46 protein-coding genes (1 of these 46 running past the window's edge) are annotated in these 57,671 nt (G+C 68.0%); 34 read left to right on the top strand and 12 right to left on the bottom strand.

Going from position 1 to position 57,671, the window contains the following annotated elements; translation table 11 throughout:
- On the bottom strand, positions 1-302 hold the 5' portion of the coding sequence (locus ACFWBQ_RS35165; RefSeq protein ID WP_385506850.1) for a hypothetical protein. Its footprint begins 157 nt before the window's first position; only the first 302 of its 459 coding nucleotides appear in the window; the start codon lies at positions 300-302; the stop codon falls past the left edge of the window.
- Between the two features lie 669 nt (positions 303-971).
- Between ACFWBQ_RS35165 and ACFWBQ_RS35160 the strand changes: the two genes are divergently transcribed.
- From ACFWBQ_RS35160 to ACFWBQ_RS35125, 8 genes are all read left to right on the top strand, one after another.
- Complete coding sequence (locus ACFWBQ_RS35160) at positions 972-2,084, top strand: S1 family peptidase (RefSeq protein WP_385506848.1); 1,113 nt, start codon at positions 972-974, stop codon at positions 2,082-2,084.
- 102 nt (positions 2,085-2,186) lie between these two features.
- Positions 2,187-3,086, top strand: a complete 900-nt coding sequence (locus ACFWBQ_RS35155) for a hypothetical protein (RefSeq protein WP_385506846.1) — start codon at positions 2,187-2,189, stop codon at positions 3,084-3,086.
- A 250-nt stretch (positions 3,087-3,336) separates the two neighbouring features.
- Complete coding sequence (locus ACFWBQ_RS35150) at positions 3,337-4,419, top strand: tyrosine-type recombinase/integrase (RefSeq protein WP_385506844.1); 1,083 nt, start codon at positions 3,337-3,339, stop codon at positions 4,417-4,419.
- Positions 4,416-4,745, top strand: coding sequence for a helix-turn-helix domain-containing protein (locus ACFWBQ_RS35145; RefSeq protein ID WP_385506843.1), 330 nt, complete (start codon positions 4,416-4,418; stop codon positions 4,743-4,745). The genes ACFWBQ_RS35150 and ACFWBQ_RS35145 overlap by 4 nt, the downstream gene beginning before the upstream one ends.
- On the top strand, positions 4,742-5,656 hold the full coding sequence (locus tag ACFWBQ_RS35140; RefSeq protein ID WP_385506840.1) for a hypothetical protein: 915 nt from the start codon (positions 4,742-4,744) through the stop codon (positions 5,654-5,656). The genes ACFWBQ_RS35145 and ACFWBQ_RS35140 overlap by 4 nt, the downstream gene beginning before the upstream one ends.
- Positions 5,653-6,360: a hypothetical protein gene (locus tag ACFWBQ_RS35135; protein WP_385506837.1), complete on the top strand. Its 708-nt coding sequence runs from the start codon at positions 5,653-5,655 to the stop codon at positions 6,358-6,360. Before ACFWBQ_RS35140 ends, ACFWBQ_RS35135 begins: the two co-directional genes overlap by 4 nt.
- Positions 6,347-6,811 (top strand): hypothetical protein, encoded by a 465-nt coding sequence (locus tag ACFWBQ_RS35130; protein WP_385506834.1) that lies wholly within the window; start codon positions 6,347-6,349, stop codon positions 6,809-6,811. Before ACFWBQ_RS35135 ends, ACFWBQ_RS35130 begins: the two co-directional genes overlap by 14 nt.
- 407 nt (positions 6,812-7,218) lie before the next feature.
- Positions 7,219-7,635 (top strand): hypothetical protein, encoded by a 417-nt coding sequence (locus ACFWBQ_RS35125; protein WP_385506831.1) that lies wholly within the window; start codon positions 7,219-7,221, stop codon positions 7,633-7,635.
- Here ACFWBQ_RS35125 and ACFWBQ_RS35120 read toward each other — a convergent pair.
- The gene (locus ACFWBQ_RS35120) at positions 7,632-8,042 is read right to left on the bottom strand and encodes a DUF6262 family protein (RefSeq protein WP_385506830.1); all 411 of its coding nucleotides are present in this window, start codon (positions 8,040-8,042) and stop codon (positions 7,632-7,634) included. The two genes, ACFWBQ_RS35125 and ACFWBQ_RS35120, sit on opposite strands and share 4 nt — an antisense overlap.
- Complete coding sequence (locus tag ACFWBQ_RS35115; RefSeq protein ID WP_385506828.1) at positions 8,032-8,478, bottom strand: hypothetical protein; 447 nt, start codon at positions 8,476-8,478, stop codon at positions 8,032-8,034. Before ACFWBQ_RS35115 ends, ACFWBQ_RS35120 begins: the two co-directional genes overlap by 11 nt.
- 282 nt (positions 8,479-8,760) lie before the next feature.
- Here ACFWBQ_RS35115 and ACFWBQ_RS35110 point away from each other — a divergent pair, with 282 nt between their 5' ends.
- Positions 8,761-10,944, top strand: coding sequence for a hypothetical protein (locus ACFWBQ_RS35110; protein ID WP_385506825.1), 2,184 nt, complete (start codon positions 8,761-8,763; stop codon positions 10,942-10,944).
- A 238-nt stretch (positions 10,945-11,182) separates the two neighbouring features.
- Here ACFWBQ_RS35110 and ACFWBQ_RS35105 read toward each other — a convergent pair whose 3' ends face one another.
- Positions 11,183-12,352 carry a tyrosine-type recombinase/integrase gene (locus ACFWBQ_RS35105; protein WP_385506822.1) on the bottom strand — a complete coding sequence of 390 codons (1,170 nt, stop codon included), beginning with the start codon at positions 12,350-12,352 and terminating at the stop codon, positions 11,183-11,185.
- A 276-nt stretch (positions 12,353-12,628) separates the two neighbouring features.
- Between ACFWBQ_RS35105 and ACFWBQ_RS35100 the strand changes: the two genes are divergently transcribed.
- The 5 genes from ACFWBQ_RS35100 to hflX all read left to right on the top strand — a co-directional run bounded on the left by ACFWBQ_RS35100 (position 12,629) and on the right by hflX (position 19,647).
- Positions 12,629-13,066, top strand: a complete 438-nt coding sequence (locus ACFWBQ_RS35100; protein ID WP_385506855.1) for a hypothetical protein — start codon at positions 12,629-12,631, stop codon at positions 13,064-13,066.
- Between the two features lie 106 nt (positions 13,067-13,172).
- Complete coding sequence (dapF, locus tag ACFWBQ_RS35095; protein ID WP_385506819.1) at positions 13,173-14,045, top strand: diaminopimelate epimerase; 873 nt, start codon at positions 13,173-13,175, stop codon at positions 14,043-14,045.
- Positions 14,046-14,185: 140 nt separating this feature from the next.
- Positions 14,186-16,333: a RelA/SpoT family protein gene (locus ACFWBQ_RS35090; protein ID WP_385506815.1), complete on the top strand. Its 2,148-nt coding sequence runs from the start codon at positions 14,186-14,188 to the stop codon at positions 16,331-16,333.
- A 178-nt stretch (positions 16,334-16,511) separates the two neighbouring features.
- Positions 16,512-17,993, top strand: coding sequence for a M1 family metallopeptidase (locus tag ACFWBQ_RS35085; protein WP_385506812.1), 1,482 nt, complete (start codon positions 16,512-16,514; stop codon positions 17,991-17,993).
- A 133-nt stretch (positions 17,994-18,126) separates the two neighbouring features.
- Positions 18,127-19,647 carry a GTPase HflX gene (gene hflX / locus ACFWBQ_RS35080; RefSeq protein WP_385506809.1) on the top strand — a complete coding sequence of 507 codons (1,521 nt, stop codon included), beginning with the start codon at positions 18,127-18,129 and terminating at the stop codon, positions 19,645-19,647.
- A 106-nt stretch (positions 19,648-19,753) separates the two neighbouring features.
- Here hflX and ACFWBQ_RS35075 read toward each other — a convergent pair whose 3' ends face one another.
- On the bottom strand, positions 19,754-20,941 hold the full coding sequence (locus ACFWBQ_RS35075) for a trypsin-like serine peptidase (RefSeq protein ID WP_385506806.1): 1,188 nt from the start codon (positions 20,939-20,941) through the stop codon (positions 19,754-19,756).
- Between the two features lie 239 nt (positions 20,942-21,180).
- Entirely contained in the window at positions 21,181-22,401 is a 1,221-nt protein-coding gene (locus ACFWBQ_RS35070; RefSeq protein ID WP_385506804.1) for a trypsin-like serine peptidase, read from the bottom strand.
- 339 nt (positions 22,402-22,740) lie between these two features.
- Here ACFWBQ_RS35070 and ACFWBQ_RS35065 point away from each other — a divergent pair, with 339 nt between their 5' ends.
- Genes ACFWBQ_RS35065 through ACFWBQ_RS35045 form a run of 5 tightly spaced genes read left to right on the top strand, consistent with a single transcriptional unit; the run spans position 22,741 to position 30,805 of the window.
- Positions 22,741-24,132, top strand: a complete 1,392-nt coding sequence (locus tag ACFWBQ_RS35065; protein ID WP_385506801.1) for a diaminobutyrate--2-oxoglutarate transaminase family protein — start codon at positions 22,741-22,743, stop codon at positions 24,130-24,132.
- Between the two features lie 29 nt (positions 24,133-24,161).
- Positions 24,162-26,102, top strand: a complete 1,941-nt coding sequence (locus tag ACFWBQ_RS35060) for an IucA/IucC family protein (RefSeq protein ID WP_385506798.1) — start codon at positions 24,162-24,164, stop codon at positions 26,100-26,102.
- A 39-nt stretch (positions 26,103-26,141) separates the two neighbouring features.
- Positions 26,142-26,867, top strand: a complete 726-nt coding sequence (locus tag ACFWBQ_RS35055) for a GNAT family N-acetyltransferase (RefSeq protein WP_385506797.1) — start codon at positions 26,142-26,144, stop codon at positions 26,865-26,867.
- A gap of 60 nt (positions 26,868-26,927) precedes the next feature.
- The gene (locus ACFWBQ_RS35050) at positions 26,928-28,787 is read left to right on the top strand and encodes an IucA/IucC family protein (protein ID WP_385506794.1); all 1,860 of its coding nucleotides are present in this window, start codon (positions 26,928-26,930) and stop codon (positions 28,785-28,787) included.
- Positions 28,788-28,837: 50 nt separating this feature from the next.
- On the top strand, positions 28,838-30,805 hold the full coding sequence (locus ACFWBQ_RS35045) for an ATP-dependent DNA helicase (RefSeq protein WP_385506791.1): 1,968 nt from the start codon (positions 28,838-28,840) through the stop codon (positions 30,803-30,805).
- 170 nt (positions 30,806-30,975) lie between these two features.
- On the opposite strand, the gene lexA is transcribed toward ACFWBQ_RS35045, so the two are convergent.
- Entirely contained in the window at positions 30,976-31,773 is a 798-nt protein-coding gene (lexA, locus tag ACFWBQ_RS35040) for a transcriptional repressor LexA (protein WP_385506789.1), read from the bottom strand.
- Between the two features lie 521 nt (positions 31,774-32,294).
- Between lexA and nrdR the strand changes: the two genes are divergently transcribed.
- The 3 genes from nrdR to ACFWBQ_RS35025 all read left to right on the top strand — a co-directional run bounded on the left by nrdR (position 32,295) and on the right by ACFWBQ_RS35025 (position 37,568).
- Entirely contained in the window at positions 32,295-32,810 is a 516-nt protein-coding gene (gene nrdR, locus ACFWBQ_RS35035; protein WP_385506786.1) for a transcriptional regulator NrdR, read from the top strand.
- Positions 32,811-32,973: 163 nt separating this feature from the next.
- The gene (locus ACFWBQ_RS35030) at positions 32,974-35,883 is read left to right on the top strand and encodes a vitamin B12-dependent ribonucleotide reductase (RefSeq protein ID WP_385506784.1); all 2,910 of its coding nucleotides are present in this window, start codon (positions 32,974-32,976) and stop codon (positions 35,881-35,883) included.
- 1,130 nt (positions 35,884-37,013) lie between these two features.
- Entirely contained in the window at positions 37,014-37,568 is a 555-nt protein-coding gene (locus ACFWBQ_RS35025; RefSeq protein ID WP_385506783.1) for a hypothetical protein, read from the top strand.
- Positions 37,569-37,785: 217 nt separating this feature from the next.
- Here the strand turns inward: ACFWBQ_RS35025 and ACFWBQ_RS35020 are convergent, their stop codons facing one another.
- Together ACFWBQ_RS35020 and ACFWBQ_RS35015 are read right to left on the bottom strand one after the other, a co-directional pair.
- Positions 37,786-38,250: a dihydrofolate reductase family protein gene (locus ACFWBQ_RS35020; RefSeq protein ID WP_385506782.1), complete on the bottom strand. Its 465-nt coding sequence runs from the start codon at positions 38,248-38,250 to the stop codon at positions 37,786-37,788.
- Positions 38,251-38,309: 59 nt separating this feature from the next.
- Positions 38,310-38,846: a TerD family protein gene (locus tag ACFWBQ_RS35015; protein ID WP_385506780.1), complete on the bottom strand. Its 537-nt coding sequence runs from the start codon at positions 38,844-38,846 to the stop codon at positions 38,310-38,312.
- A 203-nt stretch (positions 38,847-39,049) separates the two neighbouring features.
- On the opposite strand from ACFWBQ_RS35015, the gene ACFWBQ_RS35010 reads away from it, so the two are divergent.
- The 4 genes from ACFWBQ_RS35010 to ACFWBQ_RS34995 all read left to right on the top strand — a co-directional run bounded on the left by ACFWBQ_RS35010 (position 39,050) and on the right by ACFWBQ_RS34995 (position 43,286).
- On the top strand, positions 39,050-39,655 hold the full coding sequence (locus ACFWBQ_RS35010; protein WP_385506778.1) for a YdbC family protein: 606 nt from the start codon (positions 39,050-39,052) through the stop codon (positions 39,653-39,655).
- 81 nt (positions 39,656-39,736) lie between these two features.
- Positions 39,737-40,396 carry a histidine phosphatase family protein gene (locus ACFWBQ_RS35005; protein WP_385506776.1) on the top strand — a complete coding sequence of 220 codons (660 nt, stop codon included), beginning with the start codon at positions 39,737-39,739 and terminating at the stop codon, positions 40,394-40,396.
- A 12-nt stretch (positions 40,397-40,408) separates the two neighbouring features.
- Positions 40,409-41,317: an ADP-ribosylglycohydrolase family protein gene (locus ACFWBQ_RS35000; protein ID WP_385506773.1), complete on the top strand. Its 909-nt coding sequence runs from the start codon at positions 40,409-40,411 to the stop codon at positions 41,315-41,317.
- A gap of 193 nt (positions 41,318-41,510) precedes the next feature.
- Positions 41,511-43,286, top strand: coding sequence for a DUF4153 domain-containing protein (locus ACFWBQ_RS34995; RefSeq protein WP_385506770.1), 1,776 nt, complete (start codon positions 41,511-41,513; stop codon positions 43,284-43,286).
- Positions 43,287-43,449: 163 nt separating this feature from the next.
- On the opposite strand, the gene ACFWBQ_RS34990 is transcribed toward ACFWBQ_RS34995, so the two are convergent.
- Positions 43,450-45,003, bottom strand: coding sequence for an MFS transporter (locus tag ACFWBQ_RS34990; protein WP_385506768.1), 1,554 nt, complete (start codon positions 45,001-45,003; stop codon positions 43,450-43,452).
- Between the two features lie 196 nt (positions 45,004-45,199).
- On the opposite strand from ACFWBQ_RS34990, the gene ACFWBQ_RS34985 reads away from it, so the two are divergent.
- The 3 genes from ACFWBQ_RS34985 (at position 45,200) to ACFWBQ_RS34975 (ending at position 47,343) form a co-directional block, all read left to right on the top strand.
- Positions 45,200-45,820: a TetR/AcrR family transcriptional regulator gene (locus ACFWBQ_RS34985; RefSeq protein WP_385506766.1), complete on the top strand. Its 621-nt coding sequence runs from the start codon at positions 45,200-45,202 to the stop codon at positions 45,818-45,820.
- A 127-nt stretch (positions 45,821-45,947) separates the two neighbouring features.
- Entirely contained in the window at positions 45,948-46,658 is a 711-nt protein-coding gene (locus ACFWBQ_RS34980) for a ribonuclease HII (RefSeq protein ID WP_385506762.1), read from the top strand.
- Positions 46,659-46,707: 49 nt separating this feature from the next.
- The gene (locus tag ACFWBQ_RS34975) at positions 46,708-47,343 is read left to right on the top strand and encodes a hypothetical protein (RefSeq protein ID WP_385506852.1); all 636 of its coding nucleotides are present in this window, start codon (positions 46,708-46,710) and stop codon (positions 47,341-47,343) included.
- Positions 47,344-47,400: 57 nt separating this feature from the next.
- Here the strand turns inward: ACFWBQ_RS34975 and ACFWBQ_RS34970 are convergent, their stop codons facing one another.
- Together ACFWBQ_RS34970 and ACFWBQ_RS34965 are read right to left on the bottom strand one after the other, a co-directional pair.
- Positions 47,401-48,042, bottom strand: a complete 642-nt coding sequence (locus tag ACFWBQ_RS34970) for a hypothetical protein (RefSeq protein ID WP_385506760.1) — start codon at positions 48,040-48,042, stop codon at positions 47,401-47,403.
- Positions 48,043-48,258: 216 nt separating this feature from the next.
- On the bottom strand, positions 48,259-50,430 hold the full coding sequence (locus ACFWBQ_RS34965) for a RecQ family ATP-dependent DNA helicase (protein WP_385506759.1): 2,172 nt from the start codon (positions 50,428-50,430) through the stop codon (positions 48,259-48,261).
- A gap of 111 nt (positions 50,431-50,541) precedes the next feature.
- On the opposite strand from ACFWBQ_RS34965, the gene ACFWBQ_RS34960 reads away from it, so the two are divergent.
- The 5 genes from ACFWBQ_RS34960 (at position 50,542) to ACFWBQ_RS34940 (ending at position 57,627) form a co-directional block, all read left to right on the top strand.
- Positions 50,542-51,876 carry a DUF4192 domain-containing protein gene (locus ACFWBQ_RS34960; protein ID WP_385506757.1) on the top strand — a complete coding sequence of 445 codons (1,335 nt, stop codon included), beginning with the start codon at positions 50,542-50,544 and terminating at the stop codon, positions 51,874-51,876.
- 187 nt (positions 51,877-52,063) lie between these two features.
- Positions 52,064-52,828 carry an NUDIX domain-containing protein gene (locus ACFWBQ_RS34955; protein WP_385506756.1) on the top strand — a complete coding sequence of 255 codons (765 nt, stop codon included), beginning with the start codon at positions 52,064-52,066 and terminating at the stop codon, positions 52,826-52,828.
- Positions 52,829-52,964: 136 nt separating this feature from the next.
- Complete coding sequence (locus ACFWBQ_RS34950; protein WP_385506753.1) at positions 52,965-54,713, top strand: ATP-binding cassette domain-containing protein; 1,749 nt, start codon at positions 52,965-52,967, stop codon at positions 54,711-54,713.
- Positions 54,714-54,873: 160 nt separating this feature from the next.
- On the top strand, positions 54,874-55,755 hold the full coding sequence (locus tag ACFWBQ_RS34945) for a FadR/GntR family transcriptional regulator (RefSeq protein ID WP_385506752.1): 882 nt from the start codon (positions 54,874-54,876) through the stop codon (positions 55,753-55,755).
- 324 nt (positions 55,756-56,079) lie between these two features.
- Entirely contained in the window at positions 56,080-57,627 is a 1,548-nt protein-coding gene (locus tag ACFWBQ_RS34940) for an RNA polymerase sigma factor (protein ID WP_385506751.1), read from the top strand.
- Positions 57,628-57,671 lie beyond the last annotated feature (44 nt).

Here is a 57,671-nt window from a genome sequence, read left to right as displayed (position 1 = left end):
ATGGGCTTCGCCTCGTAGACAGCGTCCCAATCTTCGATGGTCTGAAGGCTTCCCGATCGGGCAGCGATGAGGCATTCATCCGGCCCTGGCTTGGGCATGTCTGCGACGCCAGCAGACCGAGATCTCACATAATGCCCGAATTCGATATAGCAGGCTCGAAGGTCGAAATCGGATCCATCTGGATTGACCGAACCGCTCATCCAGGCCCGCCCCTCGTCGAAGTCAACGGAGCTGTTGCACTCCGATGGGTACGGCAGATTCACTGTGAAGGTTCGATCGTTGTAGAGCGGCGTGAACGCCATCTCCGGTGAAGGTGTCGAGACAGGCGACGCTGTGAGCTCCTTAGACGGAGTCTTTTGGCTGCCCGTCACCCCCGTGCGCCGGTCGTTCTCATCCCCAGCGCACATCGCGTCGCCGCTGCAATTCATCTCCGTGCCACTGCACCCGGTCACCACGAGAGTTGCAAGCATCACGAGGACGGCGCATCGCGCACTCCTCGCGGGTCTCACTTCGGGTTCTCGATACGGACGTTGTCGCTGTTCCCGCGCATCGCGTCATCCTGGCAGTTGTTCTCTGTGCCACCGCTGTTCGTAATAAGTAACGCGATGCCTGCGATCAACGCCGGTCTGAGGGTTCACCCGCGAGAGGGACCGGCTGTGGCTATGCCTGCTCTTCGAAGTCACCTGCCCTTTGGTGAGAAAGGTTCAGGCCAATCTTGCTCCCAGGCGGTACGGAACCACCGTGTGGGTCTGGCGCTGAAGAGTCGCTGGATATGGCGTTCGAGGTTGCGGCATCTCAGCCCGTGAGCCACCCATAACTGGCCCACCCCAGAAAGGGAATATGCCATCTCGCTAGTCCGACGTCTCGCTCCTACCTAGCGTCGCTGTGCGTGTACTGTGCACCTGCTGTCACAGGAGTCACGGTTCGCGCGACCGATTCATTGGTCCCGAGAAGCTCCTGGAGTTCACACAATGAGACATGCTCGCAAGAGACTCGCGCAGATAGCCTCTGCCACGCTCCTGGTCACCGTCGCCGCCACACTGCCCGCATCTGCTGGCGAATCCCCAAAGCCGCTCACTTCTCCCACCCGGGCGGCAGCGCTGGCACAGCAGCTCGGCGGCGATCGGACCGGCGGCGTGTACTACAAGGATGGGCGTCTCGTCGTCGCGGTCACCGACCAGGCCGCCGCGCAGACCGTCCGGGAGGCGGGCGGGACCGCGAAGCTGGTGACCCGCAGTGCATCTGAGCTTGCGTCCATTCACCGCCAGCTTGACCAGCTGGGGAACATCCCCAATACGACGTGGGGTGTCGAGGCCGACACCAACCAGGTGAGCGTTGAAATCTTCGACGAGGTAATACCCGCGGGCCAGGGCAGGATTGAGAAGGTCGCGGCAGTTCACCCGGGTGCCATACGCATCAACAGGATCGGCAACAAGCTGAAGTTCAAGGCTACCGACCTCCGCGGCGCCAATGGGATGATCTCCGATGGCTGGCTGTGCAGTGCCGGGTTTAACACCAAGACCTCCTCGGGGGCGATCTACACGCTCACCGCCGGACACTGCGTACCGGGTAGCGGCAACGGCTGGTACATGGACTACAACAGCGCCAAGATCGGCAACCAGAGCGCGTACAGCTTCGGAACCGGCACCGGTGGCTTCTGTGACGGTGTCACTCGCGGCTGCGACTGGGCCACCATCAAGGTAAACGGCCCCGACATCAACCCACTTGGGTCTGTCCGGTTCGGCCCTAGTGACGTCCGCGAGGTCGTTAACTCCCGCTACCCGGCGGAAGGGGAGTCCGTCATCAGGGCCGGGGTCAACAGCCAGGACACGACGGGCAACGTCACCAAGACGAATATAACCGTCAATGTGGAAGGCAAGACGCTGTACTCCATGATGGAGACGAACAACTGCGCTCTGAGCGGCGACAGCGGAGGGCCCGCGCTCCACGGAACAACGGCCCTGGGTCTTCTCTCCGGCGGCACTGACGAGACCGTGTGCAACTCCACCTCCAGTGGCACCTACCGGAACTTCTTCACGAAGGTGCAGGTGGTGCTGGAAGAGCGCGGGCTTCACGTGAACTGACCGCGCTGCCCCATCCAGCTGCCACAGCCGGTGAAACCTGTCCGGGCCCGGACACGTCACAGGGACGGAACAACTAGCCGCTCCGTTTGTCCGGGAGGTCACATGCGCATCAGGGTGTCGCGCTCCGTCAGTCTGCTTGCTGGGGTTGCCTTGGCCGGAGTCGGCCTGGGGACCGTCTCCGGTTGTGGCAGTCAGAAGGCGGCCGTCGGTGGCACAGATGTGCTCGCGGACCGTGCCCGGCAGGTTGCCGAAGCTTGGGACGGCTCAACCGCAGCCGCCGCGTGGCGTGCTGGCTACCACCCCATGGGGGAGGCGGTCCAGCTGCCGCGGGGCGGCCTGCGTAGCCCGGCGGATAAGCAGGCCTACGAGGACCAGAGCTTTGTCCTGCGCGGTGAGTTGCCCGTCACCTGGCCGAAGGACGGCCAGGTGACGTGGGCCGCGGGTAAGCCGCTCACCCGTGCACTGGTGGGGCCGGACGAGTCATACAAGACCCTGGCTGGCAGCCGTGTGAACGGAATACCGCACCTCACGGTGATCGGAGCGAAGCTGGGTGGGATGCGTGTGGCCACCAGCCGCGGACCGGCAACGGTCCCGGCCTGGCTCTTCACCCTGGACGGCTATACCACCCCCCTCAAGCAGGCCGCTGCCATCTTGTCGAAATCCCCTCAGCCGCCCATCCGGCCAGCCCGCGACATCCCCGGCCTTCCACTCAACCGGGTCATCCAGATTGCCGCAGACGGCCGCTCGGTGACCGTCGTTGCCCTCCATGGCGTCTGCGACGACGGCCCCGCGGTGGACGTGCTGGAAACAAGCGGCAGCGTCGTGTTGTGGGCCTCCGTCAAAGACCGGAAAGACAGCGGCAACTGCACCAAACAGGCAAAGTTGCAGCAGGTGACGGTGAAACTGGAACACCCCGTGGGTGACCGCATCCTGCTCGACGCGCACACCGGTCAGCCAGTCCCCTACAAGGGGCTACACGGGATTTCGCCGAGCGGGAGTTGAGATTGTCGTTTCCGTTCCCTCTCCGGTTTTACATCCACGGAGCGGTGGAACCGGGCTCGACGACACTGCAGGGCCTATTGTGCGACATCCCGTGAGTTCTCCTGAGCTCTGCTGAGTCCTTTCCCTTGTGGCCAGGGGGTTCCTCCTCCTTCGAGTGCTCTGTGGTCCGGTGACGTAACTTCGGGATTCTTGAAGCGTTCTCACTTCGTCCGACAGATCAGCAGTCGGGCTGAAGGCGAGGAGCCTCGGGTTGGCGGCACTGGCAGTCGTACGGGACCTGCGTGAGCACTGGGCGCCGGCATCGGTTGAGGAGCTGGAGCGGTTCGAGACCGACGTGCTGTCCGGGTTCGTCCTCGCTCGGGCCTCGGCAGGGCTGGCGGACGGCACCATCCGCGGGGACGTCGGGCATCTGGACCAGATCAGGACCTGGTTCGGTCGACCGCTGTGGGACATGGAGTCGGCCGACGCTGACGCGTACTTCGGGAAGGTGCTGCGGGGTTCACCTGGCGGGACTCGGCTGGGCCGGTCGCAGGCGCTGACCACGTACTTCATGTTCCTGGAGTTGCGGCACAAGGTCGAGCTCCATCGGATGACGGGCCGGGTCGTCGAGTGCCCGATCGACGAGATGAACAAGCCGCGTGGGGCCAAGGACGCCCAGCTGCGGATTCCGCCGAGCGAGCCGGAGGTCGGGACGCTGTTCACCGGCTGGGGCGGTGAACTGGCGACCTGCCGCAAGTTCGCCCCTACCGCCAGGAACTACACCGCCTCGAAGCTGTTGTCCCAGGTCGGCCTGCGGGTGAGCGAGGCATGCGGGCTCGACCTGGACGACATCAAGTGGGACCTGGGCCGCTTCGCCAAGCTCCACGTCCGCCACGGCAAGGGCGCCCGCGGCTCGGGTCCGCGCGAGCGGATGGTGCCGCTGATCAACGGCGCCGACCGGACACTTCGGTGGTTCATCGAGGACGTCTGGGGCCAGTTCGACGACGACCACACCCGTCCCGGCGCCCCGCTGTTTCCCTCCGAGCGCAAGAACACCGACGGCTCTTCGCGCCGGGGGGCCGGCGACGACGCTCTGCGTGACGGCCTCAAGAACGCGGCCAAAGCGCATCTGCCGGGGTGGGGCGAGAAGCTGACGCCGCACGTCCTTCGGCACTTCTGCGCATCCCAACTCTATGCGAACGGGCTGGACTTGCTCGCGATCCAGGAGGTCTTGGGACACTCCTGGATTGCCACGACGATGCGCTATATCCACGTTCAGCAGACCCGGGTCGAGGACGCCTGGGTCGCCGGGATGGAACGGGCCGCGAAGCGGCTGGAAGGACTGGTCCGATGAGGTGGAACCTGCGGCTGACCGCCGCGAACAAGGGCATCTGGAAGGCGTCCGAGCTTCAGCGAAACCTTGCGGAGCACGGCCTGGTGATCTCGGCCGGGAAGATGTCCGGGCTGTGGTCCGGGCAGCCGGTCTCGCTCAAGCTGGAGGACCTGGATGTCATCTGCGTCGTCCTCGGCTGCGAGATCGGCGACCTGCTGATCCCGGAGCCGGGCAAGGTCACCCGACCTGGCCGGAAGGAGACCGATCGAGTCGCGGTCGGCTCCGGCACCACTGCCCCGGCGGTGGTGCCCAAGCGCCGCGATGGCCGGTCGCTGCCTCCGGCATGAGCCGGTATCCGAAGGGCTACCGCAAGCCCATCGACTCCTGCGACAGCTGCCTGGCCTGGGGTGACTTCAGCGGACGCCACTGCCCTGCCTGCTACATGTTCGGCCGCAGTCACGAGACGGCCACCTGCCTCGGCTGCCGACGCGTCCAGCCGCTGAAGTGGGGCTACTGCCGTCTGTGCTGGTGCCAGGCCCGGCTCCACGCCAAGACCACCGTCGGCCAGCCGCCCGCCGAGGCAGACGTGAGGGCCCGGCTCAACGCCGTCCGGCACCACCAACTGTTCTTCATGGGCCTGCACTACCGCAGAGGATCTGCACCCGTCGTTGCACGGCGCGGAGGAGGGCGGGGAGCCGTCCGGAAGCCACCACCCGCGCCGGCCTGGCGGCCGAGTCCCGGCTGGAGGCAACTGCCGCTGTTCGGGCAGGTCCCGCGTGACTACGGCCGTCTCGACCCGGCCGCCGTCGATCTGGCCAGCCCCTGGCTGGCCTGGGCGAAATACTTCGCCTACCAACTCGCCGAGGCACGGGGCTGGGGACGCGGCATCCGCTTCGCCGTCAACCGCGGCCTGGCCATCGTGCTCACCGAGTACGTCGAGGGCGACGTCATCCGCCACAGCGAGATCTTCACCCCGCTCAGGGCCCTCGATCTGCGGTTCGGACACACCGCCACGGTCCTTGAGGAAATGGGGATCTTCCTGGACGACAGCGAGCCCTCCTTCGAACGCTGGCTTGCCGAGCGCCTGGAGGGCCTCGCCCCCGGCATCGCGGCGGAGGCCGAGCACTGGACCCGGGTTCTGCACGATGGGGCCCCCGCAGCCTTCCGCGGCAGCAGAGCACGGTCTGGCTCGACCTCAACGGGGCCCGTCCGGCACTACTGGGCTGGTCGGACCGCTACGACCACCTGCGGGAGGTGACCCACGAGGACGTCCTCACCCACCTCAAGACCCTGCACGGCCATCACCGCCGAGACCAGCTCGGCGCCCTGCGTTCCCTGTTCACCTGGGCCAAGCGGACCGGCCTGATCTTCCGCAACCCCACCAGCCGCATCAAGGTCGGCCAGAACGAATACGGCGTGCTCCAACCACTCGCGCCCGCCCAGATCGACCGCTCCGTCGCGGCAGCTACCACCCCGGCCGCGCGACTGATTCTCGCCCTCGCCGCGGTTCACGCCGCCCGAGTCGCCCAGATCGGCACCCTCATGTTCGACGACCTCGACATCGGCAACCGCCGGCTGACGATCGCCGGACGAGCACGCCCACTCGACGACCTCACCATGAAACTGCTGCTGGACTGGCTGGAACACCGGCGACGCCGGTGGCCGAATACAGCGAACCTTCACCTGCTGATCAACAACCAGACCGCCACGAAGACCAACCGCGCCAGCAACCACTGGATCAGCACCGCGATGCGCGGGCAGGACGCGACGCTGGAGCGTCTCCGCGTCGACCGGCAACTCGAAGAGGCCCTCACCCACGGGCCCGACCCGCTCCACCTCGCCCAGGTCTTCGGGCTCGACGAGAAGACCGCAATGCGCTACGCCGACTCGGCTCGGCGCCTCCTGGAAACCAGTGCCGAATCGTGGAACGTCGTGACAGCATCGACGGATGATCAACGCTGAGGACTTGGTCGGCAGACACGTTCTGAAGGTGACGACATCCTGGCACCACTACCAGGAGACCGAGCCCTCCCTCCTGCACATGTGGCTGCACATGGACGGCCTCGGCCCCGTCCGGTTCCACACACTGGGCGACGGGTTGTCCCTTGAGATTGACCAGCCTCACGGCCCCTACGACCTGGACGAATACGGCCACACCACGGTCGAGGACGACCTGCCCGGTTTCCCCATGACCCGGTTCGTCGGCCAGCGGATCCTCTCCGTCCGGGAGATCCGCTACCAGCACGGCAACTACGACTTCGCCGTCGGCATCACCGTCCCGTTTTCCGACGGGACCATCCGCATCCTCAACCTCGCGGACGAGATCGTCCTGGCCCGTGACCAGCATCTGGGTCCGGTTGAGGAGCATCTCCACGAGGCGACGACGCCCACGAGCCAGGACGCCTCACCCTGAGTCGGCACGAACTCGGGGGTCGATCCCCGCAGAGCACAGCACCCGACCCGCGGGTTCCCGCTGAAGAGCCTTCAGTTTCCCTGAACCCACGGGGCTCCGCGGCCTTGGGGACCATCGGTACAGCCGTTGGCGCTAAGCCCTTGATCATGGTCGTCTAGCACAGGCGATCGGCCCTGTGGGGGGTTCACCGGAAGATCCTCGATCACTGGCGGGGGGTGGCTACCGTCCGCCGCATGCCGGTGGAATTTCTGACTGATGAGCAGGCCGTTATCTGGATTTCTTGCGCTCGGCTGGCGTGATGAGCTGGTCCTTTGTGTGGCTGACAGTGTCAGCCACCTCTCCTAGAGTTGCTCAGTGTCACCGGAGCCGATCCGGCTGGCACCGCACGCATGGGAGGCCCCACCCGCATGACCACCTCGCCGTCCGAGCGCCCCCTCACCTACGCTGAAGACCTCCGGCACGAGGACGTTCACGCCCTGGAGACATTCCTCAACGTCCAGTTGGGGCGGGTGTACGAGGAGGTCGGCGAGACTGGTGAGACGTCCTTCGCGATGCGGTCTCTGCTCATCCTGGTCTGCGACTCGGCCGGGCTCCTGCACACGCTGCTCGCGGTGGAGCGGCCGGAGACGTGGCAGCGGGCCGCGATCGTGCGCGAGTGGCAGCGGCTAGGCAGTACGGCCCACGAGTTCAACCACTGCGAGGGCTATGACCATGACCGCTGGTGGAACCAGGTACGGCACTTCGACGCCGCCGACGAGACCGCCGAACAGGACCGGATTCGCCGCTTCGCCGATGTCGGGCCGTACCCCGAGACCGGTCACTAACCGCGTGGGGCGGGGATGCCTCGTCGAAGGTCGCGGAGCTGACCGAGGGCCACGGCAAGTTCGTTGCGGAGCCGTTCGTTCTCCTCGTTCAGTTTCCGGTTGGCGTCCCGCAGCGCTCGCACCACCGTCTCGTGTGACTTAGTGGTAATCCGCTGGTGGTCTGGCAGGGCCGGTCGTCCCGTGGCGGGTTGCTTGCTCGCGAGGTCGCGCAGCCTGGCCAGCAGCAGGGCCTGGGCGTCGTCGTAGAGGAAAGTGCGGGATACCCCGGCCCGGGAGGCGATCCCGGCGACGGTGACCGGGCCGCCATCGCGCTTCAGGCTGTTCAGGACTGCTTGGACGCGTTCAATGCAGTCCAGGCGGCGTTGTTGAGCGGCTTCGGCCAGATGCGCCGAGTTGTCAGCCCGCATCGGCTGCCCTCTCAGTCTCGTGGCGGACGGCTTCGCTGCCGTCCGGTGGCGGGGACAACTCGTCGTATTCCTGGTCGGTGATGCTTGCGATGACATGCTCGACGGCGGTGGCCAGGCGCTCGTTGACGCCGGCAACGCGAGGACGCTCCGCTGCCGTGGCTCTGATCTGTAGTTCGCGTGTGCGGGCGAGGGTGTCGCGGTGGATCGGCAGGAACTGCCGATCGGTTTGGAAGTCTTCGCAGAAGTAGCAGCCGTCGGCGGCGGTCTTGGGGCAGGGACGCGCGATGTGCCGTCCGCACCAGCCGCCGGCCACCGCGTGGAGCCGGCGCCCGATCTTCTCGGCGAGCCACTCGACGCCGGACGCCGCACCGGCACGGCCACCGCTGGGGAACCAGCGCCCTGACGCTGACTCGGTCGGCACACGCGGTATGTCCACGGCTGCAACACCGTGGGCATACCGCAATCGCGGCGGGAGAACGCCTACTGTCAGGCTGCGAAGAGACGAGTGTCGGTGTGAGGTCTCTGAACTTCCTTGACGCCTTGTCGTCAGGAGAGCCTTGACGGTCCTTCTGGGTGCCCATGCCTTTGACGTAAAGCCTGGTGATCGCTCCGAGGTTCTTGCGGGGGCGGACGGCGAGTTGGTCCTCACCGTGCAGGATCCGGTAGCGAGCGACTCTGTCGGGACGATGTCGGCCTCGTCGTTCTAGACGAGGGGCACATGATCGGAGCATCCGAGCGGGAGGTCCGCTATGAAGCTCAGATCCAGAGGCTACTGCGTCGCCCCGATGCCTCCATGCGCCGCATCCTCTGTCTGTCTGCAGTGTTCCCCTCCGGTAGCGAACTCGACGACTTCGTCGCCTGGATCACCGACGACGAACCGGACGGCCTGCACCGCGAGACGTGGCGACCGACGCAGCAGCGCTTCGGCCTTGTCGAGTGGCGCAACGACCACGCTCGACTGACCTTCACACTCGGGCCTGACCGACCCTTCATCCCCCGCTATTTCGAGGGAAAGAAGCCGAGTGGCCGCCGCAGGAAGCTATTCCCAGCAGATCAGCGTGAACTCGTAATCGCCACTGGGTGGCGGTTGGTCGAAGATGGCCAGACCGTCCTTGTCTTCTGCCCGCAGCGAAATTCTGTTGAACCGTACGCCCGAGCGATCGTCGATCTTCACGACCGAGGACTCCTTCCTTCCGTGCTACCAGACGGCGTCGACCTGACTGATGCCCTCGCCGTGGGTGCTGAGTGGTTCGGGCCCGAACATCCCATTCTGCAGTGCCTCCGGCTGGGTGTGGCCATTCACCACGGTGCGCTGCCTGGTCCTTTCCGGCGCGAGATTGAACGACTTTTGCTGCAAGGCAGCTTGAAGGTCACCGTTGCCTCACCAACCCTGGCTCAGGGACTTAACCTGTCTGCGTCCGCCGTGCTATTCCACGGGATTCGACGTGGCGGGGACTTACTCAAAGGTTCCGAGTTCTCGAACGTGATCGGGCGCGCCGGCCGAGCCTTCGTGGACACCGAAGGGCTTGTCCTCTACCCGGTTTTTCAGCCCACTTCTTCACGTCGGCGGGCCTGGCATGAACTCACGCAGGGCGATGGCGGCAAGGATCTGCAATCGGGGCTCATCGAGGTCGGCATATCACTCTTGCGCAGAATGTATAATTCGGTTGGGTTGCGTTCGGCTGAGTCTTTCCTGCAATACCTCACTGGTGGCCCGGAATGGTCGTTTCCCGTCATGTCGCTGGAGACGGAAGCGCAGCGTGACGACGCGGCCATCAGTTGGCGGTCTGACCTAGGGTTGCTCGATGTCGGTCTCCTGAGCATTGTGGGCGACAACGGCCTGGACTCCGACTCTGATGCAGTGACGCAGACCGTGGCCGAAGCCCTGCGCGAGTCGCTCTGGGAACGTCAGCTTCGCCGCTCCGGCGAGTTCAAATCAGCTGCCATCCGCGAGCTGGTATACAGCCGGGCTAGGCACCTATGGCGGACGTCCACGCCCTCCCAGCGCCGCGGTTGGTTCCTTGCCGGGCTTGGGGCAGATGCTGGGTCCGAACTCGCTCAGGTGTCAGGACGTATAGTTGCCCTAGCGAGTCAGGCCGAAACGGCCATGCTCGAAACTGACCATAATGCGGCCTCTGACATTCTCATCGAAATCGCTAATTCTGTATTCGCGATAGAGACCTTCGCCCCCGAGACGGCACTAGAAAATTGGCGCGATGTGTTGAGGCGCTGGGTTTCCGGTTTTCCCGTCGGGGACCTTCCGGGCGACCGTATAGCTGTGGTGCAATTCATTGAGGCCGACTTAATTTACCGACTGGTGTGGGGAGTGGAGGCTGCCCGTGTGTACGAGGCCGCCCAAGGCAACCCTACTGCCGAAGATCTGTCGGGTGCGGCAGTAACCGCCATCGAGACAGGAACGTTCAACCGGGCAGCCTCAATCCTGATTCGCTCTGGATTCGACCAGCGCCTCGCGGCTATTTCAGCAGTCATGAGCACTAGGGCCACATTCGACTCGGCGGCGCAAATGCGGCTGTGGATCGGCAGCCTCGACCCAACACTCGCGTCCAACCGAAACTGGCCGACCCCCGAATCACGGTCAGCCTGGGAAACCTTCGCAAACCGCACCAGAACCCAGAGCGATCGTCAATGGAGCCGCCATACCAAGGATGTGACGGACGTTACCTGGTGCAAGGCGGCGCCAGAGCCGGGTGTATGGCTCCGCGTGACCGATGCTGGGCCAGATGGGATCGAGATCTGGTCAACAGGTTTCGACCTGCTGGGAAGGGCAGCCATTCGCCTCAACCCTGAGCGTCAGGGCATCTTGAAGGCCCGGCGGCACCACGCCGACACCGGGGTCGAACTGCATTATCGCGGCCCAGCTGACCTTCTTCCTCAGTCTTGACGTGCCCCGCAAATTGGTCAGCACCCGGGCAGCCCTCAGATGACGGCCCACGGCCAGCGCCGTCCGCGCACCGAAGTACAGAGCGCCCACCGCACATCCTGGGGTGACCCCCAGCTCGGCGCCTGGCTCCAGGTGCGGCCGCGCCTGGAGCAGTGGACGGTGGGTACCGCGCCGGCTGCGCCGTGGAGGTCCCGGGAGCCGTCGCAGATTTGGCACGGGCGCCGTATCGACTGAGATGTCAGGCCGCCGCGGCGCCCTCGGGTGCTTGCACCTTTCTGGCGTCGAAGTTGAGGCCGTTGTTGAGGAGTGTGGCGGCTTTGGAGACGGATCCAGGGAGGAGGTGGCGGTAGGTGCGGAAGGTGATGTTGATGTCGGAGTGTCCCATCCAATCTGCAACGTCGGTGATGGGGATGCCTTGTCCGAGGGCGTTGGAGGCGAAGTAGTGGCGGAAGTTGTACATGGTCATCCCCTGGGGGATGAGTTTTGGCTTCTGCTGCTGGAGGTTGGTCCACCACCTTCGGAGGGTGGTGGGGGAGAGGAACGCGTTTCCGGTGCTGGGGCGCATGGTCTTGAGGAGGTAGCCGCCTGCGAAGGTTCCGTGGGCGGCGGCGTAGTGTTCGATGCTTTCTCGGACGAAAGCGGGCAGGGGCACCTCGCGGAACTCGCCGGTTTTCCTGTGCTTGAGGGGTTCCAGGGTGACGGTCCGGTCGTGGACCTGCTGGTGCACCCGGTAGACGTCCTTGGCGACCATGTTGTTCACGTTGACGGCGAGGGCCTCGCCGTTGCGCAAGCCCATGCCGGCCATGAGGTCGACGATGAGGCGGAAGGCGTCGTCGTCGCGGGCCGCGCGCAGCAGACCGACCTGTTCCTTGGTGGGGATCACGGTCGGGCCCGGGCGGTACTCCGGCGGGCTGACATCGAGCAGCGGGTCGAGACCTACTATTCCGCGTCGGTGCGCGTCCTTGAGGATGCCCTTCACCCGCAGGAAGACCTGCGCCTGGGTCGCGGCGCCGACGTTGCTGCGTTCCATGGCGGTGATGAAGCGCTCCACCACGAAGCTGTCGAAGGTGTGCATCTTCCGCGAGCCGATCTCCGGATAGGCATGGGTGCGCATTCGGGACTCGGTCGCAGCCTTTGTGCTGCCGGTGAGACCACGCTTGCGGGCGAACCATGCCTTCGCGTACTCCTCGAAGGTCATCTCGCCGAGTGTCTCCTGCTGTTCGGCGACACTCTTCGGCGTGGTTTTGCGGGCTGTGTAGAGCGCGGTCAGGCGTTCGATGGCCGCGTCCTGGGTGGGGAAGCCGGACTCCTCGGACTGCCTGCCGCGGGTGTTGCGGAAGCGGATGGTGTAGGGGTGCGGGCAGCCGGAGGGCCGACGGCACTCGCAGGGCTTGAAGAAGCTGCCCATGCCCCGCGCAAGCTTGTTCGACGTGATTGTTACGGCCTCTTCTCCGAGTTCGGTCGTAACCGTGTAACCGGGCGCTGACCTGGGGTTATTGCTGACCTTTTGCTGACTTGCTGACCAGTAGTAAGCGTCTGACCTGCGTAAACCGTCCGGCGGGGCCATAACAGCCTGATCACGTGATGGCATCGGGACGCTCAGCGCGTCATTTCGGTGCCCGGGGCCGTGCCATCATCGAGCATCGATCGACCAGTGGAGTCCGAGTTGGGAGGGCGCGTGGCGATGGAGGCCGGCCCTCGCAACACAGACCAAGACGCACCGGATACGCAGCACGAGGCAGGACTGCTGAGCCCTGACGGGCCGGACGAGCACGACGTGACCCCCGAGGTCGAGGTCGAGCTGCGCCCCGCCCCCCGGCTGCGGATCTGGCAGCTCGCACCGATCGTCATGCTTGCCGCTGTCGGCTCCCTGATGTTCGCCTTCCCGCTCGCCTTCGAGTTCGGTGACGGTGGCGCTGTCGTGGCCATGCTGGGGCTGCTCATCAGCTGCTGCGCCGCGGGCTGGGGCATGATGGCGGCCCGCCGCGTCGGCCACACGTGGCCGGGACTGCCGCCCAGAGGATCGAACGAGCGCCCCGACTGGTGGGTGATCGGCCTGTACGTCGCCGTGTGCACCGGACTGGTCGCACTGGCCGTCTGGCGCGTGGCCCGGCTCCGCTGACCCAGCGGCACCGGTCCGGCTGAGGAGGCCGAGCGGCCGCCCAGCCGGATTCGGCTCGGCCGCCCCGGCTCTGCGGCCTGGGGGTGCGGCCTCGTACAGTTGCTTCGTGAGCACTTCGCAGATCCCCTTCCTCAAGGGACACGGCACAGAGAACGACTTCGTGATCGTTCCCGACCCCGACAACGCCGTCGGCCTTCCGGCCTCCGTCGTCGCCCGGCTCTGTGACCGCCGGGCAGGCATCGGCGGCGACGGCCTGCTGCACGTCGTACGGTCCGCGGCGCACCCCGAGGCGCGAGGCATGGCGGACCGGGCCGAGTGGTTCATGGACTACCGCAACGCGGACGGATCGATCGCCGAGATGTGCGGCAACGGAGTGCGCGTCTTCGCGGCCTACCTGCAGCGCGCCGGACTCGCCGCCGAAGGCGATCTGGCCGTCGCGACCCGGGGCGGCGTCAAGGAGGTGCACATCGCCAAGAACGGCGACGTCACGGTCTCCATGGGACGTGCCGTGCTTCCCGAGGGCGACGTCACGGTCTCGGTGGACGGCCGCAGCTGGGCCGCCCGCAACGTGAACATGGGCAATCCCCACGCCATCGCCTTCGTCGACGACCTGGCACACGCAGGGGACCTGCTTTCGGTACCGCCGTTCAGCCCTGCGTCCGTCTACCCGGACGGCGTCAACATCGAGTTCGTCGTGGACCGCGGGCCGCGCCATGTCGCGATGCGTGTCCACGAACGCGGTTCCGGGGAGACCCGCTCCTGTGGCACAGGCGCCTGCGCCGTCGCCGTCGCCGCTGCTCGCAGGGACGGTGTCGACCCCGCGGAGACCGGCACCCCCGCCACGTACACGGTGGATCTCCCCGGCGGCACACTGGTGATCACCGAGTATCCGGACGGCGGCATCGACATGACCGGGCCCACCGTTATCGTCGCCGAAGGCTTGATCGACCCGGCCTGGCTCGAAACGATGATCGGCTAGACCTTCGCTCGAATGGGTGATCCGTTTCACGCTGGGCGAGAGCTGGACTGCGCCGCGTGGTGGGGTCGGTAGCATCAAGCACCGGCCCGGAGGCGCATCCGCATCTCCTCACCGCCGGTCGACGTTGCCGGAGGTGCCCCATGAGCGCAGAGGCCGCCAATCCAGGTGCTCCCCTTCGCAAGCGCAGTCGTCCGCGGATCGATCTGCGCAGGCTCGGTCGTGTGGCCCTGCTCGGACCGGCCTCCCGCGACCGGCTGCCGGACGCCATCGGGCATGTCGCTGAGACCCACCGTGCCCACTACCCGGACGCAGACCTCAATAACCTCCGTCGGGCCTACATCCTTGCCGAGTCCTCCCATCGCGGTCAGATGCGCAAGAGCGGCGAGCCGTACATCACGCACCCGCTGGCAGTGACCCTGATCCTCGCCGAACTCGGTGCCGAGACAACGACCCTGACCGCCTCTCTCCTCCATGACACGGTGGAGGACACCGAGGTGACCCTCGATCAGGTGCGGGAGGAGTTCGGTGACGAGGTCTGCTATCTGGTCGACGGAGTCACCAAGCTGGAGAAGGTCGACTACGGCGCGGCAGCCGAACCCGAAACCTTCCGCAAAATGCTCGTCGCCACCGGAAACGACGTCCGGGTCATGTCGATCAAGCTGGCAGACCGGCTGCACAACATGCGAACCCTCGGTGTGATGCGTCCCGAGAAGCAGGCCCGGATCGCCAAGGTCACCCGCGATGTGCTCATTCCGCTCGCCGAAAGGCTCGGCGTGCAGGCGCTCAAGACCGAGCTGGAGGACCTTGTCTTCGCGATCCTCCACCCCGCGGAGTACGAACACACCCGGGCCCTGATCGCCGCGTCGGAGGCCGCGAAGGACCCGCTCGTGGAGATCGCCGAAAGCGTCAGGTCCACGCTGAGGGATGCCGACATCACCGCCGAAGTCCTCATCAGACCACGTCACTTCGTCTCCGTGCACCGGGTCAGGATCAAACGGGGTGAGCTGCGCGGCACCGACTTCGGGCGGCTTCTGGTGCTGGTAGGGGAGGACGCCGACTGTTACGCCGTCCTCGGTGAACTGCACACCTGTTTCACCCCGGTGATCTCCGAGTTCAAGGACTTCATCGCAGCGCCCAAGTTCAACCTCTACCAGTCGCTGCACACTGCCGTCGTGGGCCCCGAGGGTGCGGTGGCCGAAGTCCTCATCCGTACGCACCAGATGCACGAGGTGGCGGAGGCCGGAGTCGTCGCGCTCGGCAACCCCTACACCCATGACAACGCGTCCGCCGCACAGCAGGCCGAACCCGCCGACGGGGAGCGCGCCGACCCGACCAGGCCCGGCTGGCTCTCCCGGCTCCTGGACTGGCAGGAATCCGCCACCGACCCCGACACGTTCTGGACCACGCTGCGGGCCGACCTCGCCCAGGACCGGGAGATCACGGTCTTCCGTACCGACGGCGGGACGCTCGGGCTGCCCGCGGGCGCCAGCTGCGTCGACGCCGCGTACGCGCAGTACGGCGAGCAAGCACACGGCTGCATCGGGGCCCGCGTCAACGGCCGCCTGGCCACGCTCAGCACCGTTCTGAACGACGGCGACACCGTGCAGCTCCTGCTCGCCCAGGACGCCTCCTCCGGCCCCTCTCCCGAGTGGCTCGACCACGCCTGTACTCCCGCGGCACGGATCGCGATCACGGGCTGGCACGAAGCCAACCCCGACGATGCGCAGGAATCTCACGGAAACCGGCCCACTGCTCCGAGGCCACAGGCCCAGCCCGCGGACGACTCGGTGAACGGCCGCGGCAAGGCAGGAGGCCGCGCCGCGAGCGTGTCCGTCGACGGTCCGGGCGCCCCGGTCCGCCTCGCCGGCTGCTGCACCCCCGTTCCTCCCGACGACATCGTCGGATTCACGGTGCGCGGGGGAGCCGTCACCGTGCACCGGCGCGAGTGTCCGGCGGTGGCCCAGATGCGGGCGGTCGGCCGGGCAGCCGTCGGGGCCCGCTGGAACGACACGGGCGAATGGAGCGACGCGGCCGACTACCGGGTCACCCTCGTCGCCGAATCCTTCGGACGCCCCCGGCTGCTCGCCGACCTCACCGAGGCCATCGCCACCGCGGACGCGGCCATCGTCGCCGCGACCGTCGAGCCGCCCAGCGAACAGCGGGTCCGGCACACCTACACGCTGCAACTCCCGGACGCGGCAGGGCTGCCCGGCCTGATGCGGGCGATGCGCGACGTACCGGGTGTCTACGACGTGAGCCGGGCCCAGCAGCCCGCGGCCACGGCCTGACCGGTCGCCCGCTACGGCCTCGCCGTCTCCCGCCCCGCCACGACCTGCTGCCGCCGACCCTTTCCTCGGGCCACGTCGGCCGTCCGTGCATCCAGGCGTGAGGATCTGCGCGACCCCGTTCGAGTGGCGCGGCGCGCGGCACCCCCGTCCAGCACGTTCCCGCTGGTAGCCGTAGTCCATGCCGCTCATCTCCCGTCGACTTCGGGCCGCTCTGCTGGTCACCGCGTCGGCCACCCTCGTCGCAGCGACCGTGCCCACGCCCGTACCGCTCGGTATCGGCGACCGCCTGTTCCCCCAGCTCGGAAACCCCGGGTACGACGTCCTCTCGTACGACATCTCGCTCACCTATCACGGCAGCAACAGCAAGCCGCTCGATGCCGTCACCAGGATCAGGGCGCGGACCACCGCGCCACTGGAACAGATCAACCTCGATTTCGCACGTGGCGAGGTCCGCGCCGTGGAAGTCAACGGGCTGCAGTCCGAGTTCGCACTCAAGGACGAGGACCTGATCGTCCGCGCCCCCGCCCGGATCCCGTCCGGCGTGCCCGTGAACATCACCGTCCGACACACGAGCGATCCGTCCGGGAACGCGGCCGACGGCGGTTGGGTCCGGACGGCCGATGGTCTCGCCATGGCCAATCAGACCGATGCAGCGCACCGGGTCTTCCCCGGCAACGACCATCCCGCCGACAAGGCGTACTTCACCTTCCGGGTCACCGCCCCAAAGGACCTCACGGTCGTGGCGGGCGGCCTGTCCGGCGGAAAGCGACGACACGGAGCCGCCGCGACCTGGACCTACCGCACGGAGCACCCGATGGCCACCGAACTGGTCCAGGTCTCCATCGGCCGCTCCGCCGTCCTGCGGCGGAACGGTCCCCACGGTCTGCCCGTGCGGGACGTGGTGCCGGCAGCGGACCGCGAGACGCTGGAGCCCTGGCTGCGGAAGACCCCGGGGCAGCTGGCCTGGATGGAGGCGCAGGTCGGCCCTTATCCATTCGAGACGTACGGACTGCTCGTGGCAGACGCGGAGACCGGCTTCGAGCTGGAGACCCAGACGCTCTCGCTGTTCGAGCGATCACCGTTCATCGGGTCCGGGTACCCCGAGTGGTACGTCGACTCGATCATGGTGCACGAGCTGGCCCATCAGTGGTTCGGTAACAGTGTTTCCCCCCAGGCATGGTCCGATCTGTGGCTCAACGAAGGCCACGCCACCTGGTACGAGGCCCGCTACGCGCAGGAGCATGCGCAGAAACCACTGGAGCAGCGGATGCGTGAGGCCTACACGCGGTCCGACACATGGCGAGCCGCCGGCGGTCCGCCGGCGCACCCCGACGTCCCGTCCCCGGAGAACAAGATCAGCCTGTTCAGGCCGGTGATGTACAACGGCAGCGCGCTCGTCCTGTACGCGTTGCGCCAGGAGATCGGTGCGGGCGCCTTCGACCGGCTGGAGCGGACCTGGGTGCGCACGTACCGGGACGAGTCGGCGAGCACCGCGCACTTCACGACACTCGCATCGAAGGTCGCGGGGCGGGATCTGACCGCGTTCTTCGACGGCTGGCTGTACGGGGAGAAGACTCCGCCGATGCCGGGGCACCCGGACTGGCGCAGCACGAAGCCGCGGGCAACGAAGGGCTCGGCACCCGCACCTAAACCCGAGTGACGCGTCCAGCGGGGACATGCCACTATTCAGGTCGTCGGCACCGCGGCCGGCCGGGGATTCCACCCGTGGGAATCTTCCGGCAGGGTCACGCGTTGTGACTGACGTATCGGACTTCTATCGACGTAAGGATCCAATGACCTCCTCTTCTTCCCTTCCCCAGGACGCGCAGGACGCGCAGAGCGCCACGGAAAGCACCTCCGAGAGCCTCACCGAGAGCCTTCGGGCCGACGCCCTGATGGAAGAGGACGTCGCCTGGAGCCACGAAATCGACGGAGAGCGGGACGGCGATCAGCTCGACCGCTCCGAGCGCGCGGCCCTGCGCCGCGTGGCAGGGCTCTCCACCGAGCTCGAGGACGTCACCGAGGTCGAGTACCGGCAGCTGCGCCTCGAGCGCGTTGTCCTGGTCGGTGTCTGGACCTCGGGGACGGTGCACGACGCGGAGATTTCACTCGCCGAGCTTGCGGCGCTGGCGGAGACGGCGGGTGCCCAGGTGCTCGACGCGGTGTTCCAGCGGCGTGACAAGCCCGACCCGGCGACCTACATCGGCTCGGGCAAGGCACTGGAGCTGCGCGACATCGTTCTCGAATCCGGGGCCGACACCGTCGTCTGTGACGGTGAGCTCAGCCCGGGCCAGCTGATCCACCTGGAAGACGTCGTGAAGGTCAAGGTGGTCGACAGGACCGCCCTGATCCTCGACATCTTCGCTCAGCACGCCAAGTCCCGAGAGGGCAAGGCGCAGGTGTCGCTCGCACAGATGCAGTACATGCTGCCGCGACTGCGCGGCTGGGGCCAGTCGCTCTCCCGGCAGATGGGTGGCGGCGGATCCAGCGGCGGCGGGGGCATGGCGACCCGTGGTCCCGGTGAGACCAAGATCGAGACGGACCGGCGCCGTATCCGCGAGAAGATGGCGAAGATGCGCCGGGAGATCGCGGAGATGAAGACCGGCCGCGAGATCAAGCGCCAGGAGCGCAAGCGCAACAAGGTGCCGTCGGTCGCGATCGCCGGATACACCAATGCCGGGAAGTCCTCGCTGCTCAACCGTCTCACCGGTGCGGGTGTCCTCGTGGAGAACTCACTGTTCGCCACCCTTGACCCGACCGTGCGCCGGGCGGAGACACCCAGCGGCCGGATCTACACCCTGGCCGACACCGTCGGCTTCGTGCGCCACCTTCCGCACCACCTTGTGGAGGCGTTCCGCTCCACCATGGAGGAGGTCGGCGAGTCCGACCTGATCCTGCATGTGGTGGACGGCTCCCACCCGGTGCCGGAGGAGCAGCTCGCCGCCGTGCGTGAGGTGATCCGGGAGGTCGGCGCGGTCAACGTGCGCGAGGTCGTCGTGATCAACAAGGCGGACGCGGCGGATCCGCTCGTGCTCCAGCGTCTGCTGCGCACCGAGAAGCACGCAATTGCCGTGTCGGCCCGTACCGGTGCCGGCATCGACGAGCTGCTCGCCCTCATCGACGCCGAGCTGCCGCGTCCGTCCGTCGAGATCGAGGCGCTCGTGCCCTACACCCAGGGTGGACTCGTCTCCCGGGTGCATGCCGAGGGTGAGGTGATCTCCGAGGAGCACACGCCGGAGGGCACGCTGCTCAAGGCGCGGGTACACGAGGAGCTCGGAGCCGACCTCGCGATGTTCGTACCGGTGACCGGCTGACGTAGCACTGCGCTGCTTCTCGGGGCAGCGCCCGGACCGAAGGCCCGGACCCTCACGAAGAGGGTCCGGGCCTTCGGCCGTGGTGTCTGCGGGGTTTCCCGCCCGTTTACCGGCCCGCGAACTTCTCGCTCATCATGGAGAAGATGCTCCGCGCGCCCTCGCCGAGCCGAGGACCTGCCAGCCAGCCCGAAGTGACCGGGCCGATGGAGGTGTTGGAGACCAGTACGGATGTGCCGTCGGGGCCTGCCACGAACCAGCCGCCGCCGGAGGAACCCCCGGTCATGGAGCAGCCGATGCGGTACATCGTCGGCGTCCCGGGGCTGACCGAGAGGCGGCCGGGGCGGTCGACACACTTGTGCATGAGCTGTCCGTCGTACGGCGGACCCGCCGGGTAGCCCCAGGCGCCCATGCCGCTGATCTGCTGGATCTGAGGGGCGTCGAAGTCGACGGCGAGGGCGTTGCCCACGGTCTCCTCGAGCGACTTGGTGCCCTTCTCCGGCTTCACATGCAGCACCGCGTAGTCGTACGGGGCTCCCTCGCCGCCCGTGTGGCCACCGTCGGCGATCCACTCGCCGGAGGAGGCGGCCCAGTCCGCCCAGTACGCACCGTACGGAGCGATCTCCTGCGGCTGTGCGTTCTCCAGTGCGGCAGGGGACTTGCCCTGGTCGTTGTAGGCGGGGACGAAGACGATGTTGCGGTACCAGCCGCCGTTCGAACCGGCATGGACGCAATGTCCTGCGGTCCAGACGAGGTTGGACCTGCCCGGGTTCTCCGGGTCCTTCACCACGGTGCCCGAGCACACCATGGAGCCCTCGGGGGAATCGAAGAAGACCTTGCCGACCGGAGCTGCATGCTCGTGGTACGGCAGCTTCTCGGGCTCGGCCCGGACCGGGGAGGGCTCCGGGTCGCTCACGCCCTGGTCGCCGGAGAGGTCGCCGGCCGCCATGGTCTTCGCCGGGTCCTTGGCCGACTTCATCCGGTCGGGCTTCCACAGCCCCTCGATGACAGGGTTGACGAAGTCCTTGGCTTCACGCAGCCATGTGTCCTTGTCCCAGTTCTTCCATTCGCCGTCCTTCCACTTCTCCGGATCGACACCGTGCTTCCTGAGGGTGTCGGCCAGATCTGCGGGCATACTGCCCGAGCCCCCGGTGGACCCGGTGGATCCGGTGGATCCGGCGGTTTCGGCGGCAGGTTTGCCGGCGGCGTTGTCCTCGCCCGGGCCGCAGGCCGTGGCGGTGAGTGCGAGTGCCGCGACGAGGCCGGTGGCGGCCAGCAGCGGACGTATCGGTCGCATGGAAAAATCCCCCGAGCGTGGTGCGAATTGCCATGAACGCGTCATGCGGGTGATTCGGTGCACCCTCTGGCCATCCGTGGTGCGGAGAGCCCACCTTATGACGCGATGGGTCCCTGGCGCCTGCCACAGGGCCCGCACCGCCACCCGGCGTCGACGGCCCCCGGTACGACAACCGTCCGTACCGGGGGCCCGACGCGTTGCTGTTCGTGCGAGAAGGTGCGGCCCTGCCCGGACCGGACCTACTGACCTGCGTACTTCTTGCTGACGGCTGTGTAGATGCCCTTCGCCTCCGCTCCGAGGCGCGGTCCGGCAAGCCAACCGGCGGTGACCGGGCCTATGGAGGTGTTCGAGACCAGCGCCGGCTTACCGTCCTGGCCGGCCGCGACCCAGCCACCGCCGGAGGAGCCACCGGTCATCGTGCACCCGATGCGGTACATCGTCGGATCGTTCTCCACCACCGAGAGACGGCCCGGCTTGTCCGCGCACTGAAGCGCCTTCTGGCCGTCGAACGGCGGGGCCGCCGGATAGCCGGTCGCCGTCATGCTGTCGATCTGCGGGACGGCCGGGGCGTCGAAGTCGACCGGAAGTGCCGAACCGACCGTCTCCTCCAGGGACTTGCCGGTTGCGCCCTTCTCCGGCGTGACCTGCAGAACCGCGAAGTCGTACGGAGCGCCCTGCCCGCCCGTCGAGGCGCCCTGGGCGATCCACTGCTCGGAGGTCTGTGCCCACTGGCCCCACCACACGCCGTACGGAGCGATCTCCTCCTTGGACGCGTCCTGCAGCTCGGCCACCGACAGGCCGTTGTTGTTGTACGACGGGACGAAGGCGATGTTGCGGTACCAGCCACCGTTCTTGCCCGCGTGCACGCAGTGCCCCGCGGTCCAGACCATGTTGGACTTGCCGGGGTGGGCCGGGTCCTGCACCACGGTCGCCGAGCAGACCATCGATCCCTCGGGCCCGTCGAAGAGGAGCTTCCCGGACTCGGGCGCGTTGTCGTGGTACGGGGTCTGCACGTCCGCGGCCCGGACCGGAGCGGGAGTCGGGTCCGTCACGCCCTCGTCACCCGAGATGTCGTTGTCGACAGGCTTCTCCGGGGACTTGTCGGCATCCCGCATCCGGTCGGGGTTCCAGAGGTCCTCGATGATCGGGTTGACGTAATCCTTGGCCTCACGCAGCCACTTGTCCTTGTCCCAGTTCTTCCACTCGCCGTCCCTCCACTGGTCTATGTCGATCCCGTGCTCCTTGAGCCGGTCCCTCAGATCGTCCGGGATGGTGACCTTGCCGTCGGACGACTGGTCGGCGGTGGCGCTCGGCTTGCTGCTCGCCCCGTCCTCGTCCGGACCGCAGGCGGCCGTGGTGAGTGTCAGAACAACGCCGAGGGCGGCTGCGGCGAACACGGGGGAGATGCGACGTGCGCTCCTCCCGCGGCGTGCGGCATCGGTCTGGCGGATGGGTCGCATGTGGTGATCCCCCTGGGACTTCGTCACTTACTCCGGTACTGCACTGCGGACTGCTGGGTGCACGCGGCATTGCCTCGCGGTACGGCGGCGCACATCGTGGGCGTCGGAGCGGCAGCCCGTCCTGAGTGCGGCCCCCACTATGCCGGTGCCGTTGGGGACGGCACGCAGCAGGGCCACGGTTCCGTCTCCGCAAGGATCTTCCGATTTACCCGTGATCCCCGGCGTTCCGCGTCGTTGGTACGTACGGGGGACACCCGGACAGCGTTCATCGATGCCGTCTGTTACCGGGCCACCGTACTGACGTGCAACGCAACTGTTACAGCAGGAGGATCAACAGCCGTGGCCGTGACCGAACCAGCTCCGGTGGCACCGCCCGCTGCGCACGAGGGGATTCTGCGGCGTCAGGCCCTGCGTGAATCGGCGGCCCGTACGTACGCACGATCTCTGCCGATCGTGCCCGTGCGGGCGAGGGGTATGACCATCGAAGGTGCCGACGGGCGGCGCTATCTCGACTGTCTGTCCGGGGCGGGCACCCTGGCTCTCGGACACAATCACCCCGTGGTGCTCGAGGCCATCAGAAAGGTCATCGACTCCGGCGCGCCCCTGCACGTGCTCGATCTCGCCACACCGGTCAAGGACGCCTTCACGACCGAGCTGTTCGCCACCCTGCCCCGGCAGTTCGCCGACAACGCGCGGATCCAGTTCTGCGGTCCGGCGGGAACGGATGCCGTCGAGGCGGCGTTCAAACTCGTCCGTGCCGCGACCGGTCGCAGCGAACTCCTCGCCTTCACCGGTGCGTACCACGGGATGACGGCCGGAGCGCTGGCAGCATCGGGCGGGGCCCCGGACGTATCGGTGACCCGGCTGCCCTTCCCGCAGAACTACCGCTGCCCCTTCGGAGCCGGAGGGGAACGGGGCGCGGACCTCGCCGCGCGCTGGACCGAGAGCCTCCTGGACGATCCCAAGGGCGGCGTGCCCGCTCCTGCCGGAATGATCCTGGAACCCGTCCAGGGCGAGGGGGGAGTGAATCCGGCTCCCGACGGCTGGCTGCGCCGGATGCGGGAGATCACGACGGCCCGCTCCATCCCGCTCATCGCGGACGAGGTACAGACCGGCGTCGGCAGGACCGGCACCTTCTGGGCGGTCGAGCACAGCGGCATCGTGCCCGACGTGATGGTGCTTTCCAAGGCCATCGGCGGATCGCTGCCGCTCGCCGTGATCGTCTACCGCTCCGAACTCGACGTCTGGCAGCCGGGCGCCCACGCCGGAACCTTCCGGGGCAACCAGCTCGCCATGGCCGCCGGTGCCGCCACCCTCGCCCACGTACGGGAGAACGGGCTCGCCGAGCGTGCCGCGACACTCGGGGCGCGCATGCTCGCCCGCCTCCAGTCGCTGGGCGCGGACCATCCCAGCATCGGCGACGTCCGCGGCCGGGGACTCATGATCGGGATCGAGCTCGTCGATCCCGAAGCCGCGCCGCTCGCCCTTGCAGCGGAGAACGGCTCGCCGCCGCCGCCGGACCCGGCTCTCGCCGCCGCGGTCCAGCAGGAATGCCTGCACCGGGGCCTCATTGTCGAACTCGGCGGGCGCCACGATGCCGTGGTCCGACTGCTTCCTCCGCTCACTCTCACCGACGAACAGGCAACGGCTGTGGTCGACCGCCTCGCCGACGCGCTGAGGGCCGCAGAGCGCTCGCCGTACCGTCGGGCCGCTGCCGGGCCGACGCGCTGATCCCGGATCCCTCACCAAGGAAGACCGCCGTGAATACCACCCCTGCGCCCGAGGCCGACGGCCCTCTCACCAGCCAGCAGCGAGGACAGGACCTGCCGGACGGCCCTCTCGCCGTCGAATCGACGACCGTGCCGCGACAGAAGATCGGGCCCCAGGGAACCCGGTGCACTCCGGCCGGAGGCCCCGCAGGCGTGCTTGCGGAGGACCTCCTCGAGGCCCCGGACGTGCCGGACCAGCCCGATGTGCCCGGCCATCCGGACCCCCTCGGCCACCCTGACCCCCTCCAGGCCGCGGACGCGGCCGGCACAGAGAATCTGCTGCGCTGCTGGGTGAGGGAGAACGACCTGCTCCGGCCGACGGGCAGTACCCTGCGCATCCCGCTCCCCGCCAGTGGTACTGCCCTCCTCGTTCCCGTCATCCACTGGTCCGCGACGGGTTGGCACCGCTTCGGCGCGCCCACGCTGGAGAATGCGCCCGGCGCCGCGGGCGCCGACGCTGTCACCGTGGCCGCACTCATGGGACGCGAGACCCGCAGGAGTGCCGGCGTGGACCTGGTGGCCAGAGTGGCCGATTCGGTAAGGCGCACCGCGGACTTCATCGCAGAGCGGCGCCGCACACCCGCGGCTCTCACCGAGGCCGACCTCTTCCTCACAGCGGAACAGTCTCTCCTCCTCGGTCACCCACTACATCCCACCCCCAAGAGCCGTGAAGGCCTCTCCGAATCCGAAATCCGTCTCTACTCACCCGAGTTGCGCGGCTCCTTCCCTCTTCACTGGATGGCTGTGGACCGGTCCGTGCTGGCCACCGGTTCGTCCTGGACACAAGGCGAGCGTCCGGTGTCCGCCGAGGAACTCCTGGCACCCCACGCCGAAGGGCTGCGCCTCCCCACCGGGACCGCGGCGCTCCCGCTCCATCCCTGGCAGGCCGCGGAGCTCAAGCGCCGCCCCGAAGTTGCCGCGCTGTGCGACAAGGGACTGCTGCACGACCTCGGCCCGTACGGAGACGAGTGGCACCCGACCTCCTCCGTACGCACCGTGCACCGGCCCGGTGCCGGGATCATGCTGAAGCTCTCCCTGGGTGTACGCATCACCAACTCCCGTCGTGAGAATCTCCGCAAGGAACTCCACCGCGGAGCAGAGGTCCACCGGTTGCTCAGCACCGGACTGGGGAGTCAGTGGCAAGAGGCCCATCCGGGCTTCGACATCGTCAGGGACCCCGCCTGGCTCGCCGTCGACGCCACGGACGGCAGTCCCGTCCCCGGCCTGGATGTCATGCTGCGCCACAATCCGTTCGGACCGGCCGACGACGCTGTCTGCATCGCCGGACTCACCGCACCGCGCCCCTGGCCCGGCCGTGCGGGGATGCACTCGCGACTCGCGGAGATCGTGTCCCGCCTCGTCGCCCGTACAGGCAGGACGCCCGGAGCTGTCTGTGCCGAGTGGTTCCTGCGCTATCTCGACCGCGTCGTCCTCCCCGTTCTCTGGTTCGATGCCACCGCCGGTGTTGCTCTGGAAGCCCACCAGCAGAACACGCTCGTACTCCTCGACCCGGACGGCTGGCCAGTAGGCGGCAGGTACCGCGACAACCAGGGCTACTACTTCCGTGAGTCCCACCGCGCCGCACTCGAGCACAGGCTCCCCGGCATCGGCGCCGTCAGCGACACCTTCGTTTCCGATGCGGTCACCGACGAGCGACTCGCCTACTACCTCGGCATCAACAACGTGTTCGGACTCATCGGAGCCTTCGGCTCCCAGCGGCTCGCCGAGGAACCACTGCTCCTCGCCGCCTTCCGCCGGTTCCTGGAGGCGGCCGTGCCGCTGGGCTCGCCCCTGCCCGCGTACCTGCTCGGAACATCGCAACTCCGCTGCAAGGCGAACCTGCTGACCCGGCTGCACGGTCTCGACGAACTCGTCGGCCCCGTCGATACCCAGTCCGTCTATGTCACCATCGCCAACCCCCTCCGCGCCTGACAGGCCTGACCGTCTGAACCACGAGAGGAGAGCGTCACGGTGCCCCCCGCCGATGCGCACGCCGACGCCGGAAGCGGTGCTGTCCCACAGGGCGGCACCAGTGTCGAGGACACCCTGGACCTGCGGCTGACCGAAGAGCTGCTCGCCCTGCTCGGCGAAGACCCACCGGTGGCGGCCGTCCGGCCCGGCGCCTCCGATCTGCTCGGCAGCCCTGCCGCATGGCACCCGGTCACCACCTCCGCCGGCGTGTTCCAGCTGGTTCCCGTACAGCCGGCACGCGATCTCGCCATGATCAGCCGCTGGATGAACGACCCTGCAGTCGCCGAGTTCTGGGAGCTCGCGGGACCGGAATCGATCACTGCCGGCCATCTCTGTCGCCAGCTCGACGGGGACGGGCGCAGCGTCCCCTGTCTCGGCGTACTGGACGGCAGGCCCATAAGCTACTGGGAGATCTACCGCGCGGACCTGGACCCGCTGGCTCGTCACTATCCGGCACGGCCCCATGACACCGGCATTCACCTCCTCATCGGCAGTGTGGACAATCGAGGCCGGGGCATCGGCACCACACTGCTCCGGGCCGTCTCCGACCTCGTCCTCGACAACCGTCCTCTGTGCGCCCGCGTCGTTGCAGAGCCGGATTTGCGCAACACCCCCTCCGTCTCAGCCTTCCTGAGCGCCGGTTTCCGCTTCTCCGCCGAAGTGGAACTACCTGACAAGCGAGCCGCGCTGATGGTTCGCGACCGAGCCCACCGTGCACAGCTGTGAACAACTCGCTGCATTACATACACCGCTCGAACCCCATCGGTTCCCACCCGAGGAGTCCCCGTGCAGACATACCCTGCGAGCCACAACTCAGCGGAGCCTCACGCGCTGCTCGACACACCAGAACTCAACCGGGCGCTCTGGAACCGGGCCGCGGTGCGGCTCCTGGCGAAGATGATCAGTGAGTTCGCCTACGAAGAAGTCATCGAACCCACGCCGCGGCCGGGGAACAGCGGTAGCTACGGCCTGCCGCTCGACGACGGTGGAGCACTGCACTTCCGCGCCGGGCGCGGCGTCTACGGCAGCTGGCGCGTCGACCCGGAAACGATCCGCGAGTTCACACAAGGGGACGACCCGGCCTACGGAGGGAACGACGACGGCGGCGGCACGCCGTTCCGTGACCCTCTGCAGTTCCTTGCCCGCGCCCGCCGTCTGCTCGGACTCGACGGCGCCACGCTCGGCCACCTCATCCGCGAGCTCACCACCACGCTCGCGGCCGATGCCCGGCTCGGTCACACCGCACTCGATGCGTCGCAGCTGGCCGACCTCCCGTACGCCGACCTCGAAGGACACCAGACAGGCCATCCCTGGCTCGTGGCCAACAAAGGACGCCTCGGATTCTCCGCCGCCGACGCGGCCCGGTTCACCCCCGAAGCCCGATCCGCCACCAGACTGCCGTGGATCGCCGTCAGCACACGCATCGCGGGCTATCGGGGCGTAGAGGCTCTGGCGACCCCCGAACACCTCTACGCCCAGGAACTGGACCCGCCCGTCCGGGCCTCCTTCGCCGCGGTTCTGCGTGCCCGCGGTCTCGCCCCCGAGGACTACCTGTACCTTCCGGTGCACCCGTGGCAGTGGGACGAGTGGATCGTCCCGCTCTTCGCGCCGGCGATCGCCGACGGTGCCATCGTGCCCCTGCACGCCGACGACGACCTGCGGCTTCCGCAGCAGTCCATCCGTACCTTCACCAACGTCGGACGACCCGACCGGCACACGGTCAAACTGCCGTTGTCGATCCTCAACACACTCGTCTGGCGTGGTCTGCCGACCGAGCGCACGCTTGCCGCGCCGGCTGTCACCGCCTGGGTCCAGGGCCTGCGCGACAGCGACCCGTTTCTGCGCGACACCTGCGGAGTCATCCTGCTCGGAGAGGTCGCGTCGGTGACGGTCGAGCATCCGCTCTACGACCATCTCCCGGAGACGCCCTACCAGTTCAAGGAGATCCTCGGTGCGATCTGGCGGGAACCCCTGCAACCGAGGCTCGCACCGGGCGAGCGTGCGCGCACGCTCGCCTCTCTGCTGCACACGGACGCGGGTGGCCGTGCCTTCACCGCCGAGTTGGTCGCCCGCTCCGGCATGACACCGGCCGCCTGGCTGACAAGGCTCTTCGCCGCACTTCTGCCTCCGCTGCTCCACTTCCTGTACCGCTACGGCACGGTCTTCTCCCCGCACGGCGAGAATGCCATCGTCGTCTTCGACGAGAAGGACGTGCCGGTACGCCTCGCGATCAAGGACTTCGTCGACGACGTGAACGTCAGCGCCCAGCCGCTGCCGGAGCAGGACTCGATGCCGCAGGACGTCCGCGAAATTCTGCTGACCGAAGACCCGTCCTTCCTCACCCAGTTCATCCACTCCGGGCTCTTCGTCGGCGTCTTCCGCTATCTGTCCCCACTCTGCGAGGAACAGCTGGATGTACCGGAGAGTGAATTCTGGTCACTCGTCCGGGCCGAGATCCTCCGCCACCACTCCCGGTTTCCCGAGCTCAAGGAGCGGTTCGAGATGTTCGACATGCTGACGCCGAGGATCGAGCGCCTCTGTCTCAACCGCAACCGTCTGCATCTGGACGGCTACCGCGACAGGCCGCAGCGCCCGCACGCAGCCGTCCACGGTTCGGTCCCCAATCCTCTCCACCTTTCCGCGTGAGGCCGGGAGTGATCGCCGTTGTCAGTGGTGCGCCGTAGGGTGGACGGGCTATGACGAAGCCATCTCTCCCCGAGCTCCTGCACGCCGCCGTCACCGCCGTCGGCGGTACTGAACGGCCCGGTCAGGCCACCATGGCCTCGGCTGTTGCCGAGGCGGTCGACGACAATGCCCACCTCCTTGTCCAGGCCGGTACGGGCACGGGCAAGTCCCTCGGGTACCTGGTTCCCGCGCTGGCCCACGGGGAGCGGGTCGTGGTGGCAACCGCGACCCTCGCACTCCAGCGGCAGCTGGTGGAGCGGGATCTTCCGCGTACGGTCGACGCGCTGCAGCCGCTGCTGCGCCGCCGCCCCCAGTTCGCGATGCTCAAGGGCCGGTCGAACTACCTCTGTCTGCACCGTCTGCACGAGGGGGTGCCGCAGGAAGAGGAGGAGGGGCTCTTCGACCAGTTCGAAGCCGCGGCTCCGTCGAGCAAGCTGGGCCAGGACCTGCTGCGCATGCGTGACTGGTCGGACCAGACGGAGACCGGCGACCGTGACGACCTCACGCCGGGCGTCTCGGACCGGGCCTGGGCGCAGATTTCGGTCTCCTCGCGCGAATGCCTCGGCGCGACGAAGTGTGCGTACGGTGCGGAGTGCTTTGCGGAGATGGCCCGGGAGCGTGCCAAGCTCGCCGATGTCGTCGTCACCAATCACGCCCTGCTCGCCATCGACGCGATCGAGGGTGCGCCGGTGCTCCCGCAGCACGAGGTGCTGATCGTCGACGAGGCCCACGAACTGGTCTCGCGCGTCACCGGGGTGGCCACTGGTGAGCTCACTCCCGGCCAGGTGAACCGCGCGGTGCGCCGTGCGGCCAAGCTGGTCAACGAGAAGGCTGCCGACGCGCTGCAGACCGCCTCGGAGGGCTTCGAGCGGGTGATGGAGCTCGCCCTGCCCGGACGTCTCGAGGAGGTTCCCGAGGATCTCGGCTACGCCTTGATGGCCCTGCGTGACGCCGCGCGTACGGTGATCTCCGCCCTCGGCTCCACCCGGGACAAGTCCGTCCAGGACGAGGATGCCGTCCGTAAGCAGGCCATGGCGTCGGTCGAGTCGATCCACAGTGTCGCTGAGCGCATCACCCAGGGTTCCGAGTACGACGTCGTGTGGTACGAGCGCCATGACCGTTTCGGGGCGTCCGTGCGCGTCGCGCCGCTCTCGGTGTCCGGGCTGCTGCGCGAGAAGCTCTTCGCCGACCGTTCCGTGGTTCTGACGTCCGCCACGCTCAAGCTCGGCGGGGATTTCAACGGGGTGGGGGCGTCGCTGGGCCTCGCGCCCGAAGGCACCGCCGGCGAGGACATCCCGCAGTGGAAGGGGCTGGACGTCGGGTCCCCCTTCGACTACCCGAAGCAGGGAATTCTGTATGTCGCCCGGCATCTGGGGACTCCGGGGCGGGAAGGCTCCCGCACCGACATGCTGGACGAGCTCGCCGATCTGGTGGAGGCGGCGGGAGGCCGGACCCTGGGGTTGTTCTCCTCCATGCGCGCGGCTCAAGCCGCCGCCGAGGAGCTGCGTGGCCGACAGGACCGGCCGATCCTGCTGCAGGGCGAGGAGACCCTCGGCGAGCTGATCAAGAATTTCGCCGCCGACCCGGAGACCTGCCTCTTCGGAACGCTGTCGCTGTGGCAGGGCGTCGACGTACCGGGATCGAGCTGTCAGCTCGTGGTCATGGACCGGATCCCGTTTCCCCGGCCCGATGACCCGCTGATGAGCGCGCGCCAGAAAGCGGTCGAGGAAGCGGGCGGCAACGGCTTCATGGCGGTCGCGGCGACGCACGCCGCCTTGCTGATGGCGCAGGGTGCGGGCCGGCTCGTCCGTGCGACGGGTGACAAGGGTGTGGTCGCTGTACTGGACCCGCGCCTGGCCAATGCCCGGTACGGAAGCTACCTGCGTGCCTCGATGCCCGACTTCTGGTACACCACGGACCGGAACCAGGCGCGGCGCTCGCTCGCAGCCATCGACGCTGCAGCCAAGCCCGCTCCGTAGTCGGCAGCAGAGCCCGCTGCGCAGCAGTGCTGGGCCCCTGAGCGCCGGGTGGTGGTCCGAGCGCCGGGTGGTCCGGTTCCTGAGGGCTCCGTGGGACAGACAGCGGGCGGACATGGCAGGGCCCCGGGATCGGCGCAGTGGATCCCGGGGCCCGGTCCGAACCGGCGGATTCACACCCGCCGCAGCACCGCGACGACCTTGCCGAGAATGGTCGCCTCGTCACCGGGGATGGGCTGGTATGCGGAGTTGTGCGGGAGCAGCCAGACATGGCCGTCCTCGCGCTTGAACCGCTTGACCGTGGCCTCGCCGTCCAGCATGGCCGCAACGATGTCGCCGTTCTCCGCGACGGGCTGGCGCCGGACGGTGACCCAGTCACCGTCCATGATCGCCGCCTCGATCATCGAGTCACCGACGACCTTCAGGACGAAGAGCTCGCCGTCACCGACCAACTGGCGGGGGAGCGGGAAGACGTCCTCGACGGATTCCTCGGCGAGGATCGGCCCGCCGGCCGCGATCCGTCCGACCAGCGGAACGTACGAAGCCGCGGGCTTCCCCGTGGTGTCGGTCGGCTGGGTACTGGGCTGGTCCGAACCCCGGACCTCGTACGCCCGGGGGCGGTGAGGGTCTCGGCGCAGGAAGCCCTTGCGCTCCAGGGCCATCAGCTGATGGGCGACGGACGACGTGCTGGACAGCCCCACCGCCTGACCGATCTCCCGCATCGACGGGGGGTATCCTCGGCGCTGCACGGAATCACGGATGACCTCGATCACCCGCCGCTGCCGGTCCGTGAGCCCCGAGCTGTCCGCCCGGATTCCGGGAGGGCGGCCGGGCAACGAGCGCGCGGGGCGCGCGGGCTCTGGCCCCTCCGTGTTTGTGCCTGAGTCATTCATCGCATGCACCGGCTCAAGTCGGCTCTGGGAGCGGTGGTCCTGGGCAGTGATGGTGGCACTGTCTGCGGTGGTGGTCACGTCGGCCCCTCTCGAATGGTCTCCCTAGTTGGACAACGGTAGTAGCTTTCGAAAGGTTGCGCCAAACACACGTTCGAGTGAAAAACAAATAAAGGGCTGCCGCAGGCTTGTCGTGAGGTGTATGAGCGAACTTCCGGGCGAGGGGAATCCGGCTGTTCACGCTAGCGTCCACAGGTTCGCCGACGGTGCCCGGGGGTCCGTGAGGGCGTGTGTGAGGCTGCGTCCCGGAGGTCTCGCGCAAGTCTGCCACCGGGCGGCCCGGGATCCGGGCAGTCGCGTGTTTCCCGTACCCTCGTGCGGGGTCGTAGGCTGCGGCCCGGCTGCCCGTCGCGCGCGACACGCGCCGGGGTGAAAGCGAAGCCAAACCCTAGATCTAGTGGTTGGATTGGCTCAGCCACCCAGAAGTTGTGGTCCCCGGTCTCTCGGGGCTGAGTCCATCGCCTATGCTTGTGGCTGCCTCGAAGGTCCGTGACGGACCTGAACAGGCCATTCAGTCGTGCTGTGAAGGAGGGTTCGGAGTCATGCACTGCCCCTTCTGCAGGCACCCCGACAGCCGGGTCGTCGACAGTCGCACCACGGACGACGGGACGTCGATCCGACGGCGCCGTCAGTGCCCCGACTGCTCCCGCCGTTTCACGACGGTGGAGACGTGCTCGCTGATGGTGGTGAAGCGCAGTGGCGTGACCGAGCCCTTCAGTCGTACCAAGGTCATCTCGGGCGTCCGCAAGGCATGCCAGGGGCGGCCTGTCACCGAGGACGCCCTCGCGAAGCTCGGCCAGCGGGTCGAAGAGGCGGTGCGGGCGACAGGCAGTGCCGAGCTGACGACGCACGACGTGGGCCTGGCCATACTCGGCCCCTTGAGGGAACTCGACCTCGTCGCGTACCTGCGCTTCGCGTCCGTGTACCGGGCGTTCAATTCGCTCGAAGACTTCGAGGCCGCGATCGCGGAGCTCCGCGATCAACGGCCTCCCGCGGAGGAACGCGGGAGCGGCGAGACCCTCGAGGTCCCCGCACCCGCCGCCATCGCCGCAGATTGATCACCAGCCGCCGACCGGCAGGACCGACGAGGTTCGGCGGCGGGCGGCACCAGACCTGCTCCCGGCGCGGCGCTGAGCGCGGCGTCCGGAGTGTCAGACACAGACTGTGCCCCGGGAAGAACTGGGCACTTCAGGGCGTTTTTGCCCACATATGGGAGGCGGCATGACAGAGACGGCGAGCGGCCCGGCACGAGGTTCCCGCACCAAGGGAGCCAAGTCGACTGCGACCAAGCAGGGCCTGCGCATCGAGCGCATCCACACTTCTCCCGGCGTGCATCCGTACGACGAGGTCGCGTGGGAGCGCCGTGACGTCGTCATGACCAACTGGCGCGACGGCTCGATCAACTTCGAGCAGCGTGGCGTCGAGTTCCCCGACTTCTGGTCGGTGAACGCGGTCAACATCGTCACCAGCAAGTACTTCCGGGGGGCTGTCGGCACGCCGCAGCGCGAGACCGGTCTGCGACAGCTGATCGACCGGATCGTGAAGACGTACCGGAAGGCCGGTGAGGACTACAACTACTTCGCCTCGCCCGCCGACGCCGAGATCTTCGAGCACGAGCTGGCTCACGCCCTCCTGCACCAGATCTTCAGCTTCAACTCGCCGGTCTGGTTCAACGTCGGCACGCCCCAGCCGCAGCAGGTCTCGGCCTGCTTCATCCTGGCCGTCGACGACTCCATGGAGTCGATCCTCGACTGGTACAAGGAAGAGGGAATGATCTTCAAGGGCGGCTCGGGAGCCGGCCTGAACCTCTCCCGTATCCGCTCCTCCAAGGAGCTCCTCTCCTCCGGCGGCAATGCTTCCGGTCCGGTCTCGTTCATGCGGGGCGCCGATGCGTCCGCCGGAACGATCAAGTCCGGTGGTGCGACCCGCCGCGCGGCCAAGATGGTCATTCTCGACGTCGACCACCCCGACATCGAGAACTTCATCGAGACCAAGGTGAAGGAGGAGGAGAAGATCCGCGCCCTGCGTGACGCGGGCTTCGACATGGACCTGGGCGGCGACGACATCACGTCCGTCCAGTACCAGAACGCCAACAACTCGGTCCGTGTGAACGACGAGTTCATGAAGGCCGTCGAGTCCGGCGGGAAGTTCGGCCTCCGCGCCCGGATGACCGGTGACGTCATCGAAGAGGTCGAGGCCAAGTCCCTCTTCCGCAAGATGGCCGAGGCGGCCTGGGCCTGCGCCGACCCGGGCATCCAGTACGACGACACCATCAACCAGTGGCACACCTGCCCGGAGTCCGGCCGGATCAACGGTTCGAACCCCTGCAGCGAGTACATGCACCTGGACAACACCTCGTGCAACCTGGCCTCGCTGAACCTGATGAAGTTCCTCAAGGACGACGGCGAGGGACACCAGTCCTTCGAGGTCGAGCGCTTCGCCAAGGTCGTCGAGCTGGTCATCACCGCGATGGACATCTCGATCTGCTTCGCAGACTTCCCGACCCAGAAGATCGGCGAGAACACCCGCGCCTACCGTCAGCTGGGCATCGGCTACGCCAACCTCGGCGCCCTGCTGATGGCGACCGGCCACGCGTACGACAGCGACGGCGGCCGTGCGCTCGCCGGCGCCATCACGTCGCTGATGACCGGCACCTCCTACCGGCGCTCCGCCGAGCTGGCCGCCATCGTCGGCCCGTACGACGGCTACGCCCGTAACGCCGAGCCCCACCAGCGCGTCATGAAGCAGCACTCCGACGCCAACGGCAAGGCCGTCCACGTGGACGATCTGGACTCGCCGATCTGGGCCGCCGCCACGGAGGCCTGGCAGGACGTGATCCGCCTCGGCGCGAAGAACGGCTTCCGCAACGCGCAGGCCTCGGTCATCGCCCCCACCGGCACCATCGGTCTCGCGATGTCCTGCGACACCACCGGCCTGGAGCCCGACCTCGCCCTGGTCAAGTTCAAGAAGCTCGTCGGCGGCGGCTCGATGCAGATCGTCAACGGCACGGTGCCGCAGGCCCTGCGTCGCCTCGGCTACCAGCCGGAGCAGGTCGAGGCGGTCGTCGCGCACATTGCCGACAACGGCAACGTGATCGACGCCCCGGGCCTCAAGCCCGAGCACTACAGCGTCTTCGACTGCGCGATGGGCGAGCGTTCCATCTCGGCCATGGGTCACGTCCGGATGATGGCGGCGATCCAGCCGTGGATCTCCGGCGCGCTGTCCAAGACGGTGAACCTGCCGGAGACGGCCACCGTCGAGGACGTCGAAGAGGTCTACTTCGAGGCATGGAAGATGGGCGTCAAGGCGCTCGCGATCTACCGTGACAACTGCAAGGTCGGCCAGCCCCTCTCCGCCAAGACGAAGGAGAAGGAGAAGGTCGCGGTGACCGCGAAGACCGAGGGCACCATTCGTGCCGCGGTCGAGAAGGTCGTCGAGTACCGCCCGGTCCGCAAGCGTCTGCCCAAGGGCCGTCCCGGCATCACCACCTCGTTCACGGTGGGCGGCGCCGAGGGCTACATGACGGCCAACTCCTACCCGGACGACGGTCTCGGTGAGGTCTTCCTGAAGATGTCCAAGCAGGGTTCGACCCTCGCCGGCATGATGGACGCCTTCTCGATCGCGGTCTCGGTCGGTCTGCAGTACGGCGTGCCGCTGGAGACCTACGTCTCCAAGTTCACCAACATGCGCTTCGAGCCGGCCGGCATGACGGACGACCCGGATGTGCGGATGGCGCAGTCGATCGTCGACTACATCTTCCGCCGTCTGGCGCTCGACTTCCTGCCCTTCGAGACGCGTTCGGCACTCGGTATCCACTCGGCCGAGGAGCGTCAGCGTCACCTCGACACGGGGTCGTACGAGGCCTCCTTCGGGGACGACCAGCTGGATGTCGAGAGTCTGGCCCAGTCCGCCCCCGTACAGATCGAGCCGCTGAAGGCCGTCGCGTCGCCCAAGAAGAGCGTTGCCGAGACGCCGGCTCCCCGCACGGCACACACCTCGGCCGAGCTGGTCGAGATGCAGCTCGGCATCAGCGCGGACGCTCCGCTGTGCTTCTCCTGCGGTACGAAGATGCAGCGAGCCGGATCCTGCTACATCTGCGAGGGCTGCGGATCGACCAGCGGCTGCAGCTGAAAATGAGCGGAATTGCATCGGATGCACCATCCGGCGTAACCCGCACATGTAGCTGAGCAGCAGCTCAAGAGGGGGACCGGCCATCGGCCGGTCCCCTTCGCCGTAGCGCCGGCCAGGGCGGCGCAACCATTTCAACGATGTTGCGTTGACGACGGGGTCGTTCTTCTCGGTCCTGAATCGGCCGTCTTCGAGGCCGGGCCGGAGGGGTGGGTTCGCCGGCAGCGCACCGGTTTCCTGGATGAGAGGGCGAAGGCAGCATCGGCATCGCTCGTGCGGGCAACAGCGTGTAGAAGAGTGTCGGTGGACGCCACACAGCGGCGGCCGCCGCCACTGAAGCCTGCACCTGCTGGTAGTCGTCGGCGGCCACGTATGGGCGGTCGCAGGCCCCCGCCCCGAAATCATGATCCTTGCGCTCACTGTCGCAGAGAGCGGCTGTACCTGACATGGCCCACGAGGCTCCTGCGAAAAGGCTTGTCGTAGCGGGCGCCGGGATGGCAGGCTCCTGGGCATGATCAACAGAATCGAGTCTTCCGTCCGCCTGTGAGCGAGACACCCGGGACCGGACTGCCCGGAACCCGGACCACGCTGTTCGGCCATGCGCTCCGAATGCATCGGCAGTCGCCGGACAAGCCCCTCCCACGCGACGGCGAGCCGTACCCCGATGAGGAACGGCGCCGAGGTGAACCACAGCCGAAAGCACCGCGCGACCGCAAGCTTGTGGGAGTCGGCGTCGCCCGGCTTCTCGACGAGCACTTCGCCGAACCGAGCGCCGAACCAAGTGCGTTGAGCGACCGCTTCCACGACGTCTATGTACCGATCCGCCACAACGAGCACATCGCCACCGCCGCCAGGACGGCTGGGGAAGTCCGAGTACGGGAAGCCGGCCGTTGGCTGGTGCGGCATGGGGCCGATACCTCCGCCGTCGCGGTCGGGTTGGCCCTGCTTGTTGCCGTGGGCTCGGTGGATGACATCCCACTGATCCAGACCATCGGACTGCTCTCCGGTACCTTCTGCCCGCTCGCCTCAGTGGGCCTTGAACGCTTGCCCGGGGGTGCGGACGCACTGATCTGGCTGGCGGAGCGGGTGACTGGCTGGGGCCGGGTCTACGTGGTCGAGGCTCTGTGCGGCTCGTGGACGGTCACCCGGTCGTGCGCCCCTGGCTGTTACGGAGAGCGGCCGATGGCGACTTCCTCAACGGCTACTTCGCGGGCCAGGTCGCGCAGGTGGCCGAACTCCACGAGGCTGTCGCGGCGTTCGGGGACGACGCAGAACTGGTGGACCACACGACTCGGCTTCTCCATGCGATGACGTACTGCGAAGGCATGGGCACTCCGCTTCGTCGCTACCCGCACGCGGTCGTGGTCCTGGAGGCGCACGTCCGCTCCCTCGGGAACCTCGGGCCGACGGTCGAGCGCTACTTCGCTGCGGCGATGATCGCTCAGTACCTGACCACGGAGACACCTGTCGGATCCGGCGATCCCGGCCTCCGAGCGCGTTGGGAGCAGGGCCGGACTGCGTACCTTGCGCTGCTCGACAAGGAGGACTGGTGTGACTCGGCGCGTGAGGCACTCGCGGCCGAGGACGGTCGGTTCGCGTTACTGGCCGAATCTGTGGCACCGGGACTCAGGCTGAGGGCCTTCCGACCGGCAGATCACCAGCCGAGGAATAGCGCACGTCAGGAGTAGGCGCTGTCCGCCAGTACAACGGGCGACTGAAGCACGAAAGGGGGAGGGGGTACTGAGCCGGTGCCCTCCCCCTTTCGTGTCAGGTCTCGCTCGCGTCGGCTCCGCCGGGCTGCGAGGGCGGGTGGGGGGTGCCGGTAGCGGAGCAGGACGACGCCGTTCCTGAAGGTCCGCGCCTCGATCGGCCGCAGATTCGCGGTCTTCGGCCAGGATGGCGGAATCAGGGGTTTTCCTCCGCCGAGGAGCACCGGATGGACGTGGATGCGGGGACGTGGATGCGGTACTCGTCGATCAGGTCGTACTGCATGAACGAGGCGGCGAGACCGGCCCCGCCGAGCACCATGTCGCCGCCGGGCCGTGCGTTGAGCGCGAGGATGTCCTCGACGGCGACGTCGCGTGCCACGGTGGTGTTCCAGTCCACCCGTTCCAGGGTTCTGGAGAACACGATCTCGGACATGTTCCGCCAGATCCCGGCGAACTCGGCCACCGAGCCGGTGCTCGATGGACCGGCATCGGCGGTGGGCCGGATGCCGGCCATCAGTTCATGGGTGACCCGCCCGTGCAGGAAGGCGCTCATCGTTCTCAGCTCCTGGTTGGACGTGCCGGTGCAGCTCGTCGTCGACCTGGTGCCAGTCGATCCGGTGGTCAGGTCCTCGAAGGAGCCGTCGAGAGATACCGGCATCATCGAGATGATCTTTCTCAAGCGGTCCTCACCGGGCTCGGGGGCGCATGCCCTGCCTGGTCTCAGTTCCCGGGGACGCGGTTTCCCATGACCGCCGAGAAGGAATCAGGGTCGCCGTCGAATCCGCGAATGGCAGCGTGGAACCCCCAGGAGCCCGAAGCGTTGCGGGTGAATTCCGCGACGACCGCGGCTGTGGCAGTGGCGACTCCCGAGAAGTCGTCCTCATCCAGATTGGTGTAGCCCTCGCGGATCTGCACGGCCGTGTGTTCTATCTGGCCGAAGGTCTTCCGCCCGTCGCGCTGCTGGATGGCGACCCCGACGACGACCCTGGAGTACGCGTCCGAGAGCCTGTCCAGTTCGAGGGTCATGACCTCGTCGAAGCCGAAACCCTGACCTGTCCGGCTGTCCCGGTTCAGGGTGATGGTGCCGTCCGGTGAGCGGCTGTCGAAGTGCACGAGATATGCGGGGCTGCCGTACGGGGCTTCCGTCTCGTACGTGGCCGCGATGATGTCGAGGTCGTTGGCGGGCTCGCCGGTCTCGCTGGGATCCCATTTGACCCTCACTTCGACCTTCTCGATGTCCTTGTTGGGAGTGCTCATCGGACTTCCCTCCTCGCTGCTGGGCCGAAGGACGCCTTCCACCCCGATCATCTCCGTAACTGTCCGTGGATCCAACCACGTTGGGCTGGTACGGCGGATTCGGGCCATCGCCTGGCCGAGGTTGCACCGGTCCCCGCTGCCGGCCGGCCGGACGACCGCCCGGAGCGTGACCCGCGCCACGTCCGGCGCCGTACGATGGCCCCGTGCTGGTCAAGTGGATTCGCTGCACCGTGGTGGACCGTCGCGGTTTCGAACGGGGGCAGCGAAAATGGGCGGGGCTGCTCGGTGAGCCGGGGTTCAGGGGGCAGAGCGGCGGGTGGAGCCGGGGGAAGCCCGATGTCGCCCATGTGTTCGCATTCTGGGAGAACCGGGTCTTCTACGACTCCTTCATGGCCCGGGAGCACGACCGGCTGGCTGCCGCCCAGTCCGGGATGTACAAGGACATGCAGGTCAAGCTCTTCGAGTGCCGGTTCGATGTAAAGACCGGTTTCGAGCCGCTCTTCACCGATGCGGACGTGCTGAGAGTGGCGCACAGCCGGGTGTACGAGGATCGCGTCGAGCACTTCGCGCTCACGCAGAAGAGAGTGTGGAACCCGGCGATGGCCGGTTCCCCCGGCATGCTCCGCGGTGTCTTCGGAGAAGCGCCGGGGCATGAATTCCTGGTGCTGTCCATGTGGCAGTCGAGCGCCGAACGTGGCAAATACCGGCCGGAGAGCCTCGCGCGGCTCTCGGCGCTGGCACAGACGGAGACGGACGTCGAGGCGCTGACGGGGGACGTGGTCCAGCTCGAGACGTCCTGGACGGTCTGACCGCGAGTTTCCTCGGTCACATACGCCGGATGGAGCCGGTACGACTGCTCGGTCGAGCTGTACGGCAATTAGGGTTTGTACATGGCGCGACCGCAACGCATAGTTCTCGTCCGGCACGGCGAGTCCGAGGGTAATGCCGACGACACGGTGTACGAACGTGAGCCCGACCATGCGCTGAGGCTCACGGAGACCGGCCTGCGCCAGGCAAGAGAGACCGGGGCGGGGCTGCGCGAACTGTTCGGGGACGAACGGGTCAGCGTCTACGTCTCGCCCTACCGGCGCACCCACGAAACGTTCAGGCTGTTCGGTCTCGATGTGCAGCAGGTACGCATCAGGGAGGAACCACGACTGCGCGAGCAGGACTGGGGAAACTGGCAGGACCGGGACGACGTCAGGCTGCAGAAGGCCTACCGGGACGCGTACGGGCACTTCTTCTACCGCTTCGCGCAGGGCGAGTCCGGGGCCGATGTGTACGACCGGGTCGGAGCGTTCCTGGAGAGCCTGCACCGCAGTTTCGAGGCCCCCGACCACCCGAAGAACGTCTTGCTGGTCACCCACGGACTGACCATGCGGCTGTTCTGTATGCGCTGGTTCCACTGGTCGGTGGCCGAGTTCGAATCGCTGTCCAATCCCGGCAACGGCGAGACCCGCACGCTGCTGCTCGGCGAGAACGGCCGGTACACACTCGACCGGCCCTTCGAGCGGTGGCGCACTCCCGAGCCGTACGGCCGCACCGGATAGAGTGGCAGAGCGATGACCGTTGACTCCGCTTTCGACCGGCGCTTCGAACGCGCTCTGGCCAGCCTGCGTGGACTGTCCGTGGGAGATGCCCTTGGCTCCCAGTTCTTCGTCCCGGCCAACTATCCGCTCCTCAAGAGGCGAGCCCTGCCGCCCGGCCCCTGGCAGTGGACCGACGACACCGAGATGGCGTGCTCGGTGCTCGCCGTGCTGGCCGCACACCAGCGCATCGACCAGGACGCGCTCGCTCACTCCTTCGCCACGCACCACGATTTCGACCGGGGCTACGGGCCCGCGGTGAATCGTCTGCTCAGGCTGGTCCGGGAGGGCGGCGACTGGCGCGAGCTGGCGTCCGCGCTCTTCCAGGGCCAGGGGTCCTGGGGTAACGGGTCGGCCATGCGCATCGCACCGCTCGGTGCCTGGTACGCCGACGACCCGGAGCAGGCCACCCACCAGGCCGAGATCTCTTCGTACACCACGCACCAGCACCGCGAAGCCGTCGTGGGCGCCATGGCCGTCGCGGCAGCTGCCTCGCTGGTCGCCGCGCCGGACGGGCCGCCGACGCCCGAAGGCCTGCTCGACGGTGTCGTCGCACTCGTACCGCGCAGTGCGGTCGGTGCCGGGCTGCGCCGTGCACGCGACATGCTCGACTACCGGGACGCCGGGACCGTCGCGGCTGTTCTCGGCAACGGCCGCCGTACGAGTGCGCACGACACGGTTCCGTTCGCTCTCTGGTCAGCGGCACGCAGTCTCGGCGACTTCGAACGGGCTTTCTGGGTGACTGCTCAAGCGGGAGGCGACGTGGACACCACCTGCGCGATCGTCGGCGGAATCGTCGCCGCGGGCGAGGCCGGCAGTCCTCCGGCCGACTGGCTGGCCTGTACGGAAGAGCCGCCGCAGTGGCTGACCCGGGCGCACGTCTGACGGTCCGCCCGGCCGCCTCCACTTGTCACGGTCCTGCCACAGCAGCGCCTCGGACGTCTGGAGGCTCCCGGACGAGGCTACTCTTTCGGCCACGCCGCTCTCCTTGATCTTGAAGGGCGTGCGCCGATGAGACGCCGGGGCCGGCGCGCCGCCATGTGGCCGTGCGGAAGAACCCCGGTGGGGGAGGGGTCCCATGTCCGATCAACCGTCCGAGGCAGCCCGCCGGACCGAGGCGTCACCGCCGTCCGAGGGCGCCGGGGCATCCAGCACCGTGCCCGAGCCGGCCGACACGAGGTCCCCCAAGGATCCCGGCAGGCAGAAGCCGGCTCCCCAGGAGCCCGCGCAGCCATCAGCGGCAGTGCCGGCTCAGGATTCCGGCTCGGAACCGCCGGTGCGCCCGGCCTATCTCCACGCGCCGCCGCCCGCCGACCCCTGGCAGCGTCGCGCACAGAAGCCATCGCCCGGAGCGCTGTCCGGACTGCGGCCCTCTCCGCCGCCCGCGATCAGGGCCGCGACGCTCTGGTCGGTCCTTGCTACGGCCCTGCTCAGTGCACTGCTGCTCGGCGACGGGCTGGGACCGAACCTGTTGCTGGTCGCTGTGCCCGCGACCCTGGCAGCATTCTTCGCGGCGCAGGCGGCAGGTCGCAAGCTTCGCCCGTGGACCGTCACATGGGCGGTCGGAGGCCTGGCGCTCCTGGCGGTTCCGGCGCTCCGGGACGCGGGATGGCCCACCTTCCTCGCCGTGGTGTCAGCAGTCGCCCTGGGCTCGCTCGCGCTGCACGGCAGCCGAAGCTGGCTGGGGGTCCTGCTCGGATCGCTGGGGCTGTTCGACTCGGTTCCGGCGGGCCTGCGATGGGGTCTGCGCGGGGTACGCGACCGTGCCGACGATTCCAGGGGCCGTGTACGCATGGCGGTACGCAGCGCAGCGGTGGCCGCTGTTCTGCTCATCGTGTTCGGGGCGCTCTTCGCCAGCGCCGATGCAGCGTTCGCAGATCTTCTGGGCGACCTCCTGCCCGATCTGTCGCTCGGCGACGCGCCGTGGCGGGTCTTCCTTTTCGTGCTCGGGCTCGTCGGCGCCCTTGCTGCCGCGTACACCGCGGCAGCCCCGGTGCGCTGGGACGGCATCACCGTCCGCCCGGGACCCGCCCGCAGCAGGGTCGAGTGGGCGCTTCCGCTGATCGTGCTCAACCTGCTCTTCGCCGCCTTCATCGCGCTCCAGCTCGCCGTCCTGCTCGGCGGGTACGACAAGGTCATCGAGGAGACCGGACTGAACCCCGCCGAGTACGCACGCCAGGGGTTCTGGCAGCTGCTCTGGGCCACGGTCCTCACCCTTCTCGTCATCGCACTCGCCCTGCGTTGGGCCCCGAGGGGCGGGGCGAGCGACCGGACCCTGGTCAGGGGCGTCCTCGGTGTCCTGTGCGTGCTCACACTTGTCGTCGTCGCCTCCGCGCTGCGCCGCATGGACCTTTACGTGTACGCCTTCGGCCTGACCCGCCTGCGGATTTCCGTCGCTGCGGTAGAACTCTGGCTCGGTGTGGTGCTGGTCCTCATCCTCGCGGCGGGCGTGTTCGGCGCCAGGCTGCTGCCGCGCGCGGTCGCTGTGAGCGCCGCCGCCGGCGTGCTCGCCTTCGGGCTTCTCTCGCCCGACGGGCTGATCGCGGAGCAGAGCCTCGAGCGCTACCACAACGACAAGAACATCGATATCGACTACCTCGGGGGCCTCTCCGCCGACGCCGTACCGGCCCTGGACAGACTTCCGGAGCCACTGAGGTCCTGCGCGCTGGAGAGGATCCAGCGCGGCCTCGAAACCTCGGACAGCCCGTGGTACGCCTCCAGCTGGGGCGAGGCCAGGGCTCGGGACATTCTTGAGGAGCGCGCAGTCCAGGACCGCGACAGCGAGTGTTACAAGCTCGGCAGCGAAACCAGTGAGCGGGGCTACGAGGAGGAGGACTCCTACGACCCGTACTGATTTTGCTCGCACCGCGCGGGCCGTCTCCCGGAGGAGCGGCCCGCACGGTGCGGTCCCGGGCGCGGATGAGCGGCGGCACCCGTGCTGTTCCGGGTGGATGAGCGGCCGTACCCGTGCTGTTCCGGGTGTGGATGAGCGGTCCGCACCGTACTGCCCGGCCCCGCTAGGCGCCGGGCCCCGCTGCTGCGGACTTCCCGCTCAGGGCTTCCAGGTCGCTCTTGCGTACCCGGATCACGAGCAGAGCGGTCAGCAGGGCGAGTGCGACCATGGCGACGGCCGCTGTGAAGGCCGTGGAGATGCCGTGGGTGAGTACGTCGTGTCCCCAGGGCGCCGGCAGCTCGCGCGTCCTGGCGAACTCCGCCTTCTGCTCGGGTGTCGCCTGTGCCATGAAGGACGGCAGCTGCTTCTCGGCTTCGTTGCGGCTGGCGGTGCCGAAGACGGTCACCAGGATGGACAGGCCCAGCGAACCTCCGACCTGCTGGCTCGCATTGAGAAGGCTCGACGCAGCTCCGGCCTCGTGCTGAGCGACGCCGGAGACCGCTGTCAGGGTCAGGGTGACGAAGTTCAGCCCCATGCCGAATCCGAACAGGAGCATCGGTCCGAGCACACCGCTCACATACGAACTGTCCGGTGAGATGAGGGTCTGCCAGAAGAGCCCGATCCCGGTGATCGCCGACCCGGTGACCATGAACGGTTTCGGCCCGAGCACCGGGAGCAGCCGCTGGGAGAGCCCCGCACCCGTGATGATCGCGACGGTGACGGGCAGGAACGCCAGACCCGACTCGATCGGGCTGTAGTCCAGGACGTTCTGAACGAACAGCACGATGAAGAAGAACATGCCGAACATGGCCGCGGCCAGACTGAGCATGATCATGTAGGTGCCGGAGCGGTTGCGGTCGGCGAACATCCGCAGCGGGGTGATCGGTTCCCTGGCGCGCGACTCGATGAGCACGAACGCGGCGAGAAGCACCACGGCGGCACCGAAGGACGACAGGGTCAGGGTGTCCCGCCAGCCCGCCTCCGAGGCGCGGATGAATCCGTACACCAGCGAAGCCATGCCGAGCGTCGAGGTCAGGGCCCCGGAGATGTCGAAGCGCCCCGGGTGTTTCTCCGACTCGTTGATGTACATCGGTGCCAGGACCGCGATCAGTACACCGATGGGAACGTTGACGAACAGGACCCAGCGCCAGTCGAGCCATTCGGTGAGCATGCCGCCGGTCAGCAGCCCGATCGCACCGCCGCCCGCCGAAACGGCGGCGAACACGCCGAACGCCCGGTTGCGTTCCGGTCCTTCGGGGAATGTGGTGGTGATCAGGGCGAGCGAGGTAGGCGACGCGATGGCGCCCCCGACACCCTGCAGCGCGCGTGCGGCCAGCAACTGCCAGGGCTCCTGGGCGAGTCCGCCGAGCAGTGAGGCGAGAGTGAAGAGAAGGATTCCGGTCATGAAGACCCGGCGACGCCCCAGGATGTCACCGGCCCTGCCGCCCAGCAGCAGCAGTCCGCCGAAGGTGAGCGTGTAGGAGCTCAGTACCCAGGAGAGGTCGGTCGTGGAGAAGCTGAGCGCGTCCTGGATATGCGGAAGCGCGATGTTGACGATCGTGGCATCGAGTACAACCATCAACTGACATGCGGCAATGACGGTGAGGGCGATCCCCGGACGCCCTTCCCGGCGCGCTGCGCCGGGTTTGCTCTGTGCTTCTAACTGAGATGTTGTCACTATGGATCCCCCACAAGTGAGTTAGTGAACGAAGGCGTTCACTGTCTCGCCAACGGTAGTGAGTCCCCATTAGTGAACGCAAGCGTTCACTGAAGCTGCTGTCGGCGCGATGCGATCGGGAGTGCTCGTCTTCGGTGCCGGGTCCGCTCAGGCCCGCGAACGATGTGCCCTTCCCTGTTCCGATGGAGAACTACTGATGACTTCTTCGCGTCCGACGGCCGCCGCCCGGCCCGGGCCGATGTCCTTGCGCCGCCGCCGCGGGCCGGTGCTGGAGCGGGCCATCCTCGACGCTGCGCTCGAGCAGCTGAGCACGGTGGGATGGGGCGGGCTGACGATGGAAGGTGTCGCGGCCGGCGCCCGGACCGGCAAGGCCGCGGTGTACCGGCGATGGCCCTCGAAGGAGGATCTGGTCGCTGATGCGCTGCGCGCCGGTCTGCCGACGCTGGACGAGGCGCCCGACCGGGGAGGAATCCGCGAGGACCTCTACGAGGTGTGCCGCAGAATGCGCGACGCGATGCTGTCAGGACCCGGCATCGCCCTGAGGTCGGTACTTCACGAGTGCGACGTACACGCTGCTGAGCGGTTTCAGACGGTGATTGTGAACGGCATGATCGAACCCTCGACCGAGCTCTTTCGGGAGATCGTTCGCCGTGGTGTCGCCCGGGGTGAGGTGCGACCGGACGCCATGAGCGGGATGGTGTTCGACGTGATTCCGGCGATGATGATGTACCGCACCAAGGTGAGCGGAAGCGAATGGCCGGACGACGAGATCGCTCAGATGATCGACCAGGTCATGGTGCCGCTGTTCCGCTCCTGACGTAGTCGGCGGATACCCGGCCGCGGCGTCCGCCCCTTGCCCGGCCGAGGCCGGGTGCCTGCCCGACCGCTGTCCGGGGGCCCCGGGGTGTTCTTGCCGTGCCCATCGGCGTACCCTGGCAGGCGCCATGCCGTACGAACCACCCACGCACACCGTCGAGCGCTCACTGCGCGCTACCTCCGGTGCCAGGACCGTCGCAGGTGTCGATGAGGTCGGACGCGGAGCGTGGGCCGGCCCCGTCACCGTGTGCGCGGCCGTCACCGGTCTCCGCAGACCCCCCGAGGGCCTCACCGACTCCAAGCTGATCAGCCCCAAGCGCCGGGCGGAGCTGGCCCCACTGCTCGAGGGCTGGGTCACGGCCTACGGGCTGGGGCACGCGTCGCCACTGGAGATCGACGATCTCGGCATGACCGCGGCGCTCCGTCTTGCGGCGGTCAGGGCCCTCGACGAGCTGCCGGTGCGTCCCGATGCCGTGATTCTCGACGGTAAGCACGACTACCTCGGAGCGCCCTGGAACGTCCGTACGGTGATCAAGGGTGACCAGTCCTGCATCGCTGTCGCTGCGGCGTCGGTGATCGCGAAGGTCCGCCGGGACACGATGATGGCCGAATTGGGGGCGGAATCAGGCGAGTACGCAGACTTCGCCTTCGCCGCCAACGCGGGTTATCCGTCACCGGTGCACCGGGCCGTGCTGGCGGAGAGGGGGCCCACGCCTCACCACCGTCTCAGCTGGGCCTACCTCGACGCGCTGCCGAGGTGGCAGCACCTGAAGAAGGTCCGATTCTCCGCCGAGGCGGCTGCACTGGAAAGCGGGGGCCAGCTCGGCTTCGACTTCTGATCGCACAGACGTATCCACCCGGCGTGCCGCCGGTGTTCGACAGACAACCATTCAAGCCTCTTATCCCGAGGAGCCTCAGATTCCCGAGAGCGTCCAGGGTCCCCGCGTCACTCCGGCCGCCGGCCGCACCGCGCCGACCCCCCGTCCCGTACCTGGTCCGCGTTCCGCGGCCACGCCGCGTCCCGGGCACCCGGGCCCCGGCCCTGCGCGGCCCGCGCCCCCGGCGCGGCGCCCGCACCCCACACCCACGTCTCCCGCTGCCCCGGCCGAGGCGAAGCAGCCGGAGAATCGTTCCGCGGCGCAGTTCCAGCTGATCCCGGCCCCGGTCGGCGGCGCACTCGACGCAGCCGACGAGGCCGTCGATCTGCTGCTGGACTCCGGACGGGCACCCGGCGACATCCTGGTGCTCACCACCGGTGAGAACCACCCCTGGGCCGCGCACGAACTCTCCTTCGGAGAGGCCGCGTACTGGGCACAGCACGATGCCGGTGACGATGTCTTCTTCGCCCACACGGCGTCTACCGGCCGCTGTTCTTCCCGTCCCGTGGTCATCGTCGCCGTCAACGAGGACGTCGATGAGGGTGTCGCCCGGGCTCTGTCCGTCGCTCGGGAGCGCGCAGACGCGCTGCTGATCGTGTGCGGAGACCCGCAGAAGATCAACTCCGAGCTCGGTGCGGGCGTCTGAGCCGTACGCGCGTGGGTCCCGATGGTCCGTAAGGGCTCTCGGGACCCACGTTCCGTTTCACCGGGCGGCAGTCCGCCTCAGCGCCTCCGCTGCTCCGCCGCCCGTGCGCAACGGGACGGGATCATGACCGGTGGATGTGTCGGCGAGAGCTGACGGCGGGGACAGCGAACCGGGACGGCGGCCGCCCCGGCCCTCGCCCAGGACCTGCCAGCCTCCACGCGTCAGGGTGATGTACGCCCCGCAGCGAAGGCCGTGCAGCGTGCAGGCATCCCGCAGCCCCCACATCCACGCCCCGTCCTCCTCCGTCCACCGTTCGTCACCCTCGCGGCAGTAGAGCAGCACAGCGGTACGCACCGGGGTGCGGCGGCGCAGATCGTGCGGGATGACGCGGCGGAGATGGGCGAGCAACGCATTACGGAACTCCCATCCGTCCGCGGTCACCGAGGTGCGCCGGGCGAACGAGGCACTGGCCGTGAGCCGTTCCTCATGGTCGAGGACGGCCACGACAGCGGTGGCCGGGGTCGGCCGGTGCCGCGCATGCAGGCCACTGACGACCTCGCGCGGACTGCGCAGCAGGGGTATGCCGGCCGCCGCCCACTCGGCCGGTTCGAGCATCCTGGCAAGGTGGTTGACGGAGTCTGCGGATACCGGGGACGCCGACAGCGACGTGGCTGCGGACGGAGCGAATCCGAAGGTCACGGTCCTCCCTTCGCTACGCGCCCACGGTGCGGGCAGGGTCGAATGAGGGCGCGCCGCGGCACAGCCCTTGCGGGCCCGCGAAAGGACCGTGCGGGGAGCGAGTCCAATTCTTCCTGTCGTATCGGCAGGCGGCAACGAGCAATTGATGAGCCTGACGGGTATCGGACGGAATGGCACGGATATCCCTGCCCACACGGCACCGGATGAAGCCTCCGGTCACGCCTGGATGGCGAGGACCAGCGGGAACACACCCTCTGCGCCGGCCCGGCGGAGCAGCCGAGCCGCTACGGCGAGCGTCCAGCCGGTGTCGGAGAGGTCATCCACGAGCAGGACGGGGCCCTTTGCGGCTGCCAGCGCCTCGGCGAGAGGAGGTTCGACGACGAGCGCCTCGTGCAGGGCCCTCACCCGCTGTGCACTGTTGGTCTGCGAGATGCGCAGGTCCTCGGCTCCAGGCGCGTAGGTGACGGTACCCAGCAGGGGCATCCGGCCGACCTCGGCGATACGGCTGCCGAGGGAGTGCACCAGCTGCGGCCTGCGGCGCGAGGCGACCGTGACGACGCCGACGGGTCTGGCAGCGGCGTCCGGGGCCCCGGAAGCCCAACCACCGGGCCCTTTGGCCCAATCGGTGATGACTGTGACCACCGCGTTCGACACATCGTCCGGAACGGCGGTGTCCTGGGCCTGTGCCGCGAGCATCGGGCGGAGCCTGTTGCCCCAGCCGATGTCGGAGAGCCGTCCGAGCGCGCGTCCGGTGAAGGACAGCTCTCCCGCCGGGATTCGGCCTTTGAGGTCGACCCCGACCGCAGCCAGCCCCGTGGGCCACATCTTGCGGGGGTCCACCTCCACGCCTGGCCGGCCGAGTTCGCCCCGCGCACCATCGAGCGCCGCGGTGGAGACCTTGTCGTCGAACCGGGCGCCTGCGCAGTTGTCACAGCGTCCGCACGCCGTGGCCTCCTCGTCGTCCAGCTGGCGCCGGAGGAACTCCATGCGGCAGCCGGTCCCCGAGGCGTAGTCGCGCATGGCCTGCTGCTCGGCGGACCGCTGACCGGCGACCCAGGCGTAGCGCTCGGAATCGTAGATCCACGGTTCCCCCGTGGAGATCCAGCCGCCCTTGACCCGCTTCACCGCGCCGTCGACATCCAGCACCTTGAGCATGGTTTCGAGACGGGTGCGCCGCAGATCGACCAGGGGCTCCATGGCGGGCAACGAGAGAGGCCGGCCGGCCTGGGCGAGGACATCGAGTGTCCGGCGCACCTGCTCCTCGGGAGGGAAGGCGACCGAGGCGAAGTACTGCCAGATGGCCTCGTCCTCCTTGCCCGGGAGCAGCAGCACTTCGGCATGCTCGACGCCACGCCCCGCGCGTCCCACCTGCTGGTAGTAGGCGATGGGGGAGGACGGCGACCCCAGGTGCACGACGAATCCGAGGTCGGGTTTGTCGAATCCCATACCGAGTGCCGATGTGGCGACCAGGGCCTTTACCCGGTTGGCCAGCAGATCGTCCTCCGCCTGTTGCCGGTCGGCGTTCTCGGTTCGGCCGGTGTACGACGCGACCGTGTGCCCGCCCTGGCGCAGATAGGCCGTGATCTCCTCGGCGGCCGCGACTGTGAGCGTATAGATGATGCCGGAGCCGGGAAGCTCCCCGAGATGGTCGCCCAGCCACGCCAGACGATGCGCGGCATTGGGCAGTTGGAGCACGCTGAGACTGAGGCTCTCCCGGTCCAGCGGGCCACGCAGGACCAGTGCGTCCGTGCCGGCGCCCGTTCCGAGCTGCTCCGCGACGTCCGCGGTCACGCGGGCATTGGCCGTGGCCGTCGTGGCGAGGACGGGGACGCCTGCGGGCAGGTCGGCGAGCATGGTCCGCAGGCGCCGGTAGTCCGGCCGGAAATCGTGCCCCCAGTCGGAGATGCAGTGCGCCTCGTCCACCACGAGCAGACCCGTCGCAGCGGCGAGTGCCGGCAGCACCTGGTCACGGAAGTCGGGGTTGTTGAGCCGCTCGGGACTGACGAGCAGCACGTCCACCTCGCCCGCCGCGACCTCTGCCTGGACTGTCTCCCACTCCTCGGTGTTCGACGAATTGATCGTGCGGGCGCTGATTCCGGCCCTGGCCGCTGCCGCGACCTGGTTGCGCATCAGCGCGAGCAGGGGGGAGACGATCACCGTCGGGCCGCTGCCCTGCGCGCGCAGCAGCGAGGTTGCCACGAAGTACACAGCGGATTTTCCCCATCCCGTCCGCTGTACGACCAGGGCCCTGCGTTTGTCGGCGACGAGGGCCTCGATGGCCCGCCACTGGTCCTCGCGCAGGCGGGCAGCGCCGGTGGCGTCCCCGACGAGGCGGGCAAGTACGGAATCGGCCGAGGCTCTGAGCTCTGCGCGGTCTGCGTTGGTCATGCCCCCATGCAACCCGATGCCTACGACAAACCGCGAACGACCGTGCGGTGCCTGTGGATAAAGTTATCCACAGGGGTCGCGGAATTCGGTGGCCCGCGGGACCGTCGTGCCATGAACAAGCACCACGAATCCACCGGACCGGCCGACGAACAGCAGATCACCCTGCGCGGTCCCGCCGAGCTTGCCGACGCCCTGCCGTACCTCATGGGCTTCCACCCGAACGACAGTGTGGTCATGGTGGCCCTCCACGGCGGGCGGGGCCGCTTCGGAGGGCGGCTCAGGCTGGGCATTCCGCAGTCGCCGAAGGAATGGGCACCGGTCGCGGACCAGCTTGCCCAGTGCCTGATCTCGGGCAGCGAGCGGCGTGACACGCGTCCGGACGCGATCGTCGTCTTTCTCTGCCAGGATCCTGCCGACGGAGAGAGCGGCAACCAGGCCATGGAGCGGTTGCGGCCCTTCGCGCAGCGGCTGCGCACGGCCTGCGGGGCGCTCGATGTTCCCGTGCTGGAAGCGCTCTGTATCTCCGACGGCCGCTACTGGTCCTACTGCTGCCCCGATGGGCGGTGCTGCCCGGCGGAGGGGAATCCACTGGCGCTTCCGGGTACGACGGTGATGGCAGCTGCAGCCGCCTACGCCGGCATTCAGGTGCGCGGTTCGCTGCGGGAGATGGAGGCGCGGCTCTCGCCATGGGATTCCGCGGCAGCGGCTGCGGCGGAACAGGAGCGGGCACTGGACTCCGCGGGGGCTGTGCTCATGGCCAGGATCCTCGACACCGGGGGACGGCGTGAGGTGGCGGGAGAGACGCTGACACTCGCGCGTGCCCTCATGGAACGCCTCGAAGGGACGCCGGCGGCCACTCCGTCGGACGCAGACATCTGTGATGACCGTTTGATCAGCTCGGACGAGGCCGCCGCTGTGATTCTCGGCCTTCAGGACAGGGAGACCCGGGACAAGGCGGCTGAGTGGATGGAAGGCAGAGAGGCCGAAACCGCACTTCGGCTGTGGCGGGCATTGGCCCGTCGATGTGTCGGCCCGTATGTCGAGCACGCCGCTGCGCCGCTCGCGCTGGCAGGCTGGGTCTCCTGGTCCTCGGGCGATGAACCGGGCGCCAGGGTGGCGCTGGGGCTCGCGCTTCAGGCCGACCCGGACTACACCTTCGCCCAGCTGCTGCACCAGGCGTGCAATGAAGGCCTGGACCCGGAGACATTGCGCCGGTGTCTTCGTGGCGAGCGCAGGGTGCGCTCGGGGCGGGGTGGCGGCCGTAGCGCCGGTGGACAGGGCGCGCGGCGTACGGAGCGACGCACGCAGCTGCAGCAGGCGCGCACCTCGGCCGCGCGGCGCAGGAGGGCGTCCCCCGGTTCCTCGCGCCCCGGTTTGGCGGCATCCCGGCGGCGGGTCCGGGACCTTCAGCGGCAGGACCGGCGTGACACCAGGGGCGGCCGTTGACAGACGGCGCCCCGTCGGGCCGGGCGGGCAGGTCCGGGGCGGTTGGCGAGGCCGACAAGAGTGCCGAGGGCCGGTCGGTCCGGGAACCGGCCGACTGCACGCGAATGCCGAGCCGGGCGACGGCAGGGACGGAGGCCGGCATGGCGAAGGGACTGTTTATCGTCAGGCAGACGACTATGATCGCGACATGCCGCCCTACGACCCGTCGACCTTTCCGCCCTTCGCTGTCACCGTCGACCTGGTTGTGCTCACGGTGCGCCGCCACGCGCTCTGTGCGCTGGTGGTACGCCGCGGCGAGCCGCCTTTCCAGGGCAGGTGGGCGCTACCCGGCGGATTCGTCAGAGCCGATGAGGATCTGGCTGGAGCGGCAGCACGTGAACTCGTCGAGGAGACCGGGCTCTGCGCACACGATCCGGCAGTCCCCGCTGTCGGAAACGGCGCTCACCTGGAGCAGCTGGCCACTTACGGAGATCCGGGGCGCGACCCCCGGATGAGGGTCGTCAGTGTCGCGCACCTCGCACTGGCACCGGACCTTCCCGCGCCTCGTGCAGGTGGTGACGCGAACAGTGCACGCTGGGCGCCGGTCGAGGATCTGCTCGGTCCTGAAGGAGGCTTCGGCCGTGAGGGCGAGCAGTCCGCGCCGCTTGCCTTCGATCACGCCCGAATTCTTGACGACGGGGTGGAGCGGGCCCGTTCCAAGATCGAGTATTCCTCGCTGGCCACGGCGTTCTGCCCGCCCGAGTTCACCGTCGGTGAGCTGCGCCGGGTATACGAAGCGGTGTGGGGTGTGGTCCTGGATCCTCGCAACTTCCACCGCAAGGTCACTGGCACGCCCGGTTTCCTGGTTCCCTCCGGAGGGACGACCACCCGCCAGGGCGGCCGCCCCGCGCAACTGTTCCGGGCCGGCGCGGCCACCGTGCTCAATCCCCCGATGCTGAGGCCCGAGGTCTGACGGCGCGGACGTGTGAAGTCCGGGCCTACGGAGCGCCCGCCGTCTCACTGCTGCACCAAAAGTCTGAAATGTCGCGTTATCTTGCAGGGGTAACCCACCCTGCCGCTGAGCGGTCTCACCCTCCGCGAGAGAAGCGATGCTCCAGGCCATCGGACTCACAAGCACCCCCCGCCGCGACCTTCCCCCCGCCGTGGGCGACCTGACCTTCGAAGCCCCGCCCGGCCGCGTCACCGTACTTCTCGGCGCTCCGGGCTCCGGCAAGACCACCGCTCTGCGGCTGATGCTCGAGCTCGAATCCGGGCGGGGTGTCACCTATTTCCGCGGTCGCCCCCTGCATCGCATGGGCCATCCCGCCCGCGAGGTCGGTGTGCTGCTCGGCGACGTACCGGGCCATCCCGCGCGTACGGCCCGCGGGCAGCTCCGTATGCTCTGCGCCGCAGCCGGCGTCCCCGCGTCGCGAGCCGACGACCTGCTCGACGTCGTCGGTCTCGCCGGGCTGGGAGACCAGCGCCTCGGCACGCTCTCGGCCGGTATGGACCGTCGGCTCGGCCTCGCGTCGGCGCTGCTCGGCGACCCGCACACGCTCGTACTCGACGAACCCGCCATGGGCCTTTCCCCTCGGGAGAGGAGCTGGATGCACGGGCTGCTCCGCGCACACGCGACCGAGGGCGGAACCGTTCTGCACACCACCAGCGATCCCAAGGAGGCCGCTCGCACCGCCGACCGGGTCGTGACCATCGATGACGGGCGCCTCGTCGCCGACCAGGACGTCGCCGACTTCTCCCGCACCAGGCTCCGTCCCCGCGTCGCTGTACGGACTCCGCACGCGGCCAGGCTGGCCGCGGTGGTCAGGCGTGAGGCAAGAGCCGCGCAGCGATCCGTCGAGGTGGTTGCCGAGGCGGGCAGCCGGCTGTCGGTGTACGGCAGCAGCTGTGCGGAGATCGGTGACACGGCCTACCGGCACGGCGTCCCCGTGCACCAACTCGCCGACGAGACCGGGGACACGGGACCGGTGCCTGCTCCCGCCACCGGTCCCGGTGTACGAGCCGCACCGAGGCCCGCCTCGTCCGTGGCCATTTCGGAGCTCCCTCCTCCGATCCCCGTACGTCCCGCCCATGGCCCCCTACGGCCCTTGCGCTACGAACTGCGCCGCCTCCTGGGCGTCAGGACAACGGCCATGATCATGGCGGCCGTTCTGGTTGTCTCCGTGGGGCTCTCCGTTCTCATGGCCCGTTCGGGCCGGACGCCTCTGCCTGATCTGCTGGTTGCCTGGCCGGACCTGCTGCCTCTTCCTCCCGCCGCGTTCGGTGCCGGTCTGCTCGGCGCGCTGTCCTTCGGCGATGAGTTCCGCTACCCGGCACTTGCAGCGGGGCGTGGGACTGTCCCGCGCCGCCTCGGCCTCCTGGTCGCCAAGCTGGCTGTCTCTGCAGGCGTGGCGCTGTTTCTGGCCACGGCGTCCGTACTCGCGGACGCCGAGGCCCTGCGCCTCGTCTACGGCGGCGACTTGGTCGAGGTCCCGGCAAATGCCGCGCCGCTGGCAGCGAGTTGGGTGGGTCTGACGGTCGGCTGCGCCTGGGCCGGGCTGCTGGCGGCTGGTGTCTTCCGCCTGACGGGCGCCGGAGTTGCCGCAGTCCTCGCTGTTCCTGTCCTTGTCGTTCCACTCGTGCGGTGGCTGCTCTCGGGTCCGTCAGCCCGTTCGATCGCCGGACTCCCGGGCAGGCTGCGGGAGCTCGCCTGGCTGCAATGGCCCTACGAAACGGACAGGTGGGCGATGGCCGCTGTGCGAGTGGTGACCCAGCCCGTGGGAGTGGCGCTTTCCCTGTCGTTGTCAGCCCTCATCTGCGCGTATGTGTTCACCAGCTTTCGAGGAAGGGCCCGTTGGTGATCGCATTGATTCGTCTTGAGGGCGGGGTGCTGGCAACTCTCCCGAAAACGTGCGATTTTTGCTGATAAGGCGTCAATTGCGGGGTGGGTGCCGATCACCCTTTCGTGTGCTTTTCACCAAAGACCTCAAGGGTCGGCTGAGCCACGCCGACAAAGGATGCGTGAGTACCCTTGCGCACACCATGATGACCGCCGCCCGCTCCGCCGACTCCGGCCTCGCCGGCCCGGGCGAACTCGATCGATACCCCTACGGGGAGGCGCCGGCCGGCGAGCGCGCCGCGCTGCGTTCCTGGGGCGGTGCCGATTCCGAATTCGGGCGGGCGAGCCGGCGCGGCACGGCCAGCCGGGGCCGTGGACTCCACGGCCAACTGGTCCAGCAGCTGGGCCAGATGATCGTTTCCGGCGACCTCGGTGCCGACCGGCCGCTCGTTCCGGAGGAGATCGGTCAGCGATTCGAGGTCTCCCGCACCGTTGTGAGGGAGTCCCTGCGCGTTCTCGAGGCCAAGGGGCTGGTCAGTGCCCGGCCCAATGTGGGCACCCGCGTCCGGCCGGTCAGTGACTGGAATCTTCTGGACCCCGACATCATCGAATGGCGGGCCTTCGGTCCTCAGCGCGATGACCAGCGCCGGGAGCTGGCCGAGCTCCGCTGGACGATCGAGCCGCTGGCTGCCCGGCTGGCCGCCGGTCATGGGCGTGAGGACATCCAGCAGCGGCTCGGCGACATGATCGAGATCATGGGGCATGCGATGGGGCAGGGAGACGGAATCACCTTCTCCCGGGCCGATGCGGAGTTCCACTCCCTCCTCATCCAGGCGGCGGGCAATCGCATGCTCGAGCACCTTTCCGGGATCGTCTCGGCGGCTCTCCAGGTCTCGGGTGGCCCTGTCACGGGCTGTGACCGGCCCGGTGAGGTATCGCTCGGTCACCATGCGCGCATCGTCGAGGCTCTCGCGGCGGGTGACTCCGCCGGTGCCGAAACGGCCATGCGGCAGTTGCTCGTCGTCCATGTGGAGCGGGCGGTTCCCGCGCCGCGCGAGCACTGACCGCCGTACTGCCGGGGTATGAGAACCGTATGCCGTCGGCCCCTCACGGGCCGGCGGCATAATTATACGGAGATATCACCTCTGGTTACGTTTGTCGGTAATGAGGTGTGACTCGGGCCACGCGGATTGGGCGTAACACTCCTCGAAACAGTGCGATGACTTAAGAGGTGACCGCCGCGGAAGGAATACAGCAGCCACGTAGTGCGCTGTGCAGTTCTGAGGCCAAACCCGCGCCGTCGGCAACATCCCCAGCCGCCGGTCGTCGGTTCCAGCCCTCTCCAGGGCCGGGCCGGAAGCCGTTTCCATCGTTCCGAGAGGTTGTTCGTGTCGGCCAGCACATCCCGTACGCTCCCGCCGGAGATCGCCGAGTCCGAGTCTGTGATGGCGCTCATCGAGCGGGGAAAGGCTGATGGGCAGATCGCCGGCGATGACGTGCGTCGGGCCTTCGAGGCTGACCAGATTCCGCCAACCCAGTGGAAGAATGTTCTGCGCAGCCTCAACCAGATCCTCGAGGAAGAGGGTGTGACGCTGATGGTCAGTGCCGCGGAGTCGCCGAAGCGCGCCCGCAAGAGCGTCGCAGCGAAGAGCCCGGTCAAGCGCACCGCCACCAAGACTGTCGCCGCCAAGACTGCCGTGACGCGGACCGTCGCGGCCCACGCCGCCTCGGCGGCCGAAGGCGTGGACGCGGCGGCTGACGACGCTGCCGCGGCCGCTCCTGCGAAGAAGGCTGCCGCCAAGAAGACAGCGGCCAAGAAGACCGCCGCGAAGAAGACCGTGGCCAAGAAGACAGCGGCGAAGAAGGCCGGCAAGCAGGACGAGGAACTCCTCGACGGCGACGAGGCGGCCGAGGAAGTCAAGGCCGCCAAGGGCGAGGAAGAGGAGGGCGAGGGCGAGAACAAGGGCTTCGTCCTCTCCGACGACGACGAGGACGACGCACCTGCCCAGCAGGTTGCCGTCGCCGGCGCCACTGCCGACCCGGTCAAGGACTACCTGAAGCAGATCGGCAAGGTTCCCCTCCTCAATGCCGAGCAGGAGGTCGAGCTCGCCAAGCGCATCGAGGCGGGTCTCTTCGCCGAGGACAAGCTGGCGAATTCCGACAAGCTCGCGCCGAAACTCAAGCGTGAACTGGAGATCATCGCCGAGGACGGCCGCAGGGCCAAGAACCACCTGCTGGAGGCCAACCTCCGGCTCGTGGTCTCGCTGGCCAAGCGCTACACCGGCCGCGGCATGCTCTTCCTGGACCTCATCCAGGAGGGCAACCTCGGTCTGATCCGCGCGGTCGAGAAGTTCGACTACACCAAGGGCTACAAGTTCTCCACGTACGCCACCTGGTGGATCCGTCAGGCGATCACCCGCGCCATGGCCGACCAGGCCCGCACCATCCGTATCCCGGTGCACATGGTCGAGGTCATCAACAAGCTCGCGCGGGTGCAGCGTCAGATGCTCCAGGACCTGGGCCGTGAGCCCACCCCGGAGGAGCTGGCCAAGGAGCTCGACATGACCCCTGAGAAGGTCATCGAGGTCCAGAAGTACGGTCGTGAGCCGATCTCTCTCCACACCCCGCTGGGTGAGGACGGCGACAGCGAGTTCGGAGATCTGATCGAGGACTCCGAGGCGGTCGTGCCGGCCGACGCGGTCAGCTTCACGCTGCTCCAGGAGCAGCTCCACTCCGTGCTCGACACGCTCTCCGAGCGTGAGGCGGGCGTGGTGTCGATGCGCTTCGGTCTCACCGACGGCCAGCCGAAGACACTGGACGAGATCGGCAAGGTCTATGGCGTGACGCGCGAGCGCATCCGTCAGATCGAGTCGAAGACGATGTCGAAGCTGCGCCACCCGTCGCGTTCCCAGGTGCTGCGCGACTACCTCGACTAGATCGCGGACAGACACAGGCGTGGGGCCCGGAACCTCTTCAGGTT

This window comes from Streptomyces sp. NPDC060035 (assembly GCF_042736635.1).
GTDB lineage: Bacteria > Actinomycetota > Actinomycetes > Streptomycetales > Streptomycetaceae > Streptomyces.
Note: the sequence above shows the minus strand (reverse complement) of the source record. Positions and strands in the feature narration are given on the sequence as shown.

Bases quoted from the DNA above. Each gene is read 5' to 3' on its own strand.
- ACFWBQ_RS35155 (WP_385506846.1), top strand. From the start codon at position 2,187: ATGCGCATCAGGGTGTCGCGCTCCGTCAGTCTGCTTGCTGGGGTTGCC.
- hflX (WP_385506809.1), top strand. From the start codon at position 18,127: ATGACCTCCTCTTCTTCCCTTCCCCAGGACGCGCAGGACGCGCAGAGC.
- ACFWBQ_RS34965 (WP_385506759.1), bottom strand. From the start codon at position 50,430: ATGACCAACGCAGACCGCGCAGAGCTCAGAGCCTCGGCCGATTCCGTA.
- ACFWBQ_RS35070 (WP_385506804.1), bottom strand. From the start codon at position 22,401: ATGCGACCCATCCGCCAGACCGATGCCGCACGCCGCGGGAGGAGCGCA.
- nrdR (WP_385506786.1), top strand. From the start codon at position 32,295: ATGCACTGCCCCTTCTGCAGGCACCCCGACAGCCGGGTCGTCGACAGT.
- ACFWBQ_RS35120 (WP_385506830.1), bottom strand. From the start codon at position 8,042: ATGCGGGCTGACAACTCGGCGCATCTGGCCGAAGCCGCTCAACAACGC.
- ACFWBQ_RS35020 (WP_385506782.1), bottom strand. From the start codon at position 38,250: ATGATGCCGGTATCTCTCGACGGCTCCTTCGAGGACCTGACCACCGGA.
- ACFWBQ_RS35015 (WP_385506780.1), bottom strand. From the start codon at position 38,846: ATGAGCACTCCCAACAAGGACATCGAGAAGGTCGAAGTGAGGGTCAAA.
- ACFWBQ_RS34960 (WP_385506757.1), top strand. From the start codon at position 50,542: ATGAACAAGCACCACGAATCCACCGGACCGGCCGACGAACAGCAGATC.
- ACFWBQ_RS34995 (WP_385506770.1), top strand. From the start codon at position 41,511: ATGTCCGATCAACCGTCCGAGGCAGCCCGCCGGACCGAGGCGTCACCG.
- ACFWBQ_RS34955 (WP_385506756.1), top strand. From the start codon at position 52,064: ATGCCGCCCTACGACCCGTCGACCTTTCCGCCCTTCGCTGTCACCGTC.
- ACFWBQ_RS35125 (WP_385506831.1), top strand. From the start codon at position 7,219: ATGACCACCTCGCCGTCCGAGCGCCCCCTCACCTACGCTGAAGACCTC.
- ACFWBQ_RS34980 (WP_385506762.1), top strand. From the start codon at position 45,948: ATGCCGTACGAACCACCCACGCACACCGTCGAGCGCTCACTGCGCGCT.
- ACFWBQ_RS35075 (WP_385506806.1), bottom strand. From the start codon at position 20,941: ATGCGACCGATACGTCCGCTGCTGGCCGCCACCGGCCTCGTCGCGGCA.
- ACFWBQ_RS35005 (WP_385506776.1), top strand. From the start codon at position 39,737: ATGGCGCGACCGCAACGCATAGTTCTCGTCCGGCACGGCGAGTCCGAG.
- ACFWBQ_RS35090 (WP_385506815.1), top strand. From the start codon at position 14,186: ATGAGCGCAGAGGCCGCCAATCCAGGTGCTCCCCTTCGCAAGCGCAGT.
- ACFWBQ_RS35045 (WP_385506791.1), top strand. From the start codon at position 28,838: ATGACGAAGCCATCTCTCCCCGAGCTCCTGCACGCCGCCGTCACCGCC.
- ACFWBQ_RS35105 (WP_385506822.1), bottom strand. From the start codon at position 12,352: ATGGGCAGCTTCTTCAAGCCCTGCGAGTGCCGTCGGCCCTCCGGCTGC.
- ACFWBQ_RS35030 (WP_385506784.1), top strand. From the start codon at position 32,974: ATGACAGAGACGGCGAGCGGCCCGGCACGAGGTTCCCGCACCAAGGGA.
- ACFWBQ_RS35100 (WP_385506855.1), top strand. From the start codon at position 12,629: ATGGAGGCCGGCCCTCGCAACACAGACCAAGACGCACCGGATACGCAG.
- ACFWBQ_RS35110 (WP_385506825.1), top strand. From the start codon at position 8,761: ATGATCGGAGCATCCGAGCGGGAGGTCCGCTATGAAGCTCAGATCCAG.
- ACFWBQ_RS35140 (WP_385506840.1), top strand. From the start codon at position 4,742: ATGAGCCGGTATCCGAAGGGCTACCGCAAGCCCATCGACTCCTGCGAC.
- ACFWBQ_RS34985 (WP_385506766.1), top strand. From the start codon at position 45,200: ATGACTTCTTCGCGTCCGACGGCCGCCGCCCGGCCCGGGCCGATGTCC.
- ACFWBQ_RS35145 (WP_385506843.1), top strand. From the start codon at position 4,416: ATGAGGTGGAACCTGCGGCTGACCGCCGCGAACAAGGGCATCTGGAAG.
- ACFWBQ_RS35085 (WP_385506812.1), top strand. From the start codon at position 16,512: ATGCCGCTCATCTCCCGTCGACTTCGGGCCGCTCTGCTGGTCACCGCG.
- ACFWBQ_RS34950 (WP_385506753.1), top strand. From the start codon at position 52,965: ATGCTCCAGGCCATCGGACTCACAAGCACCCCCCGCCGCGACCTTCCC.
- ACFWBQ_RS35000 (WP_385506773.1), top strand. From the start codon at position 40,409: ATGACCGTTGACTCCGCTTTCGACCGGCGCTTCGAACGCGCTCTGGCC.
- ACFWBQ_RS35160 (WP_385506848.1), top strand. From the start codon at position 972: ATGAGACATGCTCGCAAGAGACTCGCGCAGATAGCCTCTGCCACGCTC.
- ACFWBQ_RS35130 (WP_385506834.1), top strand. From the start codon at position 6,347: ATGATCAACGCTGAGGACTTGGTCGGCAGACACGTTCTGAAGGTGACG.